Source organism: Actinocorallia sp. A-T 12471, assembly GCF_033875155.1.
Lineage (GTDB): Bacteria > Actinomycetota > Actinomycetes > Streptosporangiales > Streptosporangiaceae > Actinocorallia.
In genome coordinates, this window is record NZ_JAWZTE010000002.1 from 1 (window position 1) to 55,942 (window position 55,942).

Here is a 55,942-nt window from a genome sequence, read left to right on the forward strand (position 1 = left end):
CGTGGGGGGCCCGGCGCGGCCCCCCCCCCCCCCGGGGCCCCCCCCCCCAACCCCCCCGCCCCCCCCCCCCCCCGCCCCCCCCCCCCCCCCCCCCCCCCCCCCCCCCCCCCCGGGGGTCAGACCCCGCCGAAAGCCGCGTGCCGCCCGGCCGACCTGCCCAGCAGCACCGCGACGAGGATCGCGAGCCCGATCGAGCCGAACCCGACGACGCCGAGCGCGCCGCCCAGGTCGGTGGTCGCCGCGGCGAGCCCGCCGACGACGAGGGGCGAGAGGAACTCGCCGAGGAACAGCGCCGACGTCCACACGCCGGTGCCGCGCCCGCGCTGGGCGAACGGCAGGCCGTCCACCGCCCAGGTGAGCAGGGTCGGCAGCAGCAGTCCGGTCCCGAACCCCGTGATCACCGCGCCCAGGACGACGACGGGCACCGGCCCGGCCGCCCCCACCAGCAGCAGGCCGAGCCCGGCGAGCGCGAACTCGCCCGCGAGCAGCCGCCGCAGGCCGAGCCTCGTGGCCTTGGCGAACAGCCCCGCGCCGATCGCGGTGGCCAGCGACATCAGCGCGGTGACGCCGCCGATCGCGGCGCTGTCGGAGACGCCCGCGTCGTCGAGGACGTAGGAGAGCTGCACGATCAGCGTGTAGAAGACGAGGCCGCCGACGACGGTCACCAGCGCGGGCACGGCGACGCGCCGCGCGGGCACCTTCTCGGCGGGCTCGTGGACGGGCGTCGCGGGCTGCCACAGGAACCGCGCCATGGGGACGGCGACGAGCGCGGCCACGAGGTACAGCCAGAAGACGGTACGCCAGCCGCCCGCGCCCAGCGCGCCGCCGAGCGCGAAGAACACCGTCGCGGAAAGGGTCGTGACGAGCGTCTGCACGCCCAGGTAACGCACCCGCCGCCTGCCCGACCAGTAGTCGGCGATGAGCGTGGTGCAGCAGGTCATGATCGCCGCCTCACAGACGCCGACGAGGGCGCGGCTGGCGAGGATGGCGTGCAGGGAGTCGAGGTAGAGGGGCGCGGTGCCGAACAGCGAGTAGGCGACCATCGAGCCGAGCAGCAGGCGCCTGCGGTCGAACCTGTCGGCGATCGCGCCCGCGAAGGGCGCGCCGAGCGCGATGAACAGGGCGGGCAGGGTCAGCACGACGGGGACGAGGATCTCCGCGCCGGACACCGACGCGAACTCCTTCTCCATGCGCGGCAGGACCGGCGCGAGCAGGACCGCGCCGAGCACCGGCATGCAGCTGCCGACGAGCAGCAGCGCGAGCTGGACCGGCCCCGCCGCGCGGACGGGCGCCGAGGTGGGGTGGGACATGGGAGGGCCTCACAGAAACCGGGGATTGTGATGGCCATCACTGTGCGGGGCGCGCGGGGAATCCGGAAGACGGTGATTCTGTATAGCGCCCATCCACCTGACGGATACCCCGGGGCCCGACGAACGTCCCGTGATCGCCGGGAAAACGCCACTTCGTTCGCGATCGGGCGGCAGGGGAGACCTGACGGGAAGGCGCAGCCCGTAAGATGCTGTGATGCAAGTCTCAGCCACCCCCCGCAGGCTTGTCGTGGCAGCGCCCTCGGGACGATCTCCCGGGCGCTTTGACCCGGAAGGCTGGCGAGGATGAGGTTTCCGCTGTCCCGTCCGAGTATGAGCCTGTACGCGGCGCTCGCGACGCGCGGTCCGTCCCCGGACGCGCCCGACGCCTCGGGCGTCCGCGCGGTCTTCCTCGGCACGAGCACCCTGCTGGTGCGCGACTCCCGCACGACCCTGCTGATCGACGGGTTCTTCTCCCGGCCGCCGCTGTGGAAGCTCGCCACCCGCAAGATCGCCCCCGACGCCGCGACCATCGAGGCGTGCCTTGAGCGCGCGGGCGTCACCTCGCTCGACGCGGTCCTGTGCGCGCACGCCCACTACGACCACGCGCTCGACGCACCGGTCATCGCCCGCAAGTACGGCGCGCCGCTCGTCGGGTCGGATTCGGCGGTCAAGATCGGCGAGGGGTACGGGCTGCCCGACGACCTCATGATCGAGGCCAAGGACGGCGAGGTCTTCGCGTTCGGCGACTTCCGGGTGACGCCCGTGCACGCCCTGCACAGCCCGGGCGACATCGCCGAGGGACCCGTCACCGAGCCGCTCACTCCCCCGGCGAGGTACACCGAGTGGCGGTCCGGCCAGTGCTACACGTTCTTCCTGCGCCACCCGGCCGGATCACTGCTCGTCCACCCGAGCGCGAACCACATCCCGGGCAAGCTGTCGTCGTTCCACGCCGAGACCGCCTACCTCAGCATCGGCAGGCTCGGCGGCCAGTCCGAGGACGACCGCGAGTCCTACTGGCGGGAGACCGTCCTTGCCACCGGCGCGCGGACCGTCCTGCCGATCCACTGGGACGACTTCACGCTCCCGCTCGACCGGCCGCTGCGCGCGATGCCGTACTTCATGGACGACGTCATGCCCGCCCTCGACTTCCTCGAGCGCGCCTGCCGCCGCGACGGCGTCGCCCTCGTCCTGCCGACGGCATGGCAGGAGGTCGACCCCTTCGGCCGCTGGCGCTAGCCCGGCCCGCCAGCCGTGCCCGCTAGCCGAGCACGGCCTTGGCGGTCAGCTCGACCGAGCGCAGCCGGTCGGCCAGGACCGACGCCTGGTGGGTGACCATCACCTCGTCCGAGCGGGTCGAGGCGGCGAACTCCGCGAGCCAGTCGCGGACCTCCTCGGGCGTCCCGGCGGCGGTGTAACGGGTCATCGACGCCAGCGACCTGCCGTTGGGCGAGGCGAGGAACGCGTCGATCTGGTCGTCGCTGAGCTCACCCCCGCCGCCGCCCGGGCCGCGCGAGAGCATCGCGCGGGTGCGGGCCCGGTAGGCGACGGTCATCTGCTCGACGGCGCTGTCGTGGTCGTCGGCGGCGAACACGTTCGCGGCGGTGATCAGGTACGGCTCGGCGAGCTGCGCCGACGGCTTGAACGTGTCGCGGTACAGGCCGGTCGCCTCGTGCAGCGCGTCGGGCGCGAAGTGGCTGGCGAACGCGTACGGCAGGCCGAGCTGGGCGGCGAGCTGCGCGCCGAACAGGGAGGACCCGAGGATGTACAGCGGCACGGGGGCGTCGGCCAGCGGCACGGCCTGGACGCCGGGCACGAGCGACCGCCCGCTGAGGTAGCCCTGGAGCTCCTGGACGTCCTGCGGGAAGGTGTCGGCCGAGGTGTTGTCGCGGCGCAGCGCCCGCATGGTGCGCTGGTCGGTGCCGGGGGCGCGGCCGAGGCCGAGGTCGATGCGGCCGGGGAACAGCGTCTCCAGCGTGCCGAACTGTTCGGCGATCACCAGCGGCGAGTGGTTCGGCAGCATGACGCCGCCCGAACCGAGCCGGATCGTCTCGGTATGAGCGGCGACGTACCCGATGAGGACGCTCGTCGCGGTCGAGGCGATAGCAGCCATGTTGTGGTGCTCTGCGTACCAGACCCGCGTGTACCCGGTGCGCTCGGCGGTGCGGGCGAGTTCGACGCTCGCGGCGAAGCTCTCGCGGGGCGTCTGGCCCTTGGGCACTGGCGCGAGGTCCAGGATGGACAGTGCGGTCATGGGTTCCCTCTCCTTGAAGTCTCGCCGCCTACAGGTCGCGGTCGACCCGTTCGGCGAACGCCCGGATGCGGTCCTCGTCGCGCCGGTAGTACGTCCACTGGCCGCGCCTCGTCGCCACGACGAACCCGGCGCGCTGGAGCACCGCGAGATGCGCCGACATGGTCGAGGCCGAGGTCCCGGCCTTGCGTTGGAGCAGCCCGACGCAGACGCCGAGCTCGCCGGTGCCGTCGGCGGGGGGCGGGAAGTGCTCCCCCGGCGTCTTCAGCCATTCCAGGACGCGCAACCGTGTCTCGTTCGCCAGGGCCTTACACTCGTCGAGCACGGACACCTGCCCACTTCGGGATTTCGCTTATTCACGAAATCCTATGCGGTGTTCGGCGTGCCCGAACCGTCGGCGGCGCTCAGGTGACGGCGCACACGTGCGCGGCGAGCGCCTCGGCGGTGCGCTCGATGTGCGCGGCGAGCAGGGCCTTGGCCGGATCCGCCGCACGGGCGACGGCGAGGTCGGCGAGGTCGCGGTGCTCGGCGGCGATGTCGCGGGACGGGTCGGGCGCGAGGCGCATCGACCAGTGCCGGTAGAGGTCGGCGCGGTCGCGCAGGGACAGGGCGGCGGCGGTGAGGTGACGGCTGCCGCTGCCGTCGAGGAGCGCCAGGTGGAAGGTCTGGTGCGCCTCCTCGAACGCCTCGCTGAGATGGCCCTCGGCGGTCAGCGGCGGCGTGCGGGCGAGGGTGTGGTGCGCGGCCAGGACCCGTGACTCCCAGGCGACGTCGCCGCGCGCGATCGACTCGCCGAACGCGGCGGTCTCCACGAGGACGCGGGCGCGGGTGAGGTCGCGCAGCTCGGCCACCGAAAGGGCGGGTACGGCGAACCCGCGCTGCGGGCTCGCGTCAACGAGGCCCTGCCCGGCGAGCCTGGTCACGGCCTCGCGGACCACCGAAAGGCTCACCGCGTACTCGGCGGCCAGCTCCCCGGGACGCAGCCGCGCGCCGGGCGCGAGTTCCCCGCGCAGCAGCCTGGCGCGCAGGGCCCGGTAGACGCCCTCCGCGCGGGTCTCCTTGCCCTGTACCGCCGACATGTCCCGGAACCTACCATGCCGCAGATGATCGACGAAAACTAAAATAATCGATTTTCTCTTGCGCTGCCGATTCCTTGGGTGGAGACTTGTCCGTGTTCGTCCAGAGACGTTCACCAAGACGAGTGCAAGAAGGTGAGAGATCATGCGCTTCGGCAACCTCGACGGCCGGGCGGCAGTGTTCGCCGACGCGGGCGCGATCGACGTCGCGAAGGCCAGCGCCGGACGGTTCGGCCCCGACCCGCAGGACGTCTACGCGGTGTGGGACGAGTTCCGCGCCTGGGCCGAAGGGCTCACCGGCCCCTGGGAGTCCTACGACGAGGCGGCCCTCGGCGCGCCCGCTCCCAAGCCCGGCCAGGTCTTCGCGATCGGCCTGAACTACGCCAACCACGCCGCCGAGTCCGGGTTCACCGCCCCCGCCGAGCCCGCGGTGTTCACCAAGTTCCAGTCGAGCATCACCGGCCCGTACTCGACGGTCGAACTGCCGACCGAGACCGTGGACTACGAGGCCGAGATGGTCGTCGTCATCGGCCGTGCCGCGCACCGGGTGTCGGCCGCCGACGCCTGGGACCACATCGCCGGCGTGACGATCGGCCAGGACCTCTCCGAGCGGACCCTCCAGCTCGTCGGCCCGGCCCCGCAGTTCAGCCTCGGCAAGTCCTTCCCGGGCTTCGCGCCGACCGGCCCGTGGCTCGTCACGTCGGACGAGCTGCCGAACCGCGACGACCTCGCGCTCGGCTGCGCCGTCGGTGCGGAGACCCTCCAGGACGGACGCACCCGCGACCTGATCTTCACGGTGCCCGTCCTGATCGAGCGGCTTTCCGCCGTCACACCCCTTTCGCCGGGCGACCTGATCTTCACCGGCACCCCCGCGGGCGTCGGAATGGCCCGTACTCCCCAGCGCTTCCTGCGTCCCGGCGATACGCTCACCACCTGGGTCGAGGGCGTCGGCGAGCTGCGCACCCCCTTCACCGAGGGCGTCCCGCACAAGACGTCACGGTGATCTGAGCGGGGGCGCGGGCCCGTCCTCGACGTGCGGGCCCGCCGCCCCGCGAGGGGGCGGGGCGGCGGGCCGTGGTCCGGGCGGGCGAGCCCGGACCACGCTCACTCGAAGCGGGTCGTCGCGAGCCCGGTGCGCCCGGTCACCAGCGAGGCGGCGGCGGCCGTCGCGGCGGCGGTGAGCGCGAGCCCGACGCCGAGGGTCAGGAAGAACACCGGGTCGGGCGCGCCCATCGTGAGCCCCTCCTTCTTGCCGAGCCCTTCGAGGATCAGCCAGGCCACGCCGAACCCCGCGGCGGCCGACAACAGCACCACCGAGGCCAGCGGGACCGCGGTCTCGTAGGCGATCACCCGGCGCAGCACCTTCGGTGCCATCCCCATCAGGCGCATCAGCCCGAGGACGCGGCGGCGGTCGAGCATCGCGGCGGCCGTGGAGACGGCGAGGGAGACGCCCGCGATGAGGATCGCCACGAAGACCCCGAGATAGGCGAGCTTCGCGAGGTTCCCGATGGTCCCGCGCAGCCCTAGGTCGGCGAGGTCGGCCCGGCTGAGGGCGGGGCCTGCGGTGAGCCCCGAGGTGTCGAGCGCGGTCCTGGCGAGCTCCTGCCCGGTCTGGGTCCCGTCGGTCAGGGCGAAGGCCATGGCGGGGTCCAGGCCGCGCAGGCCGGGCGTCGGCTCGGTGGTCGCGGGCTCCTCCGGCGCGGCCTCGGTGAACGGCATCGGATTGAACCTGACGAACCGGGCGCCGTCGGGGACGGGGAGGCCGAGCGCGCGGGCGTCGGCGGCCGAGACCGCGACGAAGTCACGCTCGGGAGGCCCGTAGGCGACGACGAGCCGCTGCGCGCCCGACGCCGCCGCCCGCAGCGCCTCGGGCGTCGCCGCGCCGTCCGGTATGTACGCGAACACGCTGTTCAGCGGCGACAGTCCAGGCCCGGTGTCGGGGGTGGTGATCCGGTCGACCGAGCTCGCCGCGCCGGCGAAGACGCTCACCGTGAACACCGCGACGACCATGCCGCTGACCGACCGGAACGTCGCCGACGGCGTCGCCCTGACCCTGCCGCCCGCGATCACCCCCGCCGCGCCGCGCGCCCGCCGCTCGAGCAGGCGGCCCGCGCACAACGTAAGCCACGGGCCGACGATCGCGATTCCGGCCGTGGTGAGCCCGAATCCGCCGAGCAGCAGGGGCTGGATCGCCGAGTCGGGCAGCGCGTCGGTCCACAGCGTCGCCGCGGCCATGGCCGCGAGGCCGCCGACGAGCGGCAGCGCCCGCCAGGCCGTCGGGACGCGTTCGCGGCGCTGCCGGGTCGCGCCGAGCGGGCCGACTCCCGTGCGGTGGATGCGCCAGGCCGCCGCGCCCGCCGCGATCACGGCCACCGCGACGACGGTCAGCGCTGCGGTCACCGGGGACACCGCGAGGTCGGCGGCGTACAGGCGGCCGTCGCCGAGCGGGACGAGCGCGGCGACCGGCCGCAGCGCCCACGCGAGCAGCGTCCCGAGCACTCCCCCGGCGAGCGCGACCGCGCCCATCTCCCAGGCCGCGAGCCTGGCGAGCGCGCCCGGGGTCGCGCCGATCAGCCGGAGCGTCGCGAAGCTCTCGGCGCGGGCCGCCGCGCCGAGGCTCGTCGCGATCCCGACGAGCAGCAGCACCGGGAAGAACACCGCGATGCCGCCGATGAGCATGATGGTCCGGTAGGAACTGCTGCTTTGGGCCGCGTCCTCCTGCAGGTCGGTGATGACGTTCGCGGTGTCGAGGCGGGCGACGGCGTCGGGCTCGCTCCCCTTGACCACGACGAGCGCGTCCGGGCCGGACAGGACCGAGGGCGGGAGCGTCCCGGCGAAGACGCCGTACCTGTCGCCGAGTTCGGCGGGCGGGGTCTTCGCGACGAGGTCGGCGAACGCCTGGGAGGCGTAGTAGGCGCCGGGCTCGGGGAGCGCGCCGACGCCGGGAACCGTCGCCGTCGCGCCGGGGCCCGCCGCGATGTCGCGCCGGACGATCGCGTCCCCTTCGTGGTAGTCGGTGGTCAGCGCCCACAGCGACTCGCCTTGGGTGAGCGGCCTTGGGCCCTCCACCCCCCACGTGTACAGCCAGCCGGTCCGGTGCACGCGGTCGGCGAGGCCGTCGCCCGCGCCCCACAGCAGCAGGAACGCCGCGACGCCGAGGGCGACGCCCGCGCCGATGCCGAGGAGACGGCCGAGGGACGAGCGGCTGCCGAGGAGGGCGAGCCGCGCTGCGGAGAGGTTCACGCGACCATCCCGGAAGACGCCCCGATACGGCCGTCCCGCACGATGACCTCGCGGTCGGCGTGCGCGGCGGTGCGCGGGTCGTGGGTGATGAGCACGACCGTCGTGCCGTCCTCGCGGACGAGGTCGAGCATCGCGGTGAGCACGTGTTCTGCGGCAAGGGAGTCGAGGGAGCCCGTGGGCTCGTCGGCGAACAGCACCTTGGGCCTGGTGACCAGCGCGCGGGCGATCGCGACGCGCTGCGCCTGCCCGCCCGAGAGCTCCGTCGGGTACCTGCGCTCGGCCCCGGCGAGGTCGAGCCTGGCCAGCGCGGCGTGCGCGGCGGTGCGGGCGCGTCCCCTGGGGGTCCCGGCGAGCAGCAGCGGAAGCGCGACGTTGTCGGCGGCGGTCAGCTCCGGCAGCAGCTGACCGAACTGGAACACGAAGCCGAACTCGGCGAGCCTGAGCCTGCTGCGCGCTGCCTCGTCGAGCGCGGTGACGTCGCGGCCCGCGACGCGCACTGTCCCTTCGTCGGGCACGACGACCCCGGCCAGGCAGTGCAGCAGCGTCGACTTCCCCGATCCCGAAGGACCCATGACGGCGAGCACCTCGCCGCGCCGCACGTCGAGGTCGACGCCGCGCAGCGCCTCGGTCGGGCCGAAGGACTTGCGCAGCCCCCGGGCGGTGATGATGGCGTTCTCTGTCATCGCTGGGCGATCTCCTGTCGCAGGGCGTCGAGGCGGGCGGCGGCGAGGTCGATCCACCGCAGGTCGGCCTCGATGTGGAACAAGGCGTGGTCGTAGGCGAGCACGTCGAGCAGCGCGGCGTCGCGCCGCGCCTTGGTGAGGTCGCGCATCCGCGCGAGGTGGGCCGAGCGCTGCACGTCGAGGAGGCGCTGGGCGTCCTCGTCCACGAGCAGCGCGATCACCGTCTTGGCCATGAGGTCGCTGCGCGAGGCCGGCGACGGCGGCTCCGCGGTGAACATCCAGCCGAGCAGCATCTCCCGGCCGATCGGCGTGACCATGTACTTCTTGCGGTCGGGGGCCTCGCCCGTCGCCTCCTCGCCCACGTAGGCGATGAGGCCGTCGCGCAGCATCCGCGCGAGCACCGCGTACACCTGGCCGAACGCCAGCGGCTTCTCGCCGCCGAAGAACCTGTCGAACGTGTGCTTCAGGTCGTATCCGTGGCTCGGCCCCTGGCTCAGCAACCCGAGCAGGGTCTTCCCGTTGTCCATGGTCGAGCACTATACGCACGATGTATAGCCAGGCAGATCCCTCTGTAGGGCGATGCGCGATCACCCGCGAGTGCGATGCGGGGGTCAGCCGGGGGTGAGCGCCATGAGCGGCGCGAGCGCCAGGACCGTCCAGGCGAACGCCCTGCGCACGCGGTCGGGCGGCAGGCGGCGGGACAGCCGTCCGGTGCCGAGCGAGGCGGTGAGCGCGACGGCGGCGAAGGCCGCGACCAGCGGGAGGTCGAGGTGGGCGCCCGGGTGCGTCGCGAGCGCGGCCGTGGCGTTGACGATGATCACCACGAGCGAGGTCGCGGCGGCCTCCGGCGCGGTCAGCCCGAGCAGCAGGGTCAGCGACGGGACGATCGCGAAGCCGCCGCCGACGCCGAACATGCCGGTGAGCGCGCCGGTGCCCGCGCCCGCCGACAGCGCCTTGGGCAGGCAGCGGCGCGGGTCGGGACGGCCCGCCGAGGTGCGGCACGCGCCGCCGACGGGCGCGGCGGCGCGCAGCATCCGCACCGCGACGACCGCCATGAGCAGCGCGAACACCGGCATCAGCACACGTTCCGGCAGCGCGCCGCCCAGCCGCGCGCCCGCGAACGCGGCGGGCACGCCGCCGACCGCGAACACCGCCGCGACGGGCCAGCGGACCAGGCCCGAGCGCAGCCGTGGCGCGAGCGCGCCCGCCGCCGACAGCAGCACCACGACGAGCGCCGTCGGGATCGCGACCGCGACGGGCTGCCCGGCGAGCAGCACGAGCACCGGGACGGCGAGGATCGACCCGCCCGCGCCGAGCAGCCCGAGGGTGACGCCCACGGCCGCCGCGCCGAGCAGGGCGAGCGCGAGGCTCACCGGTTGAAGGGCAGCAGCGCGAGCGCCCGCCCCATCAGACACGTGTCGGTCGCGCCCGCGACGGCAAGCCCCACCCCGACGGCGGCGGCGACGGCGAGCGCGGGCTGCCACACCAGGCTCGCCGCCGCCGAGACCGCGACGAGCGACCCGGCGGTGAACCTGACCTGGCGCTCAAGGCTCCACGGCGTCCTCCGCCCTGCCGTGGGGCGCTCGACGGGGTTCCCGGACGACGCCCACGCCTCGACGCCGCCGTCGAGCACGTCGCCCGGCACCAGCCGCGCCGCCTGCCGCGCCCGCGCGCCGGAACGGCACACCAGCACCACGGGCCGGCCCGCCGCGTGCCGCGCGACGGCGTCGAGCGCGCCGGGCAGGGCGTCGAGCGGCACGTTGACCGAACCGGGGATGCGCACGGCGGCGAACTCGGCGGGGCCGCGCACGTCGAGCAGCAGCACCTGCGCGCCGAGCGCGCGAACTCCTGCGGGGTCGACAATTCTCATGAGAACACTTCCTTTCGGGTGGGCCCGCTCGTGGCATGCCTTGGCGGCCCCGTCCGGAGGGGTCCGCCGCCGGTCGGGCCGGGGGGTCGGGTCAGGCGAGGTCGGGGGCCGCCGCGTCGTTCAGGACAAGCGGGGTGAAACCGGCGCGGACCAGGAGGGTCGCGGCGATCGCGGCGCGGCGGCCCGAGCCGCACGCGACGAGCACGGGCCGCGCCGGATCGAGGTCGGCGGGGACCCCCTCGGTGACGAGGTCGGCGACGAACCGCTCGACCGCGCCGGGCAGCGGCGCGTCGGCGCGCTCCTGCGGCATCCGCACGTCGAGGACCTGGGTGCCGGGGACGAGCGGCGCGGCCTCGTCAAGGTCGAGGAGGGTGAACCGTTTGACGGCATGGCCGCCGAGGTCGTGGACGACGCCGCGCACGTCGTCAAAACCGACCCTTGCCAGCTGAACGCGGGCTTCCGCGACGTCCTGGCCAGGCTCGGCGACGAGCACGACCGGCGCGCCGAACGGCAGCAGCCAGCCGGTCCACGAGCCGAAGTCGTCGGCGAGGGAGACGCCCAGCGAGCCGGGCAGGAAGCCTTCCGCCTGGCGCTGTCGTGGCCGCATGTCGACCAGGTACGCGTCGGGAAGGTCGAGCGCTTGCGCGGCCGTCAGCTCCGGCAGGGCGGCGCTGGGCGGCTCCTGCACGCCGCGCACGTTGCCGGGTCCCATCGCGGCGTAGAAGGCGGGGATCGGGGGCCGCACCGCGAGCAGCCGGTCGGCGAACGCCTCGGCGTCGGGCAGCGCGAGCAGCGGGTTGCCGTCGCGTTCCGCGCCGATGGTCGAGGTGTGCCTTCCGCCGCCGCTGACCGTGCAGAAGGAGCCCTCGCCGTGCGTCGGGTACAGGGCGACCTCGCGCGGCAGCCCGGCGAGCCGGTGCACCGACCCGTGCTGGAGGCGGGCGAGCGTGCGGGCGCGCTCCGGCCCGAGCAGGTCGGTGCGCCCCGCCGAGGAGACCAGCAGACTGCCGCCCGAGAACACCGCGACGGGTTCGCCGTCGACCAGCACCACGTAGCTGGTGTGCTCGGGGGTGTGGCCCGGCGTGTGCACCGGCCTGACGACGAGCCCGCCCGGCCCTTGCAGATCCTCAAGGTGGAACGCCGGGGTGTGCCGGTAGGCGGGCGCGGCCCCCGCGGGCATGACGAGTTCCGCCCCGGTCCGCGCGGCGGCGATCCCCCCGCCCGACAGGTAGTCGTTGTGCAGGTGCGTCTCCAGGACGTACCTGACGTCGAGGCCGCGCTCGTCGGCGGCGTCGAGGAACCTGTCGACGTCGCGCTGCGGGTCGACGAGGATCGCGTGCCCGTCGTGCGCGAGCAGGTAGGACTGGTCGCCCAGGCCCGGCGTGCGGAAGCCGATAATCTCCATGGATACCCCCCGGGGTATGCGTGTGACAAAAAAGGGGGCCCGCTAGAACGGGCCCGGGATGGCGCTACGCGAGGGCCAGGAACAGTTTCTCCAGGTCGGCGACCTCCATGGGCGGTTCCTCGCCGCGCGCCTCGGCGGCCTGGCAGTGCCGCAGCCCCGTCGCGACGATCTTGAATCCGGCCCGGTCGAGCGCCTTGGACACGGCGGCGAGCTGGGTGAGGACCTTCACGCAGTCCTCGCCCTCCTCCATCATCGCGATCACCGCGCCGAGCTGCCCGCGCGCCCTGCGCAACCGGGTGACGGCGTCGCCGACGAGCTCCTGGTTCATCTGCATAAGTCCGAAAGATACCCCCGGGGGTACTAGATGCCAAATGCCGTTAAGTGTCGGACTTGGCCGCGCTTTGGACCGTTGTGATGTAGATCATGCCGAAGAACGCGCCTGTCAGAGATTGCTAACCGATCGGACAGTTATCGTGATCCTCATCGCCCGTTCCCCGTCAGGGACCGCGGGAAGGCTTCCGGACGCGGCGCAGCGGACCGCGCGCTACCGCACGCGGGCCCCCCGCCACCGCACCAAGACGCAAGCAACGCACTTGAGACGAAGTCACACTGAAACGCACTGAGAGAGGTTCTTCGGGGTGGCAGCTTCCCTCTACCGGCTCGGCCGGTTCTGCTTTCACCGGCGCGGCCGGGTCCTCGCCGTCTGGCTCCTCCTGCTCGCGGTACTCGGCGGCGCCGCCGCGCTGTTCCACGGGCCCACGTCCAACGCGTTCACCATGCCCGGCACCGAGTCGTACCGGGCGATGGACACCCTCGAGCGGGAGTTCCCGCAGGCCGGGGGCGGCACCGGCACCATCGTCGTGGCCTCCGCCGACGACGCGCCGCTGACGCCTAAGAAGGTCGCGCCGCTCGTCGCCGAGGCGGCCAAGGTGCCCGGCGTCATGGCCGCGCTCGACCCGTTCCAGGTCCAGGCCGTCTCGCAGGACGGCAGGTACGCGCTCATCAACGTCCAGTTCGAGACGACCGCGCAGGAGGTGACGGCCGCGCAGCGCGAGGCGTTCACCGCCGTCGGCGAAGCCGCCGAGGGCCTGCGGGTCGAGTACGGCGGCGAGGTGATGGGCTCGGAGATGGCCGAGATGGGGTCGACCGAGATCATCGGCGTCGCCGTCGCGGCGGTGGTCCTGCTCGTCACGTTCGGCTCGCTCGTCGCGGCGGGCATGACGCTCGCCAACGCGCTCGTCGGCGTCGCCGCGGGCATGGCCGGGCTGTTCGCGCTCAGCGGGCTCGTGGAGCTGAACAGCACGGTTCCGGTGCTCGCGCTCATGCTGGGCCTCGCCGTCGGCATCGACTACTCACTGTTCATCACCTCGCGCTACCGGCAGTACCTCGCCGAGGGGGTCGAGCCGCGCGAAGCCGCCGGACGCGCCACCGGAACCGCGGGCTCGGCCGTGGTGTTCGCGGGCGTCACCGTCGTCATCGCGCTCGCGGGGCTGTCCGTCGTGGGCATTCCGTTCCTCACCGCGATGGGCCTGGCCGCGGCCGGGACCGTCGCGCTCGCCGTCGTCGTCGCGCTGACGCTGCTGCCCGCCGTCCTCGGGTTCGCCGGGCCGCGCGTGCTGCACCGCCGCGACCGCAAGGGCTCGGCCAAGGAGCCCAAGGAGGGCTTCGGGTTCCGCTGGGGCCGCCTCGTCACGAGGTTCCGGGTGCCGGTCCTGCTCGTCGGCGTGCTCGCGCTCGGCGGGCTCGCCGTGCCCGTCATGGACATGCGCCTCGCCCTGCCGGACGCGAGTACCGCCGCCGAGGGCACCCACGCCCGCGACGCGTACGACCTCACCTCCGAGGGCTTCGGTCCCGGCTTCAACGGACGGCTCGTCGCGGTCCTGACCGCCGACGACAAGGCCGCCGCCGCGTCGGCCGCCGAGGAGGCCACGCGGCTCATCCAGGGCGTCGACGGCGTCCTTGCGGTCGCGCCCGCCCAGTTCAACGCCGACGGGACCGCCGCGCTCCTCGCCGTCATCCCGAAGGCGGGCCCGACGGACGCGACCACCGAGGACGCCGTGCACGCGATCCGCGCGAAGGTCGCCGACATCACCGGCGCGGACGTCGCGCTGACGGGCGTCACCGCCATCGGCATCGACGTCTCGCAGAAGCTGTCCGACGCGCTGCCGGTCTACCTGCTGCTCGTGGTCGGCCTGTCGCTGCTGCTGCTCATGCTGGTGTTCCGCTCGATCCTCGTGCCGCTGAAGGCGACCCTCGGCTTCCTGCTGACGGTCGGCTCGACGTTCGGGATCACCGTCGCGGTCTTCCAGCAGGGCCACCTCGCCTCGCTCATCGGCGTGGACACCCCGGGGCCGCTGGTCAGCTTCCTGCCGATCCTGCTCATCGGCATCCTGTTCGGCCTCGCCATGGACTACGAGGTGTTCCTCGTCTCGCGGATGCGCGAGGACTACGTGCACGGCGACACGCCGCGCCAGGCGACGGTCAACGGGCTCGGCCACAACGCCCGCGTCGTCACCGCGGCGGCGCTCATCATGATGTCGGTGTTCGGCGGGTTCGTACTGATCCCCGACCCGATCATCAAGTCGATCGGGTTCGCGCTCGCCGTCGGCGTCTTCATCGACGCGTTCGTCGTCAGGATGACCCTTGTCCCGGCCGTCATGTCGCTGCTGGGCAAGGCCGCGTGGTGGCTGCCGAAGGCCGTCGACAAGGCGCTGCCGGACCTCGACGTCGAAGGCGCGCGCCTGCCTTCGACCGACGTCCCCGCCGCCGAGGCGCGGACCCCGGTCGGCGTCGGCTGACCCGACCTCCTGTGCGGCCCCGGAAGCCCCGGCTTCCGGGGCCGCGCGCGTCTTCACGCGGGCCGCGCGCGGCCTTAGGGTGCGGGCGTGAAAGATCGAGCGACGCCCGTGCCGGTCCCGCTGCTCGCGGGCCGCAGGATCTGCCAGATCGGCATACTCGTGCCCGACCTCGACGCGGCGATCACCGCCTACTCCGGCATCTGTCCGAGTGACTCCTGGCGCCGCCTCGAACCGGACGGACCCCTGCCCGGCACCTCCTACCTGGGCGAACCCGGCACTTTCACCGCTCGGCTGGCCTTCGGCGGGGCCGACCCCGAGATCGAACTGATCCAGTCGCTGACCGGCCCAAGCGTCTACAGCACCTGGCTCGAGACCCGCGGCTACGGCGTCCACCACCTCGCCGTCTTCGTCGACTCCCTGGAAGACGAAACCGACCGCATGACCCGCGCCGGCTTCCCCCTGGTCCAGTCCCTCACAGGCTTCGGCCCACACCGCGACGGCGGCTACGCCTTCTACGACACGGTCGCCGCCCTCGGCCACTACACCGAGGCCCTCCGCCCCGCCACCCGCTGACCTCCCGCCACAAACCCCCGAAAAGTAGTGTAACCACCACCCAAAGTGACGATAGGTACATCAACGGCCTCCCCGCAGGCCACGGGGGAGGCCGATCAGCGCCCTCCCCGCCAACTGCGAGGAGGCCGTGCCTCCCCCGCACACCGCGAGGAAGGCGGTCAGCGGCCTTCCACGCGCTGCATGGGGGTCCTCTTCCTCGCGCGAGGAAGGTGGTCAGCGGCCTTCCACGCGCTGCGTGGGGGGTCCTCTTCCTCTCGCGAGGAAGGTGGTCAGCGGCCTTCCGCGCGCTGCGTGGGGGGCTCTTCCTCGCACCGCGAGGAAGGTGGTCAGTGGCCTTCCGCGCGCTGCGTGGGGGCCCTCTGCCTCGCAGTCCCGAAGGGACTGCGAGGTGGGGTTCGGGTGAAGGGGATCGGGCGTGATCGACGGTGGGGCGCGTACGCGGCTGCCCGCGGTGGCACGGCGCGAGCGCTACGGGACCTGGAAGGGGTCGGTCCTGGTGTTCGGGTTCGTCTGCCTTTGGGAGGGGTTCTGGCTCGGCTGGGACGCCCTCGTGCCGGGCCGCGAGGAGGTCGCCGCGGGCCAGCGGGTGAAGGTGTCGCAGTCGGTGTCGTTCACGCCCGCGCACGCCTGGTCGCTGTCGCGCGACCGCACCACCCCGGGCACCCAGGCGACGGTGACGCGCCGGTCGAGCGCGTTCACCGTGCGGCTGTCGCCCTGGACCGAAAGGCTCGACGCCAAGATCGCCCAGGAGCGCCGCATCCTGAAGAAGACCTCACGCGCCCGCGTGTTCGGCGGCGACCAGTCGTTCCAGACCGGCGGCGGCCTGTCCGGCGTCAGGTTCTACTACTCGGGCGTGCGCGGCGAGGGCCTGGTGTGGATGGGCTGGGAGCCGTCGGCCAGGACCGTCGTCACCGTGCGCGCCGGGAGCCCGCACGGCACGCTCCAGCGCCACCTTCCGGACTTCCGGCAGATGGTGGACAGCGTCCGGATCGGCGCGACGACATGACCGCGCTGCCCGGCCCGGCCAAGGACGACATGCCGCTCGGCGTCGACGGGTTCTTCCAGCCGCGCCGCGCCGCCTTCTGGCTTCTGCTGTTCTTCCTCGTCATCGGCGGGTTCTCCACCCTGGCGAAGATCCATCTCAGCTACGAGATCGTGCCGACCGCCGTGCTCGTCGGCGCGGTCGTCTGGACGCTGTACACGGTCCCGTTCGTGTGGTTCCTGCGCTCGCTCGACGTGTTCGAGCAGCACTCGCCGCTCGGCTTCGCGCTCGCGTTCGCCTGGGGCGGGCTCGGCGCGGTCCATCTCGTCATCCCGGTGAACGGCGCGGTGGAGTCGCTCGCGGCGAAGCTCGGCGGCCCGGAGTTCGCCGCCGCCTGGGGTCCCGCGCTCGCCGCGCCCACCAACGAGGAGCTGTTCAAGTACCTCGGGGTCGTCATGCTCATCATGATCGCGCGCGGCCAGTTCCCGACAGTCCTGTCGGTGGTCGTCACCGGCGCGACGGTCGGGCTGGGCTTCCAGGTGATGGAGGACCTCGTCTACACGGCCAACACCGCGATCCAGTTCCCCAGCACCAACCAGGTCGCGCCGGTCATCGTGATGCTCATCGTGCGCGGCCTGCTCGGCGGGCTGTGGAGCCACGCGCTGTACACCTCGATCGCCTGCTTCGGGCTCGGCTATCTCGTCGCGCGGCCGGACCGGCCGCTGGGGCGGCGGGTCGCGGTCGCCGTCGTGTTCTTCGCGCTGGCCTGGTCGGCGCACTTCTTCTGGGACTCGCCGCTGCTGCGCGGCCTCGGCGGCGGCGTCGTGGTGCTCGCGCTCGTCAAGGGCGTGCCGGTGCTCGTCGTCGGCTACGCCGTCTGGCACCTCGCCGGGCGCGAGGAGGGCCACCGGGTCCGCGCGATCACCGAGTCCTACCTCGACAAGACGCTCGTCGCGCCCGAGGAGATCGGCACGCTCGCCTCGTTCCGGGAGCGCCGCAGGGCGCGCAAGACCATGCGCTTCCGGCACGGCCGCTCGGCGGCCCGCTCGCTGCGCCGCCTCCAGCGCGCCCAGCTGAACCTGCTGCGGGTCTGCGGGCAGAGCGGCCCAGGACCGCAGGCTTGGCGAGCCGCCCAAGAGGTCCGCGCACTACGCGACGACCTCACCAACCGCACCAACGGCTTACCTGACCCCCCTCAGCGCGCGGGCGAGTCCACACCCTCAAGGGGCGCACCTAGACCTGGCGCGGGCCGTCCCGCGCGCGGGCGAGTCCTCGCGTTCGACGTCCGCACCCGGACCCGGCGCGGACCGCCCCTAGCGCGCGGGGGAGTCGACGCGTTGGCCGTTGGCGGCGAAGAAGAGGGCGCGGTCGAGGTCGACGGCGAGGTGGACCGGGGCGCCGCGGACCATGTCGCGCGCGACGCCCGCGCGGAACAGCAGGTCGGTGCGGCGGCGCTGCCCGGCCTTGCGCGGCTCCTCGACGGGCTCGGGCGGGCGGCGGCGCAGCAGGTTGCGCCACGGCCGCTCCTCCCGCTCGGAGGCCACGACGGGCTTGGGCCGCGCGCCGACCGCGTCGACGTCGACGCCGGGGATGTTCACCTCGGCGAACGCCATCCACTCGTGCCCGTGGAACTCCGCAGAGCGCAGCCGCGCGGTGAGGACGGGCCCGCCGGTCGGCTCGGTGACCGGCGTCAACGACTCGGCCCGCAGCCCGACGATGATCGGCCTGCCGTGGTGCGGCACGAACGCCTGCGCGCGCGGGTCGCTCCACGGCATGGTGAGCTGCTGGTCGCCGAGCGAGATCACGATGCCCTCCTCGCGCACCGCCCACGCGGTGCCGCCGAGCAGGTTGAGCTGCGGGCTCGACAGGAACGCCGCGACGAACACCGTCGCGGGGTCGTCGTAGACCTGCTGCGGGGTGCCGACGTCCTGCAGGACGCCGTCGCGCATGACGCCGATCCGGTCGGCGAGGGTCAGCGCCTCGATCTGGTCGTGCGTGACGTACACGGTCGTCGCGCCGAGGGACCGGACCAGGCCGCCGATCTCCATCCGCAGCTCGGTGCGCAGCCCCGCGTCGAGGCTCGACAGCGGCTCGTCCATGAGGAACACGCTCGGCTCGCGGACCATCGCCCTGCCCATCGCGACGCGCTGGCGCTGCCCGCCGGAAAGGGTCGCGGGCTTGCGGCCGAGCAGGCCGTCGAGGCCGAGCGCGCGGGCCATCTCCGTCACCTTCTCCGAGGACTCCTCGGGGTCCTCCTTGGCCAGGCGCAGCGGGAAGTTGATGTTCTCGCGCACCGAGAGGTGCGGGTACAGCGCGCCGCTCTGGAAGATCATCGCCACGTCGCGGTCGCGCGGCTCGAGGTCGTTGGCGTGCCTGCCGTCGAGCCACAGGTCGCCGCTGGTGATCTCCTCGAGGCCCGCGATCATCCGCAGCACCGTCGACTTGCCGCACCCGGACGGCCCGAGCAGCACGAACACCTCGCCGTCGCGGATGCGCAACCGCATCCCGTCCACCACCCGCTGCCCGTTCCCGAAGGACTTGCTGACGCCGTCGAGCACGATCTCGGCCATCACAACCCACCTAGCACCAGTGTTACCGAAGTCACAACCTAGGGCTCCCGCCGACAAAAGAAAAGATGCTGAATTCCGCTTGTACACGCGGGTTTCGTACATTTCACGACACATCGCCCGAACATGAGAGACATTCGGCTCTGCCTGCCCTAAACTCGCGTGCCCGTGGGCTCGCGCGCGCCGGGCTCACCGGACGGAACTGCCCGGCAAGGACGGCGCTGCGGCGCGGATGCGGAGAGCGGTATGAGCGAGCCGACGATGACGGTCGCGGCGGTCGGCGTGCACGTCCTCGACACCCACGTCGTCGGGATCACCGGCATCCCCGAGCGCTCCGACGGCCAGCTCGTGGACACCATCCGGTTCTCCGCCGCAGGTACCGCGGGCGGCACCGCACTCGTGCTGGCCAGGCTCGGCGCACGCGTCACATCGTTCGGCGCGGTCGGCGCTGACCCGATAGCGACGACCCTGCTGTCGCTCCTGGAGAGCGAGGGCGTCGACACCTCCGGACTCGTGCGCAAGGACGGGCTCCAGACGTCGGCGTCGGTCCTGCCCGTCCGGCCGAACGGCGACCGGCCCGCCTGGCACTGCATCGGCGCGAACGGCGCGTTCACCCTCGCCGACCTCGACCTCGCCGCGCTCGCCGGAATCGGCCACCTCCATCTGGGCGGCCCGGAGTTCCTCGGCGGCCCGGCGGCGGGGGAACTGCTCGCCCACGCCCGCTCCCTCGGCGCGACCACGTCGGTCGACGTGCTCGCCCCCGGCGACCCCGACATGCTCGCCTGGATCGGCGACGCGCTCCCGCACACCGACTACCTGCTGCCCAACGACGAGCAGGTCCTGGGCTTCACCGGCGCGCCCGACCTCGCCTCGGGAGCGCGCGCGCTGCTTGAGCGCGGCGTCGGGTGCGTCGCGGTGACCCAGGGCGCGAAGGGCGCGCTCGTCGCCTCGGAGGACGGGGTCTTCGAGGTGCCCGCGCTGCCGATCCCGTCGGACGAGCTCGTGGACACCACGGGCTGCGGCGACGCCTTCTCCGCAGGGTTCCTGCGCGCGCTCTCCCTCGGCCGCGACCTCGAGGCCGCCGCCCGCTTCGGCTGCGCGACCGCGTCACTCGTCGCGCGCGGCCTCGGCACCGACGCGGGGACCTACGACCTCAGCACCGTGCTGTCTTTGACGGACTGACCCTCACGGCGTGACGATCGGGAAGTTCGGATCGGGCTCGTCGAACAGGCCGACGAGGTCGCGCAGCACCCCAGGGTCGCCGGTCATCCCGATCTCCTCGACGCCCTCACCGGCGAGCAGCGCGAACAGCTTCGGCCGCGTCAGCGTCAGGGTGAGGTCCGCTCCCCCCTGCACCCCTCCCCTACGCGCCCGGTGCACCAGGACCCCGTTGGACAGCGTCATCCGGTACGCCTCACCGGTGTCGGTGAAGTCCCAGTCGATGGTCAGCGCCGAGTTCCACGCCTTGGGCCCGTTGATCCTGATGGCGAGCGAGTCGAACACCTGCGGCACGGAAAGCCCCTCGGCCATGCCGCCCGCGATGTCGTTCGGCGCGGGCCGCACGCCCTCGCGCAGCTCCATCGCGCCGGTCAGGTAGAAGTTGCGCCACGTGCCGTTCTCCGCGCCCTCACCGAGCCGCTGGTACACGTCGGCCAGCGCGCGCTTGGCTTCGGCGTTGGACGGGTCGGCGAAGACGACGTGGTTCAGCAGCGTCACCGCGAAGCGCGGATCGTCGGCCCCTGCGTAGTCGCGGGCCAGCGCGAGCACCTTCGACGAGCCGCCCATGCACTCCACGTACCGCCGCGCCTGCTCGCGCGGCGGGTGCTCCCACAGGTGGGCCGGGTTCCCGTCGAACCATCCCATGTACCGGTGGTAGATCGCCTTGACGTTGTGCGAGACCGAGCCGTAGTAGCCGCGCGCGGCCCAGGAGTTCTCCAGCGCGGGGGGCAGCTCGATCATCTCGGCGATCTCCGCGCCCGTGTACCCCTGGTTGGTGAGGCGCAGCGTCTGGTCGTGCAGGTACCCGTAGAGGTCGCGCTGGCCGGTGAGGAACGCGGAGATCTCCTGCGCGCCCCACGTCGGCCAGTGGTGCGAGGCGAAGGCGACGTCGCTGGAGGCCGCGAAGAGCTCGTTGGCCTCGTCGAGGTACCTTGCCCACACGCGGGCGTCGCGGACGAGCGCGCCGCGCAGGGTCTGCACGTTGTGCAGGTTGTGCGTGGCGTTCTCGGCGAGGCACAGCGCGCGGTGGTCGGGGAAGTGGAAGTTCATCTCCGCCGGGGCCTCGGTGCCCGGCGTGAGCTGGAACGAGATCCTGACGCCGTCCACCATCTCGACCTGGCCGGTGTGGGTGATGTCCCGGTTCGGCGGGATCAGGCTGATCCGTCCCGACGACGCGGTCTGGCCGAGCCCCGTGCCGATCATGCCGTCCGGGGCCTTCGGCAGCAGGATGCCCGTGTGGTAGACGCCGCGTCTGCCCATCGCGGCGCCCGCGTAGACGTTCTCGGCGACGGCGTGTTCAAGGAACCCGGCCGGCGCGAGGATCGGGACCCGGTCGGGGTTCCCCTCGGGGATGACGCCCTCGGCCCCGCCGAAGTGGTCGACGTGCGAGTGCGTGTAGATGAGGCAGGTGACCGGCCGGTCCCCCCGGTGCTCTCGGTAGAGCGCGAGCGCGGCGGCCGCGGTCTCGACCGACACCAGCGGGTCGATGACGACGACGCCGCGCTCACCCTCGACGAGTGTCATGTTCGACAGGTCGAGCCCGCGCACCTGGTAGATGCCGTCAGTGACCTCGTACAGGCCCTGTCTGGCGCACAGCTGCGACTGCCGCCACAGCGACGGGTTCGCCGTGTCCGGCGGCGGCCCGTCGAGGAACGCGAAGACGTCGCTGTCCCACACCACGCGGCCTTCGGCGTCGCGGACGACGCCGGGGGTCAGCGCGGCGATCAGGCCGCGGTCGGCGTTGGCGAAGTCGGCGCGGTCGGCGAACGGCAGAACACCCATACTCCGTCAGATCGCCGATCTCCGGCCCGGACAAAGCCCGCGAAAAGCAAAATTCGCCCGCGTCTCCCCGAGGCTGGGACGGGGATCGCCCTCCCCGGCCGCGCCGCCGGGGAGGGCTCGCCCGGCCGCGTGGTTCAGCGGTCGGGACGGAAGGGGAGGACCCGGACGACGTCGCTCGCGCCGCGCAGCCGTTTGGGCAGCTCGCCCGGCTGGCCCGTGGGCTCGGCCGCGTCACGCGCGGGCGGCGACAGCGTGACCGCGCCGGACTCCAGCAGGTCCGCGACGCCGCGCATCGTCACAAAAAGGCCCTTGCCCAGGGCGAACGCGAGGTCGCGTACCGTGCGCCTGCCGTTGACCGCGGCGAGGACCGGGTCGGCGGCGTGCGCGTCGGAAGCGCGCGCCGGGATCGCGGCGGGGGTCAGCCCGAGCGGCTGCCACTCGGCGGCCTCGGTGAGGCGGCGCAGCGTCTCGCCGACGATGTCGTCGCCGGTGAGGCCGGGGCTGAGGAACAGCAGCCCGCCGGTCGCGGCGGCGTCGAGCGGTTCGGCGGCGCAGGTGTGCACGCCGCGCAGCGCGAGCGCGAAGACCGCGTCGGCGAGCGCGGTCGCGGCGAGGATCTGCACGCCGGCCGAGCCGACCGCGCCCCGCGCGACGAGCGCCTCGGCCAGGCGGCCGTGCGGCGCGCCCTCGGCGAACGCGGCGGTCCAGTCGGCGTCGCTGACGCGGCCCGAGCGCAGCAGCAGCGACTCGGGGCCGGGCGCGGCGGGGGTCGCCGCCGCCACCACGCGCCCCTCGCGCAGCACGACGACGCCCGAGGCGGGCCCCTCCGCCCGCAGGACGCCGGTGAAGCCGTCCTTGGCACGCCGGTCGATGCCGGACAGCAGCACGCCCGTGGGCCTGCCGCGCGCGGCGTCGGGGGTCTCGCTCATCGCCTCACGGTTCCAGGAGCTCGGTAAGGCGCTGGACGGTCGGGCGGGAGCCGACGTGCAGCCGCGCCACGTCGAGGCCCTCGTCCCCGAGCACGACCATGAGGGCCTTGCGGCCGACGGCGTAGACGACGATGTGCCCGGTCGCGCAGCGCACGACGACCTCGCGCAGCTCGCCCATGCCGACCTCGTGGCCCGTGCTCTTGCCGAGGCCGAGGGTGGTCGCGGCGAGCGCGGCGAGGACGTCGGGGCGCGCCTCGTCGGTGTCGGCGACGATCAGCATGCCGTCCACGGACGCGACCGCGGTCTCGGTGACGCCGGGGACGTCGGCGCGCAGCGCGGTGAGCTCGCCGAGCACCGCCGGCTTGTCGACCTGCCTGGGCGGCCTGGGCTCGGTCACTGTCTTGTCGCTCACGACCGCGCTCAGACGGCGAGCTCGCGGGCGATCTTGCGCAGGGTGAGGCGGGCGAGCGCGAGGTTCGCCTTCTCCCGCTCCAGCGCGACGTACAGGAACAGCCTGTCCTCGCCCCGGTCGATGACGCGGATGATGTGGTACTGGGTGTCGAGGGAGATGAGGATGTCCTCGATGGAGTCCTCGATCTGGAGCGCCTTGAACGCCTTGACCTGGGTGCGGACGATGTCGGTGGTGACGGCGGAGGCGACGTCGAGGTCGAAGTCGCCGGTCACCTTGATGCCCAGCGGCATGCCGCTCTCGTAGTCGACGAGCGAGGCGCCCGCGGCTCCGTCGAGGGCCATGACCTCCTTGAGTGCCGTTTCGATGGACTGGCTCATGGCTGCTCCCTGCTGAAAGAACACGCGAAAGTGACCGCCCGGTAGCTACCTGGCGGTAACAAAGATCCGCTGGATGCCCGGATAGTAACGCAATCAGGAAATTGTTCAAAATTGAAGGAGTTTGTGAGAAGAATTCATCTCTTACGGGTCAGATGTGCGATATCGGAGTTGCACTCGACGCCGGAAAAGCCCGCACGAGCTGGGCCGATGGGCTTCCACGACCCGAGGGGACGACAGCCTGGGACGTCGTGGGGCCGTCAACGGGCGACGTCGCGGCGTCCGCATTAGTTGATCGTTGACGGGCCGGTTACTGGTGTCGGACGCCCCCACAAATGGCCGCGAAAACGGTCACGGAAAGGAACCGGCGAAGGCAGTTCCGACGCGCAGAGTCACGGACTCTTGCCCCGGAACGTGCCATGCGCGGAGCCGGAGCCGGGTAACGGACCTGCGTGGCTGTGAGAGACGTCTACATCGACGCGCCCCGCGAAAGCGTCTGGCGCACCCTCGCCGACGGCATGACCTACGCCGAGTGGGTCGTCGGCACGCGCGAGGTGCGCTCGGTCGACCCCGCCTGGCCCGACGTCGGCGCGGAACTGCACTTCACCGTCGGGTTCGGCCCGCTCGCGCTGCACGACCGCACGGTCGTACGGGTGTGCCGCCCCTTCGAGCGCCTTGAGCTGGAGATCAGCGCGGGCCTGCTCGGCACGGTCCGGGCCGCGATCCAGCTGATCGAGTGGGGCAAGGGCACCGTCGTCGTCCTCGACGAGCACCCCTTGCGCGGCGTCAGCGCCGGCCTGCACGGCCCGCCCACCGAACTGATCCTGCACCTGCGCAACCGCCTCGTCCTGCGCAAGCTCACCGAGGTCGTCCACCGCGCCGACGAGGCACGCAAAACCGGTCTCACCCCCCGCTGACCCTCAGACCTCAGGGCCGGAGAGCAGGCGTTGGAGGGCGGTGAGGGTGGGGCCGATGACGTGTCGAGCCAGGGGGGTCTGGGCGTGCAGGGCGGCGCGGGCGGCGTTGTAGCCGCAGCCGCCGTGGACGCCGCCGCCCGGGTGGGCGGAGGCCGACGCCAGGTACAGGCGGCGGATGGGCGTCTCGGGGCGGCCCGAGCCGGGGACCGGACGGAAGAACAGCTGCTGGTGGACGGCGGCGGTGCCGCCGTTGGTCGCGCCGCCGTCGAGGTTGGCGTCGAGGCCGTGCAGGGCGTCCGGGGTGAGGATTCGGCGGCCGACGACGCGTGAACCGAACCCGGGCGCGTACTTCTCGATCCTGCCCTGGAGCCGGTCGGCCATCTTCTCGGCGTCGGCCGCGTCCCAGGAGCCGGTGATCCCTGCGCCGCCCGCGTCGGCGACGACGGAGCGCGGCACGTGCGTGTACGCCCACACCGACTCGGTGCCGGGCGGCGACCTGTCGGGGTCGGCGGTCGTCATCTGGCCGACCAGCGCGAACGGGCGGTCGGGCACCCTGCGCGCGGCGAGCTGGGCGCTGTAGCGGGTGAGGTCGTCGACCCCGTCGGCGATGTGGACGGTCGCGGCGCGCGACGCGCCGGGCGACGTCCACGGCACCGGGTCCGACAGCGCCCAGTCGACCTTGAACGTCGCGTGGTCCCACTGGAAGCGGCGCAGGTCGTCGCGCAGCCGCGTCGGCAGGTGCTCCCACCCGACGAGCCCGCCGTAAAGGACGGGCGCGGACACCGCCGCGAGCACCGCACGCGACGCGCGCACCGCGTCCCCGTCGGCGGTGCGGACGCCGAGGGCGCGCCCGTCACGCACGACGACCTCGGTGACCCTCGCCCCGTACCTGATCGTCCCCCCGACGGCTTCGAGCCGCCGCACGAGCGCCGCGGTGAGCTCGCCCGCTCCCCCGCGCGGGACGGGCCAGCCGTGCCGCTGGCCGAGCATCGCCATCAGCCAGCCGAACGCCCCGGACACCGCCGCCTCGGGGAACAGGTCGGTGTGCAGGGCCGATCCGGCGAGCAGCAGCGGCCCGCCGGGGCCGGTGAACTCCTCCTCGCCGAGCCTGCGCACCGGCAGCGTGAGGAACCGCAGCGCGCGCAGCCCGCCCGCGGCCCGCAGCCGCAGCGCGAGCGACGCCCCCGACTTCAGGGGCGGGAACGGGGTCATGAGCGCGCCGAGGAGGTCGTCGCCGATCTCCTCCCACAGGCCCCACAGCCGCAGCCACGCGTCGCCGTCGCCTGGCCCGAAGGACTCAAGGCCCCTCGCCGTCCGCTCCGGGTCCTCCTCGAGGACCGCGCACCTGCCGTCAGGCAGGGGGTGGGCGAGCACGGCGGGAGAGCGCCGCCATTCGAGGCCGTAGCGTTCGAGGTCGAGTGAGCCGAGGGCGGGCGAGGCTACCCCGAGCGGGTAGAACGCGCTGCACATGTCGCTCACGTAGTCCGGGTGCGCGCCCCGGTCGCTGCGCACCGCGCCGCCCGGCGATTCCGCCGCCTCAAGGACCACCACGTCCCAGCCCGCCGACGCCAGCACGTTCGCCGCGACGAGCCCGTTGGGCCCCGCGCCCACCACCACCGCGTCGGCCATGGCCCGCCTCCCCCGATGCCGGGCCTCCCCCGATCCCCCCGAGGCCCCTTATCAGCGCCTACCCGCCCCGGGACGGCTCACGCCGAACGGGGCGGGACGAACCGTGCGTCAGACCCCGCGGACGGCGGCCGGCTTCGCCACGATCAGCGCGCCCGCCGCGACGTACGTGCAGACCATCCACGCGGTGAAGATGTAGGGGCCGAACTCCGGTCCGGTGAACCCCTCGCCGACCGCGGTGAAGATGACCCACAGGGCGCCGGCCAGCGGCAGGAACCGCAGCGGGCCCTTCCAGCGCGCGACCCTGATCACCGCGACGGCGCTCACGATCATCATCAGCTGGGACAGCGGCCAGGCCGGGTCGGTCACCGCCACCCACAGGGGCATCTCCTCGTAGGTGTCGTAGGGGATCGACCCGAGGTTGCAGATGATCGCGATGGGGAACAGCACGAGCGCGATGATGGGCAGCGCCTTGCCCTTGCGGTCGCCGGTCGCGCGCGACGCGAGCATCACCGCGGCGAGCGCGGCGAGGCCGACGAGGAAGGCGCAGCCGGTGATCATCTCGACGGGGGGCGGGACCGCGTCGTCGCTCTCGGGGACGCCGCCCGCGAACTGTCCCGCCGCCCAGATGAGCGGTCCCGCCACGAGGGCGAGCCCCGCGAGGCGGATGACCCCGTCGCCGGGACCTGTGGCCCCCGGCTGTCCCGGGGCCCCCTGTACCTGATGTCTTGCTTCCCGCTCCACGGACACCGCCGTGTCTCCCTTCCCGGCGGCACCCTGCCCCCGCTTCCTCCACGGTCCCGGGGGGCCGTCCCAAGCCGCCAGGGAGCGGCGCACGCGCGGAGTCCCTGGCCCGCCCCGGGACATTCGGGGGCCGGTGTCCCGCCGGGACCGGGATGGGCGCGGGTCAGTCCCGGTCGCCGCCCGGCGGCCTGGCGACCGCCTCGACGACGGCGAGGGCGAGCAGGACGAGCAGGGTGATGAGCAGGACCACGAGTCCCGTCGGGTAGTTCCAGAAGAAGAACACGAGGACCGCGCCGAGGACCACGCAGGTCCGCAGGAGCCTGCGGTGGTCGTACACCCAGCGGCTTCCGCCGTCGCGGCCGCGCAGCCGCCCCAGGCCCGCCGAGACCGTCTGACGGGTCCGCACGGCGGCCCCCGAGCGTCCGGTGGCGAACGCCGCGGCCGCGACGACCAGCGCGACGACCGCGACCATCCGCAGGGTCGAGCGCAGGAAGGCGATCAGGGCGTCGTAGACGCTTCCGGCGGCCGGGGTGCTCATGCCGCGCGCGGCGACGGCGTCGAGGAAGTAGGCGCGGCCCGCGAGCAGGGCGAGCGCGAGCAGCACCATCATGCCGACGACGCCGAGGGCCGCGGTGATGAGCGCACGGCGGTGGTTGTGCGCGGTGTAGACGCCCGCGGTGAGCAGGATGAGCGCCATGACCGGCAGCACCCAGCGCAGCGCGCCGAGGATCTGGTACCAGCGCTGCGCCCTGACCAGCGCGGGCCCGTCGAACACCGGGAACGTCGGGTGGACCTCGGGGATCGCGGCCGCCGCGCCGAGCCCTTCGGCGACCAGGCGCTGTTTGACCTGCTCGACGACGGGTCCGAGATCGAGCGTGACGGCGTCGCCCTCGGTCTTCAGCACCTCGCTCCCCCGCCCGGAAAGGACGGCTTCGAGCTGCACATGCGCCGCGCGGTTCGCGCGTGTCCACAGCGCCGCGAAGGAGTCGCTGCGGACGACCTCAAGGGCTCTGGCCCGTACGAACGACGTAAGCGCGCTCTCCACCGGCCCGGACAGGCCGTCGAGGCGGTCGCCCACGCGGTCGGGAAGGCCGCGGTCCTGAAGCGCGTCGATCCCCTCGGTGACGAGTCCCGGCACGTCGAGCCGGGTCACGATCTCGGCGGCGACCCTGTCGGCGACGGCGTTCTGCACGGCTGGGCTCTCGGCGAGCGGCGCGACGGTCGCGACATACCGGTCGGGGTCGGAGATCTCGCCCGCCGACCAGGCGGCGACGACCGCGAGCGGCGCGAGCAGGCAGCCGAGCACGATGAGCACCGCGGCCCCGACGGCGCGCGCGGTGTGGCCCGGCGGGCGGCGGCCCACCCGCAGCACGGCGATCTCGGACCGGAGCCGCGTCACCTCCTCGCGCAGCCCGACGAGTTCGGCGCGCTCCGCGGCGTCGAGCTGACGCGGCGGCGACGGCTCAGGTTCGGTCATGGGCACCCCCGCGTCAGTCCTCCGCAGTGGGTCTTCCTGGCCTGGGCCGCGCCGGAACCGCGCGGGGGCGATGCGGCCGCAGTCTTAGGCGAGCCGCCGTCTTCCTTGAAGGGTTATTTAACGCTTGTGGATTTCGCCCGATAAGTCGACCGGGTTAAGCAGAAGCATGGACGATTACCCGCTGCTCAACCTGTTCTGGACGATGCTCGTCTTCTTCTGCTGGATCATCTGGCTGTTCCTGCTGTTCCGGGTCTTCGCCGACCTGTTCCGCGACCACGGGCTGAGCGGCTGGGCGAAGGCGGCATGGACCATCGTGCTGATCCTGCTGCCGATGCTCGGGGTGCTCATCTACCTGATCGTCCGGGGCAGCGGCATGGCGCGGCGCGACAGGGCCGAGGCGCACCAGCGCGAGGAGCAGTTCCGCTCCTACGTGCGCGAGAACGCGCAGACGACCCCGAGCCCCGCCGACGAACTCGGCAAGCTCGCCGACCTCAAGGAGCGCAACATCATCACCACCGACGAGTACGAACGCGCCAAGTCCAAGATCCTCGCCGCCTGACGCTCAGCTCGTCAGCGGGGCGAGGTAACGCCCGAGGACGTGCTTCAGCTCGGTGGTGAGCGGGCCGCGCTCGGCCTCGGGGGCCCCGGTGACGAGCGGGACCATCGCCTGGAAGACCTGGATGAGGACGCGCGCGGTGCGCGTCCTCTCCGGCTCGGCGAGGTCGGGCGCGCGGTCGGCGACGATGCCGAGCACCCTGCCGAACAGCGCCTCCTGGATCGGGCGCGCCGCCTCGGCGAGCCCGGCGGGCATGTCGGGTCTGGCGAACAGCGCCTTGAAGCCGGGGTTGGCGATGTTGAACGCGACGATCGGGTCGATGACGCGGTCGAGCAGCTCGGGCAGGGTGAGCGCCGAGGCGTCGACGCCCTCGAACGCGCGCGCGTGCGCCTCGCGCATCTGCGCGGTGAACCGTTCGGCGAGCGCGGTCGCGATCGCCTCCTTGCCGGTGAAGAACTGGTAGAGCGACCCGGGTGAGACGCCCGCCTCGGCGGCTATCGCGTTGGTGGTCGCGGCCTCGTACCCGGATCTGGCGAACACCGCGGCGGCGGCGTCGAGGATCTGCGCCATCCGCTGCTCGCCGCGCGCCTGTCTGCGGCGCACCGGCCGCCCCGTCACGTCCTCGGCCACGGCTCCTCCTGCGATGTCGGGAAATGCGGAACGCCTTGAAAACACGAGCAATCACTCGTATTCTGCGGACGAAAACACGAGTGAACTCTCGTAAATCTATCAGGGGGACGCATGCTCAGCCGTCTCATCACCCGCCGGGCCCGCTGGATCACCGCCTGCGGGCTCGCCCTGCTCGTCCTCGCCGGGGTGGTCGGGGCGGGCACCGTCAACGCGCTGTCGCTCAACCGCTTCGAGGCGCCGGGGTCGGAGTCGCTGCAGGCCCGCGAGGCCATGGCCGCGCGGCACGGCACCGGAAGCCCCAACCTCGCCCTGCTCGTCACCGCCAAGGGCGGCGACGTGAACGCCCCCGAGGTCGCCGCGGCCGGAGCCGAGCTCACCACACGGCTCGCGGACACCCCGGGCATCGGCGACGCCTGGTCCTACTGGAGCCGGGACCGCCCCGACACCCTGCGCAGCCGCGACGGCTCAAGCGCGCTCGTCCTCGCCTGGGCCCCCGGCGACGCCGACCAGGTGCGCCGCGACCTGCTGCCCGACCTCGCGCCGAGCCTGGCCCGCGACGACGCCGTCGTCAGGGTCGAGGTCGGCGGCGGCGACGAGGTCTTCCGGCAGGTCATGGCCCAGGCGAGACAGGACTTCCTGCGCGCCGAGCTCATCGTGGTGCCGCTCGTCCTGCTGCTCCTGTTCGCCGTCTACCGGCGCTGGTCCGCCGCCCTCGTGACGCTCGGGGCTGGGCTGTTCGCCGTCCTCGGCTCGCTCGCCCTCATGCGCGGCATGCTGCCGTTCGTCGAGCTGTCCACGTTCGCCTCCAACATCGCCCTCGTCATGGGCATAGGGCTCGGCGTGGACTACGGGCTGTTCATGGTGTTCCGCTACCGGGAGGAGCTACGCGCCGGGTACGACGTGCCCGAAGCCGTCGCAAGGACCGTCAGAGGGGCGGGCCGCACTGTCGTGTTCAGCGGCGCGACGGTGGCGGCGTCGCTGTCTGTGCTGCTGGTGTTCCCGTTCCCCTTCCTCGCCTCCTTCGCCTACGCGAGCGTCGCCGTGGTGCTCTCGGCGATCTTCGCCGCGGTGGTCCTGCTGCCCGCCGCGCTCATGCTGCTCGGCCGCCGGGTCGACCGGCCGTCGCCGCCGCCCGAGCGCGGGTTCTGGCACCGGACCGCGCTGCGGGTCGTGCGGCGGCCCGTCCTGTACGGCGGGGCCGCGCTCGCGCTCGTCCTCGCGCTCGGCGCGCCGTTCCTCGGCGTTGAGTTCGGCCTGCCCGACGACAGGGTGCTGCCGTCGTCCGCGCCCGCGCGCCAGATGTACGACAAGATCCGCGACGGGTTCGTCGCCGAGGAGGCCGACGCCGTCGCCGTCGTCGCGGCCGAGGGCACGCCGTCGTCGCAGACCGGCCCGTACGCCGAGGCCCTGGCACGGCTCGACGGGGTGCTGCGGGTCGACCCGTCGCCGGACGGGACCCTGCTGCGCGTGGTCTTCACCAGCGAACGGCTCGAAGCCGACGCCACGGGTGCGGTCGCCGAGGTGAGGGCGGTGCCCGCGCCGTTCGAAAGGCTGGTCGGCGGCTATCCGGCCGAGCTCACCGACTACCGCGACGGGGTCACCGCGCGGCTCCCCCTGGTCGGCGGGCTCATCGTGCTCATCACGTTCGTGATCCTGCTGGCCATGACCGGGGGCGTGATCGCCGCGGTCAAGGCGTCGGTGCTGAACCTGCTCAGCCTCAGCGTCATGTTCGGCGCGCTGGTGTTCGTCTTCCAGGACGGCAACTTCGCGGGCCTGCTCGGCTTCACCCCGACCGGCACTATCGAGCCGAGCATCCCGATCCTGATGTTCTGCATCGCCTACGGGCTGTCGATGGACTACGAGGTGCTGATGCTGGCGCGGGTGCGCGAGGAGTACGACCGCACCGGCGACGCCGTCGCCGCGATCCCCCTGGGCATCGCGCGCAGCGCCCCGCTCATCACCGCGGCCGCCCTGATCCTCGCCGCGTCCTTCGCCACCTACACGACCGGCGGCGTGGTGTTCCTCAAACAGCTCGGCCTCGGCATGGCCCTGGCCGTCGTGGTCGACGCGACCCTCATCCGAGGGGTCCTCGCGCCCGCGCTCCTGCGCCTGGCGGGCCCGGCCAACTGGTGGCCGCGTGCGCCGCGCACCCCCTCGCCGGACAAGGACGCGCCCGACGTGTCCCTCGTGGCGTGACCACCGCGTCCCGGGGGCGCGACCCCCGGGACGCGGCTCGGCTCAGGTGACGGCCGCGCGGACCCTCGCCGCCTCACGGTCGGCGTAGGGGTTGCTGACGCCCTCGCGGGAGCCGCCGAGCTTGGCGCGGATGTGGTCGGCGACGGTGATCGGCGGGTACGGCGTGCCCGTCCCTTCCAGCGACGGGAGCGTGCTGACGATCGCGTCGATGTTCCCGTCGTGGAAGTAGGCGGCCGAGCGGCGGCGGCGGATCGCGCCGTCCACGACCGGCGGCTTCACCCGGTGCAGCGTGGACGTCCACGCGTCGTTCGTCCAGCGGGCCATGAGGTCGCCGAGGTTCACCAGGAGCGCGCCCTCGGCGGGCATGACGTCGTGCCACCCGCCGTCCTGCCCGAGGACCTGGAGACCCGCCTCGCGGTCGGCCCACAGGACCGTGACGATCCCGTAGTCGGTGTGCTCGCCCATGCCGGTGAGGTCGCCGTCGAGGACGACCTCACCGGGCGGGAGCGCGTAGTTGTTCATCCGGAGCACGTCGAGGGAGTGGCCGGTGAACGCGGCGAAGTAGCCGGGATCGAGGCCGAGCGCGTCGGCGAAGACCGTCGTCAGGGTGCGGGCGACCCGCGCGGCCTCGGCGAAGTACGCCTCGACGGACTCGCGGAACTCCGGCAGTTCTTCAGGCCACAGGTTCGGCGCGTAGTCGTCGGCGGGCAGGTCGCGACCCGGGTAGGCCGACGCCGGCACGCCCACGTTGAACGCCTCGAAGAAGTCGTTCATCCGGTCGGCCGCCTCCACACCGAGGCTCAGCGACAGCGACTCGCTGCGCGGCGGCGTGTAGCCGCGGTTGATCCGCGGCGGCGCGCGGAACCCCTTCTTGACGTCGAGGTCGAGCCCGAAGAACGCGTCGATCGCGCCCTTCAGCCCCTCGATGACGGCGTCGGGCACGCCGTGCCCGACGATCTGGACGAAGCCCACGGTCCGGCACGCGTCGTCGAGCCGTCGCGCGGTGTCCGCCCGCGCCTCGGGACTCCCGCCCCCGACATAGGGGGACAGGTCGACCACGGGAACCGCGAATTCAAGCATGGCGTTTTCGGGCATAGAGGAGCCGCCCATCAGTCCTTCCTTCCACGGCCGCGCGCTCGCGCCCCGCCGCGTCCCCAAGTCAACCCGCGCGGACGGCCGCGCAGGTTGCGGGCGGGTTAACGCTCCCCCGCACCGCACCGGCACACTTGCCTTGCCTGCGTCGTCAGGGAATGCACATCGTTAAGGAGGGGGACTTAGTGTCTTTTGTGGTGAAGGTGCGCGATGCCGAGCTCGTCCCGGCCGAGGACGGGACCGCCAGCAGGGAACTGCACAGCGCGGGCGGCGTCGACCGGGGCATCTGGGAGATCGGGCCCGGCGTGGCGACCGACGTCGAGGCCGACGAGATGTTCGTCGTCATCGAGGGCCGCGCCACGATCGAGATCGAGGGCGGGCCGACCCTCGAGGTGGGCCCCGGCGACGTGTGCGTCTTCGACAAGGGCGCGCGGACCACGTGGCACGTCCACGAGCGGCTGCGCAAGGTCTACCAGATCACCCGCTGACGTCCGGGCGCGGCCGGGGGCGCTTGGGAGACCCGAGCGCCCCCGGGCCGTCCCGTCGTGGGGGACGGCCCGGCCCCGAACTTCCTCGCATAACCCCGCACAACCCCCGCCCTTGCGGTGACGCGCTTGATCCGGGGACCTTCGCGTGGCAATAATGAAAACGGTTTTCATTTCGAGGGCTTCCGGGGGAAGTCCTCGCCCTACCGAAGGAGAGAGCATGTCGCTCACGGTGCCCGCGGACCTCGCCGAACGCGCGCGGACGGGGGAGGTCGACGACGCCGCGTTCCTCGCGTGCGTCCGCGACTCGCTGCCGTACGCCTGGACGCTCATCAGCGGCGTCGTCGGCGAGCTGCGCGCCGGCGAGGCCGAGTTCGCCGACAACCAGGTCCCGCCGCCGGACGAGGAGGCGCGCGGCCAGCTGCTGCGCGCGCTCGCCAGCGACGCGATGCGCGGCGCGCTGGAGCGCCACTTCGGCGTCCGCCTCGCCTTCCAGAACTGCCACCGCGTCGCGGCCTTCCGCCCCGACGCCGCCGAGGCCCTCACCCGCTTCACCTCACCGCGCGCCCAGCTCCTCAACCAGAGCCCCGACCTGGTCGACTGCTGACCCGGCCGACGGCCACATCCCGGAGGGCGGGCGTCAAGCGCCCGCCCTCCGGGCCCCTGAACACAGTCTGCGGTGGGCCAAGGTTCGGCCACGGGCGGAGCGGGGGCGGGGGGCCGGGGTATCGCTTCGGCTGCGGCGACGGTGCCGGGAGCGGGAGGCGGTGCGGATGAGGCTTGTGGTGGACCTCAACCGGTGCCAGGGGTACGCGCAGTGCGCGTTCCTCGGCCCGGACGTGTTCCGGTTGCACGGGCAGGAGGCGCTGCTCTACGACCCGGTGGTCTCGGCCGAGCGGCGCGAGCAGGTGCTGGCGGCCGCGGCGGCCTGCCCGGTCCAGGCGATCCTCGTGGACGCGCCGGGCCTGAAGGAGGTCGATCCGGTTGTCGGCTGACGGGATCGACAGGATCGTCATCGTCGGCGCGTCGCTCGCGGGCCTGCGGGCCGCCGAGGCGCTGCGCGACGAGGGCTTCACCGGACGGCTCACGCTCATCGGCGACGAGCCGGTGCCCGCCTACGACAGGCCGCCGCTGTCCAAGCAGGTCCTGCTGGGCCAGGTCACCCCGGACGCGACGGCGCTGCCGCACACCCGCGACATCGACGCCCAGTGGCGGCTCGGCGTCGCCGCGACGGGACTCGACCTGTCCCGCAAGGCCGTGCTGCTCGCCGACGGCACGAAGGTCCCCTTCGACAAGCTGCTCATCGCCACAGGGACCCGCGCGCGGCCGTGGGTCAACGCCGCCGAGGCCGCCCTCGAAGGCGTGCTCACCTTGCGCACGGCGGACGACGCCGAACACCTCGCGCGGCTGCTCGACGCGCGGCCCCAGCGCGTCCTCATCGTCGGCGCGGGCTTCACCGGCTCGGAGATCGCCTCGGCCTGCCGGGAACGCGGCCTCGCGGTGACCGTCGCAGAACGCGGGCAAGCCCCTCTGGTCGGCGCCTTGGGCGGCGTCGTCGGCGACGTGGCCGCCCGGCTCCAGCGCGCGCACGGGGTCGACCTGCGCTGCGGCGTCACCGTCACCTCGCTCGAAGGCGACGAGGCGGGCAGGCTGTGCCGCGCCCACCTGTCCGACGGCACGGTCCTCGACGCCGACGTCGCGGTGATCGCGCTCGGCGCGCTGCGCAACACGGGCTGGCTCGAAGGCTCCGGCCTCGCCGCGGGCCCGCGCGGCATCGCCGCCGACGCCGCCTGCCGCGCCTTCGACCACCACGGCATCGCCACCGACGACATCTTCGTCGCCGGGGACGTCGCGCGGATGCCGCACGCCCTGTTCGGCTACCAGTTCCTCAGCCTCGAACACTGGGGCAACGCCGTCGAACAGGCGAGGCTCGCCGCGCACAACATGCTCGCCGACGGCCCGGACCGCCGCCCGCACCTGTGGATACCGGCGTTCTGGTCGTCGCAGTTCGGCGTCAACATCAAGTCGGTCGGGGTGCCGACGATGGGCGAGGAGGTCGTCGTCACCCAGGGCTCCCTGGAAGAGGGCAGCTTCGTCGCCGCCTACGGGCACCGCGGCCGCGTCATCGCTGCGGTGAGCTTCGACCACGGCCGCTGGCTCGACTTCTACACCGGGCTCATCGAGAGCGCCGCGCCGTTCCCGCCCGCGTTCACCGGGGTGGACCGGCCGCCGCCCGGGACCTCGACCGTCCCGTCGGGCTTCCCCGACCCGTCCGTGCCGAGCCACGGGCCGACCGTCACCGTCAGCGGCTACGCGCCGAGCGAGCGCCGCATCACCTTCACGCCAGCCCCGGCCTGAGCCGGGCCGCACAGCCGAGGACCCATGACTTCCGCAGACACGCTCCTGCGCGCCATCGCCGACCCCGCGAGCCGCGCCGACCCCTACCCGCTCTACGACGACCTGCGCCGCACCCCCGTCGTCAGGCAGGAGGACGGCGTCTACACCGTCTCCACCTACTGGGAGGTCAGGTCGCTGCTGAACGACCCGAGGATGAGCTCGGAGACCAGGCCGCCCGCCGTGGGCACGCCGGGGCCGTCCAAGAGCTTCCTGCGGCTCGATCCCGCCGAGCACGACAGGGTGCGGCGCATCGTCACCCGGCCGTTCGGGCCGCCGCACACCCCGGGCCGCGTCTTCGCCATGCACGACGGCATGGCCGGGGCCGTCAAGGGGCTCATCGACGCGTTCGACGGCAAAGACGCCGTCGACGTCGTGGACGACTTCGCCTACCCGTTCCCCATCTCGGTGATCTGCCGTCTGTTCGGCGTGCCGCTCGAGGACGAGCCGCGCTTCCACCTGTGGACCGAGTCCCTGCTGGGCAACGCCGACCTCGGCACCGGGGCCGCGCCCGACCCGAAGCTGATGGACGCCGAGACCGCCAAGGTCGAGATGGGCACCTATCTCGCGGAACTGTTCGACAAGCACCGCAAGTCCCCGGGCGACGACATGTTCTCCGCCCTGGCCACCGACGACGGCCCGGACGGGCGGCTCACCCCGCCCGAACTCGTCGCCAACGCGTTCCTGCTGCTCATCGCGGGCCATGAGACGACGGTCAACCTCATCGCCAACGGGGTGCTGACGCTGCTGCGCAACCCCGACGCGCTCAAGCGGCTGCGCGACCATCCCGACCTCGTGGTCCCGCTGGTGGAGGAGCTGCTGCGCTTCGAGCCGCCCGTGCAGTACCTGCCGAACCGGCGCACCCTTGACGACATCGAGGTCTGCGGGACGGTCATCCCGCGCGGGGCCGACGTCAACCTGATGCTCGCCGCCGCCAACCGCGACCCGAACCGCTTCGCCGACCCCGACCGGTTCGTGCCGGACCGGCCCGACGTGCAGCACCTCGGGTTCGGCCTCGGCATCCACTACTGCTTCGGCGCTCCGCTGGCCAGGATGGAGACCCGCCTGGCCCTGACGGAGTTCGCGCGCCGGGTGAAGAATCCTGAACTCGTCGCCGATCCACCGCCTTACCGGGTGAATCCGGTACTGCGCGGGCCCCGCCATCTGGAGGTTTCCTTCCGCTCTCTCAAGAGCTGATTCCACATCGGCGAATTTCCACATCTTTACTCCTGTCAAAACCGGAAGATCTGCCATTGACCGGTGCGTGGGGCGGGCGGAGTCTGAAACCGCTTCACGGGGTGACTCGTGTGCTTCGAGTTCTCCCCGTAACCCCCCATGACAGGAGAAGCGATGAGGCGCACGCTGATCTCGGCATGTGCCGCGGTCGTCGTGGGCGCGTCGGCGGTGGTGGCCGTGACGGCCCCCGCCACCGCGGCCCCCGACCCCGGCGCGGACCGGATCCAGGTGTTCACCGGCAAGATCACGCCAGAGCAGCTCCAGAGCCTGCGGGCCCTCGGACTCGACCACGAGGACATCGCGCTCGGCGCGCAGGCCGACGGCAGGATCGAGGTCGAGGTCGTCATGAGCGCGCTCAAGGGCGCGGCCCTGGCGGCCAAGGGCGTGCCCATCGCGCCGAAGCCCGTGGCCAAGGCCAAGGCGGCGGCCGCGGGCGACGGCGTCTACCGGCCCTACAGCGGCGCGGGCGGCATCCGCGCCGAGCTGCTGGCCGCCGAGACCAAGTACCCGGACATCGCCGACGCCGTCGACCTCGGCAAGAGCGTCAACGGCAAGCCGATCACCGCGGTACGCGTGACGAAGGGCGCGCGCAAGCAGCCGCTCAAGAGCTCGCGGCCGTCCGTCGTCTTCCAGGGCACCCAGCACGCGCGCGAGTGGATCACCACCGAGAACGTGCGCCGCCAGCTCCAGTACTTCCTCGCCCAGTACGGCAAGAACGCCGAGATCACCAAGCTTGTCGACACCACCGACCTGTGGTTCCTGCCGGTCGTCAACGTGGACGGCTACGACCACACGTTCACCGAGGGCAACCGCCTGTGGCGCAAGAACCTGCGCGACAACGACCGCGACGGCGTCGTCACCACGCTCGACGGCGTCGACATCAACCGCAACTTCCCCCACAAATGGGGTTGGGACAACGAGGGATCGTCGCCCGCGATCGACAGCGAGACGTTCCGGGGAACCCGTCCCGCCTCCGAGCCCGAGACCAAGGCGCAGAACGACTTCGTCAAGAAGATCAGGCCGAAATACGTCATCAACTACCACTCGGCAGCCGAACTGCTGCTTTACGGGAACGGCTGGCAGCAGCAGACCCCGACCCCCGACGACCGGATCTTCGAGGCGCTGCTCGGCGACGACGCCCACCCTGCCGTCCCCGGCTACGACCCCGACCTCGGCGCGGAGCTGTACATCACCAACGGCGACACCGACGGCCACTTCACCAACGCCTACGGCGCGCTCACGATGACGCCCGAGATGTCCACGTGCGAGACGGCGAGCGAGGTCGACCCGAACGACCCGTGGGACCCCGCGGCGTGCGAGAGCGTCTTCAACTTCCCCGACGACGAGGGCCTGATCCAGCAGGAGTTCACGAAGAACCTCCCGCTGGCGATCGCCACGGCCAAGTCCGCGCACGACCCCGACGACCCGGTCTCGGTCGTCGGCAGGACCGCGCCCGACCTCGTCATCGACCCCTTCCCCGTCTCCCACGGCACGAGCCAGCCCGTCGCCGTCGAGGCCAAGCGCGCGCTCACGAAGCTGCGGCTCAACTACCGGATCAACGGCGGCCCGGTGAAGCAGGCCAACGCCAAGGAGTGGAAGGGCGGCGAGCGGTACGGCGACGAGAACGCCATCTACTACGCCGAGTACAGGGCGACGGTGAAGGCCAAGCCGAAGGACAAGGTCGAAGCCTGGTACACGGCCAAGAAGGGCGGCAAGGACGTCTCCAGCGCCAAGTTCACGTACACGGTCGCGACGGACATAGGCGGGAAGGTGCTCGTCCTCGCCGCCGAGGACGTCACGGGCATCAGCCCTGTCCAGGGCGTCACGAGCGCCAGGTACGCGGGCTCGTACGAGGCCGCGGTGAAGGCCGCCGGATACACCTCGGACGTCTACGACCAGGACGCGCACAACGCGTCACCGCACCCGCTCGGCGTGCTGGCGCACTATGACGCCGTCATCTGGGAGACCGGAGACGACATCATCCCGCGCGCCCAAGGACAGGTCCCCGGGACGGCCTCCAAGAAGGCGCTCGCCACGCAGCTCGCCGTGCGGGACTACCTGAACGAGGGAGGCAAGCTGCTGTACACCGGCAAGTACGCGGGCTTCGCCGAGGGCGCGAACGGCGCGTACTTCTACGAGCCCGACGCCGCCGACCCCGAGTGCACCGTGCCCGACGACCCGCCCTGCCTGCCGCTGGTGAACGACTTCCTCCAGTACTACCTGGGCACCTACACCTACGTGAGCGGCACCGGCGGCGACGAGACCGGCGCGCCCTACCCCGTCAAGGGCGGGTCCGGCAGGTTCAAGGGGTTCGCGGGCGTGCTCAACGGCGGCGACTCCCCCGGCAACCAGGACCACGCGGCCTCGCTGCTCACCACGTCGAGCTTCCTGCCGCCGCGCGACTTCCCGCAGTTCGCCGGCGCGGCGGCGCTCGGCTGGGACCGTCCCGGACCCGGCCCGTTCGACCCGAGGACCGGCGCGAACTACGTCTACAGCCAGAACGCCGACGTCTCCTACAAGCGCCTCACCCGGACGATCGACCTCACCGGCAAGGCCGACGGAACCCTGTCGTTCCAGACGTCGTTCGACGTCGAGGCCGACTGGGACCAGTTCTTCGTCGAGGCGCACACCGTCGGCGCGGACGACTGGACGACGCTGCCCGAGGCGGGCGGCGCCACGAGCCAGGAGACCGGCGAGAGCTGCGCGGCGGGCTGGCGCGTCCTGCACCCGCACCTGAACCACTACCAGGGCGCGGACTGCTCCCCGACGGGCACGACCGGCGCGTGGCACTCGGCGTCCGGCCAGTCCGGCGGCTGGCACGAGTGGACGTTCGACCTGTCGGCCTACGCGGGCAAGCAGGTCGAGGTGTCCATCTCCTACGTCAGCGACTGGGGCTACCAGGGCATCGGCGTGTTCGTCGACGACGCCAAGGTGACCTCCGGCGGCGCGACCCTCGCCGAGACCTCCTTCGAGGACGGCCTTGGCGGCTGGACCGTCTCCGGGCCGCCCGAGGGCTCGGCGGCGGCCGCCAACGACTGGATCAGGACCGCGCTGGCCTTCGAGGAGGGCGCGGGCGTCGCCACGAAGGACACCGTCTACCTCGGCTTCGGGCTTGAGGGGTTGAACTCGGCGGCGAGCCGGGCCGACCTCGTCAAGCGGTCGCTGCGGCACCTGCTGCACTAGCCGGAGCGCGCTGAGCGAGGGTCCCTCCCGGAAGCCGTCCGGGAGGGACCCTTTCCGTGACGGTTTTCCTTGATCACTCTTGGATCACAGCGGTTGCGGGGCCCGCGCGCCGGGTGTTGGGTGGCGGGGATATGGACGAGCAGAGTTTGGCCGGCGGGAACACCCTCGGCCTTGTGCGGGTGGGCGACACAGTCCGCCGCCCGGCGCACGACAGCAGCCCCTATGTCCGGGACGTCCTGCTGCATCTGGAAAAGGCCGAGTTCGCCGGCTCGCCCCGGCTGCTCGGCGAGGACGAGCACGGCCGCGAGATCCTCACCTACATCCCCGGCGAGACCGTCAAGGACGACGCCCCCGTCTCCGACGCCAGGCTCAAGTCGGCGGCCCGGCTGATCCGCGCGTTCCACGACGCGACCGCGGGCGCGCCCGTCGCCGACGGCGGCGAGGTCGTCTGCCACGGCGACCTCGGCCCGCACAACACGGTGTTCGACGGCGAGCTGGCGATCGGCCTCATCGACTGGGACGACGAGCTCGCGCCCGGCACCCGCCTGCACGACCTCGGGCACGCCGTGTGGTGCTTCGCGAACGTCGCCGACCCCGGCTGCGCGATCGCCGAGCAGGCCCGCCGCACCGCGCTGTTCTGCGCGGCGTACGGCTGGGACGACCCCGCCGCGGTCCTCGCCGAGATCACCGCGCGCTTCGAGCGCACCCGCGACGCCCACCGCGCGGCGGGCAGGACGGCGGCCGAGGCGGTCTTCGCCGACCTCGCGTCCTGGATGCGGGCCCGGCTGCCGGAACTGCGCGCCGCCCTGCGGTGACCGCGGCGTGCCGGACGCCAGCTTCAAGACACCTTGAAGTGGCTGGCGTCAGCGCACGCGCCGTGTTCTGCTTGCTCGCTGTGCTGCTCTCTGCCTTCTCACCGCTGCCGACGCCCTCGGCGGCCCACCCGCGCGACAACGGCCTGCGGGTGGCGACGTACAACGTCCACGCCGGATCGGGTTCCGACGGGGTCTTCGACCTCCCCCGCCTGACGGCGGCGCTGCGCAAGCTCGACGCCGACGTCCTCGGCCTCCAGGAGGTCGACGTCCGCTGGGGCGACCGCAGCGGCTGGCTCGACCTCGCCGGGGAGCTCGGCAGGACGCTCGGCATGAGCGTCCACACCGGGCCGATCTACAGCCTCGACCCGGTCACGCCGGGCGGCCCGCGCCGCGAGTACGGCAACGCCATCCTGTCCCGGCACCCGGTGACGGCGACGGAAAACCATGAGATCACCCGCCTTTCCACCCAGACGCCCGATCCATCCCCCGTCCGCGCGCCGGGTTTCCCCGAGGCGGTCATCGACGTGCGCGGCACGCCCGTCCACGTGTACGCCACCCACCTCGACTTCAGGCCGGACCCGGCCGTGCGGCGCGCACAGGTCGCCGACATGCTCGCGGTGCTCGGCGACGGCGGCGGCGCGGCACGCGTCCTGATGGGCGACTTCAACGCCGAGGCCGACGCGCCCGAGCTCGCCCCGCTCTGGACGGCGTTCACCGACGCGTGGACGGCCGCGGGAACCGGGCCTGGCGCGACCTACCCGGCCGCCGACCCGCGCGAGCGCATCGACTACGTGACGGTCTCCGGCCGGGTGCGCGTGGCTTCGGTCGAGGTGGTCCGCGCCGACGCCTCCGACCACCTGCCCGTCGTCGCCGACCTCGTCATCGGCTGACGCCCTGGGCCGCCCGGGCGCGACCGGGCGGCCCGCTCACCCGGGATCGGTGGGGAAGCGGGTCCGCGCCGTCGCCGAGGGGGTCGGGATCAGAACGAACTGCGCGCCCTGCGGGTCGGCGAGCGCCACGCCAGGCCCGTAGGTCGGGTCCTCGAAGGAGGCGATGCGGGACGCGCCGAGCTCCTCGGCGAACGCGGCAGCGGCGGCGACGTCGGGGACGGCGAAGTGCGCGAGCCAGGCGGACAGGGCCTCGGGCGGGATCTCGGGGCGGATCGGCAGCATGCCCGCGACGACCCTGCCCCCGACCGTCCAGCGGACGCGGTCGCCCTCGCGGGCTTGTCCCCAGCCGAGCACGCGCGGGTAGAACGCCGTCGCGCCCGCGGTGTCGCGGGTGAACAGCTCGGTCCACGCCCAACTGCCCGGCTGCCCGTACAGCTCGACGCAGCCGCGCTCGCCCTTCTGCCACAGCATGAAGAAGACGCCCTCGGTGTCGAGGCACCCCGCGAGAATCCCGTAGTCCTCGACGGCCGTCGGCTCCACCACCACGTGCCCGCCCGCGTCGCGGACGAGGCCGACCGTCGCCGCCACGTCCTCGACGGCGAAGAACACCGTCCAGCTCGCCGCGCCGCCCGACGCGCCCTCCGGCCACAGCCCCGCGGCGGTCTCCCCGCCGCGCAGGAAGTTGCCGTACCCGTTGACCTCGTCGTACTCGAGCCGCCACTCGAACAGCTCGCCGTAGAAGCGCAGCGCCTCGGCGGGCTCCTGCGCCGACAGCTCAATCCAGCACGGCGCTCCCCCCGGCTCCCCGTCACTTGGTGGCATACCTCCATCGTGACCGTACGCCGCCCCGGCGAACGCGACGAAGCAAACCTTTACCCGATCTCGCCCGGCCCGCTGCCGCGCGGCGGGCCCGTCAGGTGCCGCTGTCGACGGACTGACGCAGCTGGTCGCTCCGGTCGATGAGGTAGGGGCCCGCGTGGACGCCCGCCGAGACGGCGAGGATGAGGACGAGGGCGGGGAAGACAAGGCGCTTCTCGGTGCGGTCGCCGGTGCGGAACCACTTCGGCCCGAACATGGTCTGCGACCAGGGCCAGCCGAGCGGGCAGCCGCCCCGGGTGATCATGTCGCCGAAGATGTGGATGACGACGCCGACGACGATCGCGTACGGCAGGACGGTCAGGTCGACCTCGAACCACAGGAGCGCGATCGTGATGGGGATGGGCGCGAGGTCGTCCCAGATCCCGTCGATGTTGAGCGGGCGGATCGCCGCGGCGAGGATCAGCACGACCACCGCGCCGACGAGGACGAGGCCGGCGTTCTGCCCGAACTGGTAGGCGGCGGTGCCGACCCCGGCGGCGGCGAGCGCGCACGCCATGATGGCGAGGAACCCGTGCCACGGCTTGCGGTAGGCCGCACGGCCCTTGCCCTTGGACGGCAGCAGCCCGAAGAACAGGCCGAACAGCAGCATCACGCCGGTGATGGCCAGGCCCGTCCACAGGGTCGCCTCGTCCTGCGTGTAGACCGCGCAGGAGAAGAAGACGAGCGCGGCGACGAGCCCGACGCCGAGCGCGGAGTGCGTGCCGTTGCGGTGCCCGCCCGCGACCTTGCCGACGAACCAGGCGAAGGCCCGGGTGATCGGGCCGAAGCACCGCGCGATGTGCGAGCCGTGGTGGTCGATGTCCGGCAGGACCGCCGCGCCCGCGCACGCGACCGCGCCGACGAGGATCTGGTCGGGCGGCAGGTCGAGGGGGATTGCACCCGCCGTGAAGAGGGCTGCTCCGGACAGGGCGTGGGTGCGGCCCATCATGGGACGGGACTCCTTCGAGGGGGTGCCGGGGGACGCGCCTTCGGCGCTCCCGAATTGTGGCATCCCCCCGGCGTTTCACCCGGTAACGCCACGCGGGGCGGCCGGATCGGGCCGTCAGCCGGGCTTGGCGGCCGTCAGGGAGTACAGCACGGGCAGGTGCGAGTCGCCGAGCGGGAGCCGGTGGCGTCCGTCGTCGCCCTTGACGAGGAAGCCGCGCGGGTCGAACTCGGCCGCGTCGTGCTCGCCGAGGTGGGTGAGCGTGAGCCCCGCGCCGAGCACCGCGGTGACGATCTCGCCGAGCGAGTACGGGTACGCGACCACCTCGCGCCGCTCGGTCCGCACCGAAGGGTCGGCGTAGGTGCCCTCGCTGACCTCCTTGTGCGGCTCGCCTCCCCCGTAGGGCCAGTCGATGACGAGCGGGTCGAGCGAGGCGACCATCTGGCAGGCCGGGTGCAGGTCGACGATGACGAGACGTCCGCCCGGCCTTAGCGCGCGGGCCGCCCCGTCCATCCAGGCGGCGAGGTCGCCGATCCAGCACAGCACGCCGATCGTGGCGACGGCGACGTCGAAGCGGCCGTCGAGGCTCGCCGGGAGCGCCTGGGTGTCGGCCTCGACGAACTCGGCGGCCAGGCCCGTGCGCTCGGCGAGCCTGCGTGCCCGCGCGATCGCGACCGGCGAGAAGTCGACCCCGGTGACGCGTGCGCCGTGCCGCGCCCAGTCGAGGGTGTCCATGCCGAAGTGGCACTGCAGGTGCAGCAGGTCGCGGCCCTCGACGTCCCCGACGAGGCCGATCTCCAGCGGGTTGAGGGTGCGGCGTCCCGCGACGAAGGACGCCTCGTCGTAGAACCTGTCGCCTTCCGTCGTCCCGTGGATCCTGGCTCTCTCGTCCCACAGTGCCCGGTTCAGTTCCGTGCCGACCGCGCGTGCGCCACCGCTGTCCGTCATACGCCCGAGCATGGCAGCCCGCACCCCTCCCGAACCAGCGGTTTTCGCCCGGCCAGGCACGGCTCAGACCCGCGCGCGCAGGCCCGTGATGCCGCGTTGGAACTCCTCCGGCGTGAAGTCCTTGAAGAGGGCGTTCTGGAGGATGAAGCCCGGCATCATGCTGAACAGGGTGCGGCCGACGGCGACGGCGTCGGCGTCCGGGGCCAGCGTCCCCTCCGCGCGCATCCGCACCGCGACGGCCACCCAGTAGTCGCGCAGGGTGTCGAGGAGGCCGCGGATGGCGGGGCCGACCACGGGGTCGTAGGTGGCCAGCGCCCACGCCTGCGGGATCAGGCCGAGCACGTCGAGGTCGGCGATCTCGCGGACCGCCTCGGTGAACCCCGCGAAGATCTCCTCGAGCGGCGGCAGCTCGGCCTGCCCGAGCACCCCCGCCATGTGCTCGGCGAGGACTTCGCGCTTGTGCAAGACGATCGCCTCGACGATGTCGCCCTTGCCGGGGAAGTAGCGGTACACCGCGCCCGCCGACAGGCCGGACTCACGGAAGATGTCCTGCATCGACGTGCCGTGGAAGCCCTCGCGCGCGAAGCACCGGGTCGCCGCGTCGAGGATCTGGCGCCGCCGCGCCTCGAGATGTTCGTCACTGACTTTCGGCATGTCCGCCAAAATAAAACGGACATTCGATTTTGACAAACCCGCGCGTGCCGTGCTGCACTTCGGGTCTAAGGAAAACGGATGTTCGCTTTTGGAGTCCCCCGATGTCCAAGTCACGGATGCCGCTCGTCTTCGGCGCCGCGCTCGCCCTGCTCCAAGCCCTCCTGATCGTCGCGTTCGCGTGGGCCCCGACGCACACCGCGCCGCGCGACCTGCCGATCGGCGTCGCCGGGCCCGCGCCAGCCGCCGCCCAGCTCACCGAGAAACTGCGCGCCGCGAGCCCCGGCGCGTTCGAGATCAAGACCTACGCCGACGAGGCAGCCGCCACCGAGGCCATCGAGGACCGTGAGGTGTACGGCGCGATCGTCGTCACCGCGCAGGGACCGCGCCTGCTCGTCGCGTCCGCTTCCGGCCCCGCGGTCTCGCAACTGCTCACCGAGGCGGCCGGACGGCTGTCCGGGGCGGCCCCCGCGACGCCGGTCACCGACGTCGTCGCGGCGAGCCCCGACGACCCGCGCGGCGGCGGGTTCGCCGCGATGATCCTGCCGCTCGTCATGTCGGGGATCGCCGCGTCCGCCCTGCTCGCGTTCCAGCTCAGCGGCACCCGCGCCAGGCTCACCGCGCTCGGCGTGTTCGCCGTCGGCGCGGGCCTCGCCAGCACGCTCGTGTCGGTGACCTGGCTCGGCCTGCTGCCGTCGTCGGCGTTCTGGCAGGTCGCCGCGGTCGTCGCGCTCGTCAGCTTCGCCGTCCCCTCGGTCATCGGAGGGCTCGGCGCGGCCTTCGGACAGGCCGGGTTCGGGGCCGCGGCCGCCGTCGTCTTCCTCATCGGCAACCCGTTCTCCGCGGCGGCCGCCGCCCCGGAACTCCTGCCCGAGCCGTGGGGCGCGATCGGCCAGTTCCTGCCACCCGGCGCGGCCGCCACGCTGATGCGCTCGGCCGCCTACTTCGACTGGGCGGGCGCGGGCCGTCCCCTTGCCGTCCTCGCCGCGTTCGCGGTGGTCGGCGCGGGTCTCGTGGTGTTCGCCGGACGCCGCAGGCCCGCCGCGCCGGAGCGGCCCGCCGACGACGACGTCCTCGTCCCCGCCGCCTGACCTCCCGAGGTTCGTCCCCCGCCGCCGGTAGCCTCGCCGACGGCGGGGTAGGGGCATAGCTGCGCCGGGAGACGGCGCGACGTCAAGGGGGACGGGGCGAATGAGCGGTTCGGCGCAGATCGGGGTCAGCGGCCTCGCGGTGATGGGACGCAACCTCGCGCGCAACTTCGCGCGCCAGGGCTACACCGTCGCGGTGCACAACCGCACGGAGAGCCGCACCAAGGAGCTGGTCGAGGAGTTCGGGGCCGAGGGCGCGTTCGTGCCCGCGCGCTCCCCCGAGGAGCTCGTGGCCGCGCTCGAGCGGCCCAGGCGCGTCATGGTGATGGTGAAGGCCGGCGCGCCGACCGACGCGGTCATCGAGGAGTTCGCGCCGCTGCTGGAGCCCGGCGACATGATCATCGACGGCGGGAACGCGCACTTCCTCGACACCAGGCGGCGCGAGAAGACGTTGCGCGAGAAGGGCATCCACTTCGTCGGCACCGGGATCTCCGGCGGCGAGGAGGGCGCGCTGAACGGCCCGTCGATCATGCCGGGCGGCTCGGCGGAGTCGTACGCCGCGCTCGGGCCGATGCTCGAGAAGATCGCCGCGAAGGCCGAGGACGGGTCGCCGTGCGTCGCGCACATCGGCACGGACGGCGCGGGCCACTTCGTCAAGATGGTGCACAACGGCATTGAGTATGCCGACATGCAGCTGATCGGCGAGGCGTACCAGCTGCTGCGCGACGTCGGCGGCAGGTCGCCCGCCGAGATCGCCGAGGTCTTCCGCTCGTGGAACACCGGCCGGCTCGACTCCTACCTCATCGAGATCACCGCAGAGGTGCTCGCGCACACCGACGCCACCACCGGCAAGCCGTTCGTCGACGTGGTGCTCGACCAGGCCGAGCAGAAGGGCACGGGCCGCTGGACCGTGCAGACCGCACTGGACCTCGGCGTCCCGGTCTCCGGCATCGCCGAGGCGGTGTTCGCCAGGTCCCTGTCCGGCCACGCCGACCTGCGCGCCGCCGCCGTCGACCTCGCGGGCCCGACCCCGACGCCGCTCCCCAAGGCCGAGGCCGACGCGTTCGCCGCCAAGGTCGAGCAGGCCCTGTACGCCTCGAAGATCGTCTCCTACACGCAGGGCTTCCACGAGATGGCCGCGGGCGCTGCCGAGTACGGCTGGGCACTCGACCTCGGTGAGATCGCCGCGATCTGGCGCGCGGGCTGCATCATCCGCGCCGCGTTCCTCGACCGCATCCGCGCCGCCTACGACGCCAAACCCGACCTGCCGCTGCTGCTGGCCGACCCGGCGTTCGCCGCCGAACTCGCCGACGCCCAGACCGACTGGCGCGACGTCGTCGCCACCGCCACCCACCGGGGCGTACCCGTCCCCGGCTTCTCCGCCGCCCTCGCCTACTACGACGCCCTGCGCTCCCCCCGCCTCCCCGCCGCCCTCACCCAGGCCCAACGCGACTACTTCGGCGCCCACACCTACCACCGCACCGACCACCAAGGCACCTTCCACACCGACTGGTCAGGCGACCGCAAGGAAAAAGCCACCTAAGCCCGCCCTGGGACAAACCCGCACAAAACCTGAGATCCGGGACAATCCCACACCAAGAGAACCCGCGAGGGTTCCAAGGAACACCGGCCCGGCCCGAGTCCCCGACAGCGAAGACACCAGCCCCCACGCAAACAGACCCGCCCAGGGAACCCGTGAAGGGGTACAAGTAACGCCGGCCCGGCCCCAGTCCCCAATAGTGAAGACCCCAGCCCCCACGCAAACGGACCCACCCAGGGAAGCCGTGAGGGGTACAAGGAATGCTGGGCCGGGCTTCTCTCCCGATAGTGAAGACACCGGGCCTGGCGGCCGTGCGCGCCCAGCGCTGTCCCGTAGGCCCCCAGGGCCGGAGGGACAGCGCTGGGCTTTAAGGCGCACGGCCGCCAGGCCCAAATAAACACAGCGCACAGCCCTCAAGCCCCGATAAGCACACCATTCAAGTCTGCCACCAGGGTGCGAACAGTCTCCCTAGCACACGTCTTGTTAGTACCGATGAACCCGTTCGGCCCCCGTTTGATCCATCCCGCCACATACGTGCGGTCCATGCCAATAACGCGCCCCTTGTCATTCGGCACAGTTCCAGTGCCCTCGTCAAAGGGAAGCCCCGGTACCGGCCTGCCCTTGTACCCGATGGACGACAGCACAAGCCCCGCCTCAAGAAGTTCCTCACCGATAAGCACCCCATCCGGGGTAAGCCCAGTGGGCGCACTGAAGTACCGCAGCACCACCCGCCGCCCCTCCCCCGGCGCACCCAACCCCGCGAGCAGCCCCAGTTTCCGCGAAGCCGCCCCCTCAAGCCCACCCGGATCACTGAGGTCACCCTCCACCACGACGTTCACCGCCGCCGCGAGCCCCAGCAGCTCCCCCGACGTGAACGCCGAGTCCGCCGGGCCGCGCCGCGCGAGCACCACGACCTCCTCCACCCGGCTCGCGCGCAGCGCTTCGAGCGCGTCCGGGGCGATGTCGGTCGCCGCGAGCGTCGCGGGGTCGAGGGTGAGGATGCGGGCGACGTCGAGGGCCACGTTGCCGTTGCCGATGATGACGGCCCTGCGGTGGGACAGGTCGAACACGTGCCGGGTGTGGTCGGGATGGCCGTTGTACCAGCCGACGAACTCGGTCGCGGTGCCGATCCCGTCGGCCCCCGGCAGGTCGAGCCTGCGGTCGGACGCCGCCCCGACCGCGTAGACGACGGCGTCGTGCCCGTCGAGGAGCGCGGCGTGGTCGATGTCGCGGCCGACCTCGGTGTTCAGGTGCAGCCGGAACCCGTCCTGGCGGGCGATGACGTCGAAGGTGTCGGCGACGCGCCGGGTGTCGCCGTGGTCGGGCGCGACGCCGAACCTGGCGAGGCCGTAGGGCACGGGCAGCCGCTCGTACATGTCGACGGTCGCGCCGGGGATCGTCAGCATCTCGTCGGCGGCGTACATCGCGGCGGGGCCGGACCCGACGATCGCGACGCGCGGCGGCGCGCCCTCGCGCACCCGGAGCGGCGAGGGCACCCGGGCGAGGAGTGTGCCGCGGTCCCTGCCCTCCTTGTAGAAGTCCGCGTTTATCTGGAGGAAAGGCGCCTGGTCGGGGGTGAGCGCCAAGTGCGGGCGGATCGCGCCGACGGGGCACGCCGTCATGCACGCGCCGCAGTCCACGCACGCCGCGGGGTCGATGTAGAGCATCTCCGCGGTGGCGAAGTCGGGCTCGTCGGGGGTGGGGTGGATGCAGTTGACCGGGCAGGCGTAGACGCAGTTGGCGTCGTTGCAGCAGGACCGGGTGACGACGTGCGGCATGGGGTGGGCGTCTTCCCTCGTGGCTGGCTCAGGCGGCGGTGCGTGCGGGGCGGTGCGGTTCGCCGCGGAAGCGCGAGGACTGGCCGTCGATGCCGCACATCCGCCACACCCTGCGCGACACCGGGTTCATCAGGCCGAGCTGGTCGGCGAGCATCCGCACGTCGTTGAAGCACTCGCGCAGCAGCTCCCGCGAGCGCGGCGAGTCCCAGAACGCCTCCTTCATCACGTGGCGCGGGATGGCGAACTTCTTGGCGAACTCCGGCGGCGGGACGACGATCGCGCCGCCGAGCCAGCGCATCACCACCGGGTAGGTGATCGAGGTGAGCGCGCGCGCGGAACGGCTCTGCTCCCCGATGTGCTTGCGCAGGAAGCGGTGCGCGAAGGAGATGTGCCGCGCCTCCTCGGCGATGTGGATCTCCATGGTCCGCAGCATCGCGGGCGGGATGTCCTTGCCCTCGCGGATGAGCGTCTTCTGGATGTGGTCGATGGGCTCCTCGCCGGCGAGGATGCCGATGAAGAACAGCGCGGGCCAACGCGCGAACAGGCTCCACGTCGCCATGGTGTTCCGGTAGAGCCCGCGCATACCGGGCACGTCCTCGCCCGTGCGGTTCACGAACTCCTGGAACATCTGGATGTGGTTGCACTCCTCGGTCATCTCGTGGAGGCAGTACCTGAACTCCGCCGACTGGTTCGGCAGCCGCATGACGTACTGCATCATGCCGCGGATCAGCACGCTCTCGAAGCTCAGGCCGACCTTCTGCACGTTGGCCTGCCGCCAGCGGCCGATCTCGATCTTCCGCTCCAACGGCAGCGCCTGGTACCAGGGGTGCACGCCGAGCGGGTCGCTGTGCTCCGACAGGACCCAGCGCGGGTCGTCCGGGTCGAGTGCCATCTCCGGGGAGTCCCAGGCGATGTCGAGGTAGGGGTCGAACCTGCGGTGCACCGATCCCTCGGAGAGGGTCTGGAGCATGTCCTTGTAGTCCTGCTCGATCATCACGGCCTCCGCAGTCCGTTTACACTTACTGCGCCGACTGTAAACGGAGCCCGTGACCGGGTCAAGGGCCTCCCCCCGGGGGCAATAGAGTGAGCTGCGTGACAGAGCGCCCCTCGCGCCGCACTCCCGAGGAGTTCCGCGCGCTGATCCTCGACGCCGCGGCCGAATGCCTGGTCGAGGGCGGATTCGCCTCGGGAAGACTGCTGTCGGCGATCGCCCGCAAGGCAGGCGTCTCACGTCCGACGCTGTACAAGTACGGCGGCACCGTGGACGACATCAAGGAGGCGCTCGTCGAACGCGAACTCGCCGCGTTCATCGAGCACATCTCCCCCGCCTTCGACGAGCTCGCCTGGACGCCGGAGTACCTGACCGACCTCCTCGTCCTCGTCATCGACTACACCCGCCACCACCCGCTGCTCACCGCGGCGCTGCGCGACGTGCCCGAACTCGTCCTGCCGGTCTTCACGCTGCACGCCCGCGTGCAGGTCGACCGGATCGAGGAGTTCGTGACGCCGGTCCTGCGCGCGCACATCGCGGCGGGCCGGATGCCCGATGTGGACATCTCGGTCCTGGTCGACGCGCTCTACCGGGTCGTCATGGCGGCGGTGATCGTCAACACCGGGCACGACTTCGACGACCCCGAGGTCCTGCGCTCCTACCTCGGCACCGGCCTGGCCTTCCTCACCGGCCTCCCCGCCTCCCGCTGACGGCCCGTCGGCCAAAGCCCGGGTCAACGGACGGCCCCGGCCGCGTCGCGGTTCTCGCGCAGTGCCAAGGACCGGCCACCATCGGTCTCCGGCCATTGGCGGGACGGCCCGGCCTCGCCGACACTGGAGGGAGCAGTGTCCACCAGCCGGAAGCGGAGGTGGAATGGTCTTCCCAGACAGCGGGCCCGGGGGTTACCGGGACCGGATGGAGGCGGGCGAGCGCCTCGGCGCGCTCCTCGCGGACTCGGGCCTGGCGGCCGAGAAGCCCGTCGTGCTCGGGCTTCCGCGCGGCGGCGTGCCCGTCGCGGCGGGGGTCGCGGCGGCCCTCGACGCGCCCCTCGACGTGATCGTCGTCCGCAAGCTCGGCCTGCCCGCGCAGCCCGAGGTCGCGCTCGGCGCGGTCGGCGAGCGCGGGGTCAGGGTGCTGAACCAGCATCTGATCGCACAGACCAGGACAGGCAGGGCGGAACTCGCCGAAGTCGAGCGGCGGGAACGCGCGAACCTCGAGGAGAGGGCCGCGCGCTACCGGGCGCTGCGCCCGCGCTTCCCCCTGGAGGGGCGGTGCGCGCTCCTCGTGGACGACGGCCTGGCCACCGGCGCGACGGCCCGCGCCGCCTGCGCGGTGGCGCGGGAGCTCGGCGCGGCACGTGTCGTGGTCGCGGTGCCGGTCGCCGCCCGCGACTCGGCCGCCGCCGTCGCCGAGTCCGCCGACGAGGTCGTCTGCCCGCTGCTGCCCGACGGTTTCACCGCCGTCGGCGCCTGGTACGACGACTTCGCGCCGACGCCCGACGCCGAGGTCGAACTTCTGCTGGCCCGTGCCGCCGCCAAGGAGGCCCCGGAGGCCGACGAGGACGTCCTGGTGGGCTGGGAGGAGCTTCCCGGCCATCTGACGCTGCCGGCAGGCACCCGCTCGGTCGTCGTCTTCGCACATGGCAGCGGAAGCGGCGCGGCGAGCCCGCGTAACAGGGGCGTCGCAAGCGCGCTCAACGACGCGGGCTTCGGCACGCTGCTGTTCGACCTGCTGCGCGAGTCCGAGGCGGACCGGACCTTCGACATCGACTTCCTGGCCGCACGCCTCGAAGGCGCGACGCGCTGGCTGCTCGGCAAGGTCCCCGACCTCGCCGTCGGCTACTTCGGCGCGTCCACGGGCGCGGCGGCCGCGCTGCACGCCGCGGCCTCGCGCGCGTCGCCGGTCCAGGCCGTGGTCTCGCGCGGCGGACGGCCCGACCTCGCCGGGGCGAACCTGCCCGCCGTCCGCGCCCCGACCCTGCTGATCGTGGGCGGCGCGGACACCGAGGTCCTCGACCTCAACCGGGCGGCGCAGGAGCGGCTGACGTGCGCGAACCGCCTCGACGTCGTGCCCGGGGCCACCCATCTGTTCGCCGAACCCGGCGCGTTGGAGACCGTCTGCCTCCTCGCCGCCGCGTGGTTCCGCGAACACCTCCCCTGAGCGTGCCGGGTAGCCGCGCGGCATCCCTGGGTAGCGGGACAGAAGGGACATCTCACTATCGGGGAGGACGAATGGAGATCGGCTACAAGCTCATGGCCGAGGCGTACGGCCCGATCGACCTTGTGGAGCAGGCCGTCCGGGCCGAGGAGGCGGGCTTCGACTTCGTCGAGATCAGCGACCACTTCCATCCGTGGCTCGAGGCGCAGGGCCACTCGCCGTTCGCCTGGTCGGTGCTCGGCGCGATCGCCGCGCGGACCGAGCGGATCAGGCTGCTGACCGGCGTCACCTGCCCGACCGTCAGGTACCACCCGGCGATCATCGCGCAGGCCGCCGCGACGCTCGGGGTGATGTCGCGGGGCAGGTTCACCCTCGGCGTCGGCTCCGGGGAGCGGCTGAACGAGCACGTCGTCGGGGAGGGGTTCCCCGAGTCGCCCAAGAAGCGGCAGGAGATGCTGCGCGAGGCCGTCGAGATCATCCGGCTGCTGTGGCAGGGCGGATACCGGTCCTACCGGGGCGAGCACTTCGAGCTCGCCCGCGCCAAGCTCTTCGACCTGCCCGACGAGCCGGTGCCGATCGCGGTCGCGGCGGGCGGCCCCGCCGCGGCGAAGCTCGCCGCCGAGATCGGTGACGCCCTGTTCGTCACCGAGCCCGAGTCCGCCCTTTCCGGGACGTACCGGGAGGCGGGAGGGCGCGGGCCCGTCTATGGGGAGATGTCGCTCGCCTACGCACAGAACGAGCAGACCGCCGTGAAGGCCGCGCACTCGACGACCCGCTGGTCGGTGCTCGGCTGGAAGGTCATGTCGGAGCTGCCGACCCCGTCGGCGTTCGCGGCGGCCAGCGAGACAGTCCGGGAGGAGGACATCGCGGCGGCCTTCCCGTGCGGCTCGGACCCCGACAAGATCGTCGCCGCCGCGCGCTCCTACGTCGACTCCGGGACCGACCACCTGGTGATCCTCAACTGCGGGCCGGATCCGGACTTCTTCTTCGACTTCTACAGCGGGCAGCTCGACGGCCGCCTGCGCGCCCTGCCCAAGCAGCCCTGACCGTCACATGCCGTGTGCAGGGTGCATAACACATGCATCTTGCACACATTGCGTGGGATAGGTTCTTCCCTCTGGGCCCGCGACCGGCGCGGCCACTCGGACGGGACGGACGGCGGATGGGACCGGCGGAGAAGATCGAGTACGAGATGATGCTGCTCGGGCGGCACAGCCAGGTATTCGGCCCGCACGGACGGCACAGCGACCGCATGGACCGCAGCGCCTACGTCCTGCTGAGCCGAATCCTGCTTGACGGCCCCATGACCATCCGCCGGCTCAGCGAGGCGTTCGGCCTCGACCAGTCGACCCTCAACCGGCAGACGTCCGCGCTGCTGCGGGCCGGGCTCGTCGAGCGCATCGCCGACCCCGACGCCGGGATCGCCCGCCAGTTCCGGATCACCGCCGACGGCGAGCGGCGGCTCGAGGAGGAGCGGCTGCGGACCGTCGACAGCGTCGAGAAGGTCGTCAAGGACTGGACGACCGAGGAACGCGAGACCTTCGCCGCCTTCCTTCGCCGCTTCAACACCGACGTCGAGCACCTCAGCGGACGGCCCTGGCCCCGGCCCTGACCTGCGATGATCTCCCGATTCGCGGCAGACCGTTGGCGTCGGGTCACCTTAGTGTGTGGGCATGGCCGAAAGCCCGCACGAGCCGCCGCCGCCCGGACGCGACCCGGTCCTGCACGTCGCCCTTCGGCTGTTCGCCGGGGTCGGCTACGACGCCACCACCGGGCGGATGATCGCCGACGCCGCGGGGGTCGACCAGGAGGAGATCAAGGCACGCGGCGGCAAACCCGGCATCTACGAACAGATCATCGCCGACTTCTTCGCCGCCCAGAACGCCCTCTTCGACGAGGTCGCCGCGACCTTCACCGCCGACGCCGACGGCGCGCGCAAGTTCCTCGCCCGCGTCCTCGACTTCTACCTCGACCACCCCGAGGCGATGGCGCTCTGGCAGCACCGCGCGCTTGACGACGCCGCCGACCTCGTCGGGCTCGACGACCGCTACCGCACCCCGATCCTGCGGCGGACCGCCGAGATCATGGGCGCCGAGGCGCTGCGCCACCCCGACTTCCTCATGATCGGCAACGTCGTCACCTGGAGCCTGTACGGCTTCCTGAACGGCGGCATCGACCGCGCGGACGGCGTCCACCTGGAGCCCGGCGACCCCGAGGCGCGCCTGATCTTCCGCGCCCAGATGCACCGGCTCCAGGACCTCGTCCTCGGCGCGCTGTACGACGAGGGCCCGGAACCGTCCTGACCTGCCCACGGGCCGGGCCCGGCGGCTCTCTACGATCTTCTTGTGGAGATCGCGACAATCACGACGGTGCTCGACCTCATCGGCGTCTGCATCAACGGCCTGCTCGGCGGGGTCGTCGCACGGCACCGCGGGTTCGACCTCTTCGGCTTCGCCGTGATCGGGGTGGTGTCGGGGCTCGGCGGCGGCGTCGTCCGCGACGTGCTGCTGATGCAGGGCCCGCCCGTCGCGCTCACCAACGCGCTCTACGTGCCGACGGCCCTGGCCGGGACGGCCGTGGCGTTCCTGCTGAAGTTCACCGAGCAGGACTGGCACAGGCTGTTCCTCAGCCTCGACGCGCTCGCCCTCAGCGTCTGGGCGATCGCGGGGGCCCAGAAGACCCTCGCCGCCGGCCTCGGCTGGGTCCCCGCGATCCTGCTCGGCACCCTCACCGCCGTGGGCGGCGGCGCGATCCGCGACCTGCTCGTGCAGCGGGTCCCGTCGGTCTTCGGCGGCAACGAGCTGTACGCGTCGGTCGCGATCATCGTCGCGAGCGTCTACGTCGTCTGCTCGGCCTTCGGGGCCGTCGTCGCCGGGACCGTCCTGGGGATCGTCGTCGGCACCCTCCTGCGGCTCCTGGCGGCCCGCAGGGGGTGGGGGCTGCCCGTGGGGATGCCGTACGAGGCAAGAGCGGTGTTCGGGAAGGTGCGCAGATCTCCGCGACCGCGTCCGCCGCGCAACCGGGCGCGCCGCCTACTGCGTCGCAAGAAGGACGAAGAGCAGGGCGACGGGGCCTGAGCCAAGGCTCATACCTGTACATCTCCCGCAGGGGTCTTCGCCGGGACCGCGCGCAAGGAGCGGACCGGACGCGTCAGCAGAAGGGCGAGGCACACGGCGACCGTCGTCGCGGTGGAGACGAGCAGCAGATCACGCGGCGCGAGGATCAGCAGGTACGCGCCCACGAGGGCCTGCCCGGCGGCTATCCCCGCGACCGA

At 72.6% G+C, this 55,942-nt stretch carries 53 protein-coding genes and 1 pseudogene (1 of these 54 cut by a window edge); 26 read left to right on the forward strand and 28 right to left on the reverse strand.

Features of this window, described 5'->3' with window-relative positions:
• Nucleotides 1-116: 116 nt before the first annotated feature.
• A complete protein-coding gene (locus R9X44_RS05105) occupies nt 117-1,310 on the reverse strand; it encodes an MFS transporter (RefSeq protein WP_319812799.1) in 1,194 nt (397 codons plus the stop codon).
• Nucleotides 1,311-1,640: 330 nt separating this feature from the next.
• Here R9X44_RS05105 and R9X44_RS05110 point away from each other — a divergent pair, with 330 nt between their 5' ends.
• Nucleotides 1,641-2,546 (forward strand): MBL fold metallo-hydrolase, encoded by a 906-nt coding sequence (locus tag R9X44_RS05110; RefSeq protein ID WP_319812800.1) that lies wholly within the window; start codon nt 1,641-1,643, stop codon nt 2,544-2,546.
• Between the two features lie 22 nt (nt 2,547-2,568).
• On the opposite strand, the gene R9X44_RS05115 is transcribed toward R9X44_RS05110, so the two are convergent.
• From R9X44_RS05115 to R9X44_RS05125, 3 genes are all read right to left on the reverse strand, one after another.
• On the reverse strand, nt 2,569-3,561 hold the full coding sequence (locus R9X44_RS05115; protein ID WP_319812801.1) for an LLM class flavin-dependent oxidoreductase: 993 nt from the start codon (nt 3,559-3,561) through the stop codon (nt 2,569-2,571).
• Between the two features lie 28 nt (nt 3,562-3,589).
• Nucleotides 3,590-3,889, reverse strand: coding sequence for a metalloregulator ArsR/SmtB family transcription factor (locus tag R9X44_RS05120; RefSeq protein WP_319812802.1), 300 nt, complete (start codon nt 3,887-3,889; stop codon nt 3,590-3,592).
• A 73-nt stretch (nt 3,890-3,962) separates the two neighbouring features.
• A complete protein-coding gene (locus R9X44_RS05125) occupies nt 3,963-4,637 on the reverse strand; it encodes a GntR family transcriptional regulator (RefSeq protein ID WP_319812803.1) in 675 nt (224 codons plus the stop codon).
• A gap of 142 nt (nt 4,638-4,779) precedes the next feature.
• On the opposite strand from R9X44_RS05125, the gene R9X44_RS05130 reads away from it, so the two are divergent.
• Entirely contained in the window at nt 4,780-5,637 is an 858-nt protein-coding gene (locus R9X44_RS05130; protein ID WP_319812804.1) for a fumarylacetoacetate hydrolase family protein, read from the forward strand.
• Between the two features lie 101 nt (nt 5,638-5,738).
• On the opposite strand, the gene R9X44_RS05135 is transcribed toward R9X44_RS05130, so the two are convergent.
• From R9X44_RS05135 to R9X44_RS05165, 7 genes are all read right to left on the reverse strand, one after another.
• Entirely contained in the window at nt 5,739-7,877 is a 2,139-nt protein-coding gene (locus R9X44_RS05135; RefSeq protein ID WP_319812805.1) for an FtsX-like permease family protein, read from the reverse strand.
• Entirely contained in the window at nt 7,874-8,560 is a 687-nt protein-coding gene (locus R9X44_RS05140; RefSeq protein ID WP_319812806.1) for an ABC transporter ATP-binding protein, read from the reverse strand. Before R9X44_RS05140 ends, R9X44_RS05135 begins: the two co-directional genes overlap by 4 nt.
• Nucleotides 8,557-9,087, reverse strand: coding sequence for a PadR family transcriptional regulator (locus R9X44_RS05145; protein ID WP_319812807.1), 531 nt, complete (start codon nt 9,085-9,087; stop codon nt 8,557-8,559). Before R9X44_RS05145 ends, R9X44_RS05140 begins: the two co-directional genes overlap by 4 nt.
• 84 nt (nt 9,088-9,171) lie before the next feature.
• Nucleotides 9,172-9,933 (reverse strand): sulfite exporter TauE/SafE family protein, encoded by a 762-nt coding sequence (locus R9X44_RS05150; RefSeq protein ID WP_319812808.1) that lies wholly within the window; start codon nt 9,931-9,933, stop codon nt 9,172-9,174.
• Nucleotides 9,930-10,430: a rhodanese-like domain-containing protein gene (locus R9X44_RS05155; protein ID WP_319812809.1), complete on the reverse strand. Its 501-nt coding sequence runs from the start codon at nt 10,428-10,430 to the stop codon at nt 9,930-9,932. The genes R9X44_RS05150 and R9X44_RS05155 overlap by 4 nt, the downstream gene beginning before the upstream one ends.
• A 91-nt stretch (nt 10,431-10,521) precedes the next feature.
• Nucleotides 10,522-11,835 carry an MBL fold metallo-hydrolase gene (locus R9X44_RS05160; protein ID WP_319812810.1) on the reverse strand — a complete coding sequence of 438 codons (1,314 nt, stop codon included), beginning with the start codon at nt 11,833-11,835 and terminating at the stop codon, nt 10,522-10,524.
• Nucleotides 11,836-11,899: 64 nt separating this feature from the next.
• The gene (locus tag R9X44_RS05165; RefSeq protein ID WP_319812811.1) at nt 11,900-12,169 is read right to left on the reverse strand and encodes a metal-sensitive transcriptional regulator; all 270 of its coding nucleotides are present in this window, start codon (nt 12,167-12,169) and stop codon (nt 11,900-11,902) included.
• A gap of 304 nt (nt 12,170-12,473) precedes the next feature.
• Between R9X44_RS05165 and R9X44_RS05170 the strand changes: the two genes are divergently transcribed.
• The 4 genes and pseudogenes from R9X44_RS05170 to R9X44_RS35700 form a co-directional block, all read left to right on the forward strand.
• Entirely contained in the window at nt 12,474-14,633 is a 2,160-nt protein-coding gene (locus tag R9X44_RS05170) for an MMPL family transporter (protein WP_319812812.1), read from the forward strand.
• Nucleotides 14,634-14,720: 87 nt separating this feature from the next.
• Entirely contained in the window at nt 14,721-15,206 is a 486-nt protein-coding gene (locus R9X44_RS05175; RefSeq protein ID WP_319812813.1) for a VOC family protein, read from the forward strand.
• Between the two features lie 415 nt (nt 15,207-15,621).
• Entirely contained in the window at nt 15,622-16,212 is a 591-nt protein-coding gene (locus R9X44_RS05180; protein WP_319812814.1) for a hypothetical protein, read from the forward strand.
• Nucleotides 16,213-16,241: 29 nt separating this feature from the next.
• A pseudogene (locus R9X44_RS35700) lies at nt 16,242-16,991 on the forward strand (PrsW family intramembrane metalloprotease); the annotation flags it as partial.
• Between the two features lie 510 nt (nt 16,992-17,501).
• Here the strand turns inward: R9X44_RS35700 and R9X44_RS05195 are convergent.
• Nucleotides 17,502-18,758: an ABC transporter ATP-binding protein gene (locus tag R9X44_RS05195; protein ID WP_319812817.1), complete on the reverse strand. Its 1,257-nt coding sequence runs from the start codon at nt 18,756-18,758 to the stop codon at nt 17,502-17,504.
• Nucleotides 18,759-19,001: 243 nt separating this feature from the next.
• Here R9X44_RS05195 and R9X44_RS05200 point away from each other — a divergent pair, with 243 nt between their 5' ends.
• Nucleotides 19,002-19,937 carry a sugar kinase gene (locus R9X44_RS05200; RefSeq protein WP_319812818.1) on the forward strand — a complete coding sequence of 312 codons (936 nt, stop codon included), beginning with the start codon at nt 19,002-19,004 and terminating at the stop codon, nt 19,935-19,937.
• A gap of 3 nt (nt 19,938-19,940) precedes the next feature.
• Here R9X44_RS05200 and R9X44_RS05205 read toward each other — a convergent pair whose 3' ends face one another.
• The 4 genes from R9X44_RS05205 to R9X44_RS05220 all read right to left on the reverse strand — a co-directional run bounded on the left by R9X44_RS05205 (nt 19,941) and on the right by R9X44_RS05220 (nt 23,473).
• A complete protein-coding gene (locus tag R9X44_RS05205; protein ID WP_319812819.1) occupies nt 19,941-21,755 on the reverse strand; it encodes an alkyl/aryl-sulfatase in 1,815 nt (604 codons plus the stop codon).
• A gap of 134 nt (nt 21,756-21,889) precedes the next feature.
• Complete coding sequence (locus R9X44_RS05210; RefSeq protein ID WP_319812820.1) at nt 21,890-22,684, reverse strand: hypothetical protein; 795 nt, start codon at nt 22,682-22,684, stop codon at nt 21,890-21,892.
• A 4-nt stretch (nt 22,685-22,688) separates the two neighbouring features.
• Nucleotides 22,689-23,096 (reverse strand): roadblock/LC7 domain-containing protein, encoded by a 408-nt coding sequence (locus tag R9X44_RS05215; RefSeq protein WP_319812821.1) that lies wholly within the window; start codon nt 23,094-23,096, stop codon nt 22,689-22,691.
• An 8-nt stretch (nt 23,097-23,104) separates the two neighbouring features.
• A complete protein-coding gene (locus R9X44_RS05220; RefSeq protein WP_319812822.1) occupies nt 23,105-23,473 on the reverse strand; it encodes a hypothetical protein in 369 nt (122 codons plus the stop codon).
• Between the two features lie 449 nt (nt 23,474-23,922).
• Here R9X44_RS05220 and R9X44_RS05225 point away from each other — a divergent pair, with 449 nt between their 5' ends.
• Complete coding sequence (locus R9X44_RS05225) at nt 23,923-24,387, forward strand: SRPBCC family protein (protein ID WP_319812823.1); 465 nt, start codon at nt 23,923-23,925, stop codon at nt 24,385-24,387.
• Nucleotides 24,388-24,390: 3 nt separating this feature from the next.
• Here the strand turns inward: R9X44_RS05225 and R9X44_RS05230 are convergent, their stop codons facing one another.
• The 3 genes from R9X44_RS05230 to R9X44_RS05240 form a co-directional block, all read right to left on the reverse strand.
• Nucleotides 24,391-26,016, reverse strand: coding sequence for an NAD(P)/FAD-dependent oxidoreductase (locus R9X44_RS05230; protein ID WP_319812824.1), 1,626 nt, complete (start codon nt 26,014-26,016; stop codon nt 24,391-24,393).
• A 108-nt stretch (nt 26,017-26,124) separates the two neighbouring features.
• Nucleotides 26,125-26,763 (reverse strand): hypothetical protein, encoded by a 639-nt coding sequence (locus R9X44_RS05235; protein WP_319812825.1) that lies wholly within the window; start codon nt 26,761-26,763, stop codon nt 26,125-26,127.
• A gap of 157 nt (nt 26,764-26,920) precedes the next feature.
• Nucleotides 26,921-28,234, reverse strand: coding sequence for a hypothetical protein (locus R9X44_RS05240; protein ID WP_319812826.1), 1,314 nt, complete (start codon nt 28,232-28,234; stop codon nt 26,921-26,923).
• Nucleotides 28,235-28,400: 166 nt separating this feature from the next.
• Here R9X44_RS05240 and R9X44_RS05245 point away from each other — a divergent pair, with 166 nt between their 5' ends.
• Nucleotides 28,401-28,793 carry an SHOCT domain-containing protein gene (locus R9X44_RS05245; RefSeq protein WP_319812827.1) on the forward strand — a complete coding sequence of 131 codons (393 nt, stop codon included), beginning with the start codon at nt 28,401-28,403 and terminating at the stop codon, nt 28,791-28,793.
• Nucleotides 28,794-28,796: 3 nt separating this feature from the next.
• On the opposite strand, the gene R9X44_RS05250 is transcribed toward R9X44_RS05245, so the two are convergent.
• The gene (locus R9X44_RS05250) at nt 28,797-29,420 is read right to left on the reverse strand and encodes a TetR/AcrR family transcriptional regulator (RefSeq protein ID WP_319812828.1); all 624 of its coding nucleotides are present in this window, start codon (nt 29,418-29,420) and stop codon (nt 28,797-28,799) included.
• 111 nt (nt 29,421-29,531) lie between these two features.
• Here R9X44_RS05250 and R9X44_RS05255 point away from each other — a divergent pair, with 111 nt between their 5' ends.
• Nucleotides 29,532-31,616 carry an MMPL family transporter gene (locus R9X44_RS05255; RefSeq protein WP_319812829.1) on the forward strand — a complete coding sequence of 695 codons (2,085 nt, stop codon included), beginning with the start codon at nt 29,532-29,534 and terminating at the stop codon, nt 31,614-31,616.
• Between the two features lie 42 nt (nt 31,617-31,658).
• On the opposite strand, the gene R9X44_RS05260 is transcribed toward R9X44_RS05255, so the two are convergent.
• Entirely contained in the window at nt 31,659-32,726 is a 1,068-nt protein-coding gene (locus R9X44_RS05260; protein ID WP_319812830.1) for an isopenicillin N synthase family dioxygenase, read from the reverse strand.
• A 167-nt stretch (nt 32,727-32,893) separates the two neighbouring features.
• On the opposite strand from R9X44_RS05260, the gene R9X44_RS05265 reads away from it, so the two are divergent.
• The 8 genes from R9X44_RS05265 (at nt 32,894) to R9X44_RS05300 (ending at nt 41,711) form a co-directional block, all read left to right on the forward strand.
• Nucleotides 32,894-33,196 carry a cupin domain-containing protein gene (locus R9X44_RS05265; protein ID WP_319812831.1) on the forward strand — a complete coding sequence of 101 codons (303 nt, stop codon included), beginning with the start codon at nt 32,894-32,896 and terminating at the stop codon, nt 33,194-33,196.
• Nucleotides 33,197-33,413: 217 nt separating this feature from the next.
• The gene (locus tag R9X44_RS05270) at nt 33,414-33,800 is read left to right on the forward strand and encodes an SCO5389 family protein (RefSeq protein WP_319812832.1); all 387 of its coding nucleotides are present in this window, start codon (nt 33,414-33,416) and stop codon (nt 33,798-33,800) included.
• Between the two features lie 166 nt (nt 33,801-33,966).
• The gene (locus R9X44_RS05275) at nt 33,967-34,188 is read left to right on the forward strand and encodes a ferredoxin (RefSeq protein ID WP_319812833.1); all 222 of its coding nucleotides are present in this window, start codon (nt 33,967-33,969) and stop codon (nt 34,186-34,188) included.
• A complete protein-coding gene (locus tag R9X44_RS05280; protein WP_319812834.1) occupies nt 34,178-35,551 on the forward strand; it encodes an NAD(P)/FAD-dependent oxidoreductase in 1,374 nt (457 codons plus the stop codon). The genes R9X44_RS05275 and R9X44_RS05280 overlap by 11 nt, the downstream gene beginning before the upstream one ends.
• Nucleotides 35,552-35,575: 24 nt before the next feature.
• On the forward strand, nt 35,576-36,784 hold the full coding sequence (locus R9X44_RS05285) for a cytochrome P450 (RefSeq protein WP_319812835.1): 1,209 nt from the start codon (nt 35,576-35,578) through the stop codon (nt 36,782-36,784).
• Nucleotides 36,785-36,937: 153 nt separating this feature from the next.
• Nucleotides 36,938-40,006, forward strand: a complete 3,069-nt coding sequence (locus tag R9X44_RS05290; protein ID WP_319812836.1) for a M14 family metallopeptidase — start codon at nt 36,938-36,940, stop codon at nt 40,004-40,006.
• Between the two features lie 131 nt (nt 40,007-40,137).
• Nucleotides 40,138-40,821 carry a phosphotransferase gene (locus R9X44_RS05295; RefSeq protein ID WP_319812837.1) on the forward strand — a complete coding sequence of 228 codons (684 nt, stop codon included), beginning with the start codon at nt 40,138-40,140 and terminating at the stop codon, nt 40,819-40,821.
• 80 nt (nt 40,822-40,901) lie between these two features.
• Entirely contained in the window at nt 40,902-41,711 is an 810-nt protein-coding gene (locus R9X44_RS05300; protein ID WP_319812838.1) for an endonuclease/exonuclease/phosphatase family protein, read from the forward strand.
• Between the two features lie 36 nt (nt 41,712-41,747).
• Here the strand turns inward: R9X44_RS05300 and R9X44_RS05305 are convergent, their stop codons facing one another.
• From R9X44_RS05305 to R9X44_RS05320, 4 genes are all read right to left on the reverse strand, one after another.
• Nucleotides 41,748-42,533 (reverse strand): VOC family protein, encoded by a 786-nt coding sequence (locus tag R9X44_RS05305; RefSeq protein ID WP_319812839.1) that lies wholly within the window; start codon nt 42,531-42,533, stop codon nt 41,748-41,750.
• 91 nt (nt 42,534-42,624) lie between these two features.
• Nucleotides 42,625-43,518 (reverse strand): metal-dependent hydrolase, encoded by an 894-nt coding sequence (locus tag R9X44_RS05310; protein ID WP_319812840.1) that lies wholly within the window; start codon nt 43,516-43,518, stop codon nt 42,625-42,627.
• A 114-nt stretch (nt 43,519-43,632) separates the two neighbouring features.
• Nucleotides 43,633-44,463: a class I SAM-dependent methyltransferase gene (locus R9X44_RS05315; protein ID WP_319812841.1), complete on the reverse strand. Its 831-nt coding sequence runs from the start codon at nt 44,461-44,463 to the stop codon at nt 43,633-43,635.
• 63 nt (nt 44,464-44,526) lie between these two features.
• Nucleotides 44,527-45,117: a TetR/AcrR family transcriptional regulator gene (locus tag R9X44_RS05320; RefSeq protein ID WP_319812842.1), complete on the reverse strand. Its 591-nt coding sequence runs from the start codon at nt 45,115-45,117 to the stop codon at nt 44,527-44,529.
• Between the two features lie 101 nt (nt 45,118-45,218).
• Here R9X44_RS05320 and R9X44_RS05325 point away from each other — a divergent pair, with 101 nt between their 5' ends.
• Together R9X44_RS05325 and gndA are read left to right on the forward strand one after the other, a co-directional pair.
• Nucleotides 45,219-46,205 carry a hypothetical protein gene (locus R9X44_RS05325; RefSeq protein WP_319812843.1) on the forward strand — a complete coding sequence of 329 codons (987 nt, stop codon included), beginning with the start codon at nt 45,219-45,221 and terminating at the stop codon, nt 46,203-46,205.
• Nucleotides 46,206-46,305: 100 nt separating this feature from the next.
• The gene (gene gndA / locus R9X44_RS05330) at nt 46,306-47,745 is read left to right on the forward strand and encodes an NADP-dependent phosphogluconate dehydrogenase (protein WP_319812844.1); all 1,440 of its coding nucleotides are present in this window, start codon (nt 46,306-46,308) and stop codon (nt 47,743-47,745) included.
• Nucleotides 47,746-48,155: 410 nt separating this feature from the next.
• On the opposite strand, the gene R9X44_RS05335 is transcribed toward gndA, so the two are convergent.
• Together R9X44_RS05335 and R9X44_RS05340 are read right to left on the reverse strand one after the other, a co-directional pair.
• A complete protein-coding gene (locus R9X44_RS05335; RefSeq protein WP_319812845.1) occupies nt 48,156-49,520 on the reverse strand; it encodes an FAD-dependent oxidoreductase in 1,365 nt (454 codons plus the stop codon).
• A gap of 28 nt (nt 49,521-49,548) precedes the next feature.
• The gene (locus R9X44_RS05340; protein WP_319812846.1) at nt 49,549-50,514 is read right to left on the reverse strand and encodes a diiron oxygenase; all 966 of its coding nucleotides are present in this window, start codon (nt 50,512-50,514) and stop codon (nt 49,549-49,551) included.
• Nucleotides 50,515-50,612: 98 nt separating this feature from the next.
• Between R9X44_RS05340 and R9X44_RS05345 the strand changes: the two genes are divergently transcribed.
• The 6 genes from R9X44_RS05345 (at nt 50,613) to R9X44_RS05370 (ending at nt 55,745) form a co-directional block, all read left to right on the forward strand.
• Entirely contained in the window at nt 50,613-51,221 is a 609-nt protein-coding gene (locus tag R9X44_RS05345) for a TetR/AcrR family transcriptional regulator (protein ID WP_319812847.1), read from the forward strand.
• A 163-nt stretch (nt 51,222-51,384) separates the two neighbouring features.
• On the forward strand, nt 51,385-52,671 hold the full coding sequence (locus R9X44_RS05350; protein WP_319812848.1) for an alpha/beta fold hydrolase: 1,287 nt from the start codon (nt 51,385-51,387) through the stop codon (nt 52,669-52,671).
• Nucleotides 52,672-52,742: 71 nt separating this feature from the next.
• Entirely contained in the window at nt 52,743-53,714 is a 972-nt protein-coding gene (locus R9X44_RS05355) for a TIGR03557 family F420-dependent LLM class oxidoreductase (protein ID WP_319812849.1), read from the forward strand.
• Nucleotides 53,715-53,830: 116 nt separating this feature from the next.
• Nucleotides 53,831-54,280: a MarR family winged helix-turn-helix transcriptional regulator gene (locus tag R9X44_RS05360; protein WP_319812850.1), complete on the forward strand. Its 450-nt coding sequence runs from the start codon at nt 53,831-53,833 to the stop codon at nt 54,278-54,280.
• Between the two features lie 61 nt (nt 54,281-54,341).
• On the forward strand, nt 54,342-54,971 hold the full coding sequence (locus R9X44_RS05365; RefSeq protein ID WP_319812851.1) for a helix-turn-helix domain-containing protein: 630 nt from the start codon (nt 54,342-54,344) through the stop codon (nt 54,969-54,971).
• Between the two features lie 42 nt (nt 54,972-55,013).
• Nucleotides 55,014-55,745 (forward strand): trimeric intracellular cation channel family protein, encoded by a 732-nt coding sequence (locus R9X44_RS05370; protein ID WP_319812852.1) that lies wholly within the window; start codon nt 55,014-55,016, stop codon nt 55,743-55,745.
• A gap of 8 nt (nt 55,746-55,753) precedes the next feature.
• On the opposite strand, the gene R9X44_RS05375 is transcribed toward R9X44_RS05370, so the two are convergent.
• On the reverse strand, nt 55,754-55,942 hold the 3' end of the coding sequence (locus R9X44_RS05375; RefSeq protein WP_319812853.1) for an MFS transporter. It continues 1,065 nt past the right edge of the window; 189 of the gene's 1,254 nt are visible here — the last part of the coding sequence; its start codon lies off the right edge, out of view; its stop codon occupies nt 55,754-55,756.

Bases quoted from the DNA above. Each gene is read 5' to 3' on its own strand.
- R9X44_RS05230 (WP_319812824.1), bottom strand. From the start codon at position 26,016: ATGGCCGACGCGGTGGTGGTGGGCGCGGGGCCCAACGGGCTCGTCGCG.
- R9X44_RS05160 (WP_319812810.1), bottom strand. From the start codon at position 11,835: ATGGAGATTATCGGCTTCCGCACGCCGGGCCTGGGCGACCAGTCCTAC.
- R9X44_RS05200 (WP_319812818.1), top strand. From the start codon at position 19,002: ATGAGCGAGCCGACGATGACGGTCGCGGCGGTCGGCGTGCACGTCCTC.
- R9X44_RS05140 (WP_319812806.1), bottom strand. From the start codon at position 8,560: ATGACAGAGAACGCCATCATCACCGCCCGGGGGCTGCGCAAGTCCTTC.
- R9X44_RS05355 (WP_319812849.1), top strand. From the start codon at position 52,743: ATGGAGATCGGCTACAAGCTCATGGCCGAGGCGTACGGCCCGATCGAC.
- R9X44_RS05285 (WP_319812835.1), top strand. From the start codon at position 35,576: ATGACTTCCGCAGACACGCTCCTGCGCGCCATCGCCGACCCCGCGAGC.
- R9X44_RS05165 (WP_319812811.1), bottom strand. From the start codon at position 12,169: ATGCAGATGAACCAGGAGCTCGTCGGCGACGCCGTCACCCGGTTGCGC.
- R9X44_RS05365 (WP_319812851.1), top strand. From the start codon at position 54,342: ATGGCCGAAAGCCCGCACGAGCCGCCGCCGCCCGGACGCGACCCGGTC.
- R9X44_RS05125 (WP_319812803.1), bottom strand. From the start codon at position 4,637: ATGTCGGCGGTACAGGGCAAGGAGACCCGCGCGGAGGGCGTCTACCGG.
- R9X44_RS05310 (WP_319812840.1), bottom strand. From the start codon at position 43,518: ATGATGGGCCGCACCCACGCCCTGTCCGGAGCAGCCCTCTTCACGGCG.
- R9X44_RS05335 (WP_319812845.1), bottom strand. From the start codon at position 49,520: ATGCCGCACGTCGTCACCCGGTCCTGCTGCAACGACGCCAACTGCGTC.
- R9X44_RS05245 (WP_319812827.1), top strand. From the start codon at position 28,401: ATGGACGATTACCCGCTGCTCAACCTGTTCTGGACGATGCTCGTCTTC.
- gndA (WP_319812844.1), top strand. From the start codon at position 46,306: ATGAGCGGTTCGGCGCAGATCGGGGTCAGCGGCCTCGCGGTGATGGGA.
- R9X44_RS05320 (WP_319812842.1), bottom strand. From the start codon at position 45,117: ATGCCGAAAGTCAGTGACGAACATCTCGAGGCGCGGCGGCGCCAGATC.
- R9X44_RS05350 (WP_319812848.1), top strand. From the start codon at position 51,385: ATGGTCTTCCCAGACAGCGGGCCCGGGGGTTACCGGGACCGGATGGAG.
- R9X44_RS05275 (WP_319812833.1), top strand. From the start codon at position 33,967: ATGAGGCTTGTGGTGGACCTCAACCGGTGCCAGGGGTACGCGCAGTGC.
- R9X44_RS05220 (WP_319812822.1), bottom strand. From the start codon at position 23,473: ATGAGCCAGTCCATCGAAACGGCACTCAAGGAGGTCATGGCCCTCGAC.
- R9X44_RS05145 (WP_319812807.1), bottom strand. From the start codon at position 9,087: ATGGACAACGGGAAGACCCTGCTCGGGTTGCTGAGCCAGGGGCCGAGC.
- R9X44_RS05360 (WP_319812850.1), top strand. From the start codon at position 53,831: ATGGGACCGGCGGAGAAGATCGAGTACGAGATGATGCTGCTCGGGCGG.
- R9X44_RS05295 (WP_319812837.1), top strand. From the start codon at position 40,138: ATGGACGAGCAGAGTTTGGCCGGCGGGAACACCCTCGGCCTTGTGCGG.
- R9X44_RS05105 (WP_319812799.1), bottom strand. From the start codon at position 1,310: ATGTCCCACCCCACCTCGGCGCCCGTCCGCGCGGCGGGGCCGGTCCAG.
- R9X44_RS05110 (WP_319812800.1), top strand. From the start codon at position 1,641: ATGAGCCTGTACGCGGCGCTCGCGACGCGCGGTCCGTCCCCGGACGCG.
- R9X44_RS05290 (WP_319812836.1), top strand. From the start codon at position 36,938: ATGAGGCGCACGCTGATCTCGGCATGTGCCGCGGTCGTCGTGGGCGCG.
- R9X44_RS05260 (WP_319812830.1), bottom strand. From the start codon at position 32,726: ATGGGCGGCTCCTCTATGCCCGAAAACGCCATGCTTGAATTCGCGGTT.
- R9X44_RS05255 (WP_319812829.1), top strand. From the start codon at position 29,532: ATGCTCAGCCGTCTCATCACCCGCCGGGCCCGCTGGATCACCGCCTGC.
- R9X44_RS05205 (WP_319812819.1), bottom strand. From the start codon at position 21,755: ATGGGTGTTCTGCCGTTCGCCGACCGCGCCGACTTCGCCAACGCCGAC.
- R9X44_RS05195 (WP_319812817.1), bottom strand. From the start codon at position 18,758: ATGGCCGAGATCGTGCTCGACGGCGTCAGCAAGTCCTTCGGGAACGGG.
- R9X44_RS05210 (WP_319812820.1), bottom strand. From the start codon at position 22,684: ATGAGCGAGACCCCCGACGCCGCGCGCGGCAGGCCCACGGGCGTGCTG.
- R9X44_RS05340 (WP_319812846.1), bottom strand. From the start codon at position 50,514: ATGATCGAGCAGGACTACAAGGACATGCTCCAGACCCTCTCCGAGGGA.
- R9X44_RS05130 (WP_319812804.1), top strand. From the start codon at position 4,780: ATGCGCTTCGGCAACCTCGACGGCCGGGCGGCAGTGTTCGCCGACGCG.
- R9X44_RS05240 (WP_319812826.1), bottom strand. From the start codon at position 28,234: ATGACCGAACCTGAGCCGTCGCCGCCGCGTCAGCTCGACGCCGCGGAG.
- R9X44_RS05315 (WP_319812841.1), bottom strand. From the start codon at position 44,463: ATGACGGACAGCGGTGGCGCACGCGCGGTCGGCACGGAACTGAACCGG.
- R9X44_RS05115 (WP_319812801.1), bottom strand. From the start codon at position 3,561: ATGACCGCACTGTCCATCCTGGACCTCGCGCCAGTGCCCAAGGGCCAG.
- R9X44_RS05305 (WP_319812839.1), bottom strand. From the start codon at position 42,533: ATGCCACCAAGTGACGGGGAGCCGGGGGGAGCGCCGTGCTGGATTGAG.
- R9X44_RS05325 (WP_319812843.1), top strand. From the start codon at position 45,219: ATGTCCAAGTCACGGATGCCGCTCGTCTTCGGCGCCGCGCTCGCCCTG.
- R9X44_RS05270 (WP_319812832.1), top strand. From the start codon at position 33,414: ATGTCGCTCACGGTGCCCGCGGACCTCGCCGAACGCGCGCGGACGGGG.
- R9X44_RS05155 (WP_319812809.1), bottom strand. From the start codon at position 10,430: ATGAGAATTGTCGACCCCGCAGGAGTTCGCGCGCTCGGCGCGCAGGTG.